Source organism: Mesorhizobium sp. M0074, assembly GCF_040322975.1.
Classification (GTDB): domain Bacteria; phylum Pseudomonadota; class Alphaproteobacteria; order Rhizobiales; family Rhizobiaceae; genus Mesorhizobium.
This window is the reverse complement of sequence record NZ_JAMYUM010000008.1, coordinates 1-55,682: the sequence shown is the minus strand read 5'-3', so window position 1 is coordinate 55,682 and position 55,682 is coordinate 1. Positions and strand designations below refer to the sequence as shown.

56 protein-coding genes and 1 pseudogene are annotated in these 55,682 nt (G+C 63.0%); 28 read left to right on the top strand and 29 right to left on the bottom strand.

Features of this window, described 5'->3' with window-relative positions; translation table 11 throughout:
* Positions 1-382 precede the first annotated feature (382 nt).
* The 14 genes from rpsF to NKJ73_RS12915 all read left to right on the top strand — a co-directional run bounded on the left by rpsF (position 383) and on the right by NKJ73_RS12915 (position 12,528).
* Positions 383-883 carry a 30S ribosomal protein S6 gene (rpsF, locus tag NKJ73_RS12980; protein ID WP_292663863.1) on the top strand — a complete coding sequence of 167 codons (501 nt, stop codon included), beginning with the start codon at positions 383-385 and terminating at the stop codon, positions 881-883.
* On the top strand, positions 883-1,131 hold the full coding sequence (rpsR, locus tag NKJ73_RS12975; RefSeq protein ID WP_006203718.1) for a 30S ribosomal protein S18: 249 nt from the start codon (positions 883-885) through the stop codon (positions 1,129-1,131). The genes rpsF and rpsR overlap by 1 nt, the downstream gene beginning before the upstream one ends.
* Positions 1,132-1,344: 213 nt before the next feature.
* Positions 1,345-1,929 carry a 50S ribosomal protein L9 gene (gene rplI / locus NKJ73_RS12970; RefSeq protein ID WP_352542730.1) on the top strand — a complete coding sequence of 195 codons (585 nt, stop codon included), beginning with the start codon at positions 1,345-1,347 and terminating at the stop codon, positions 1,927-1,929.
* A gap of 153 nt (positions 1,930-2,082) precedes the next feature.
* Positions 2,083-3,372, top strand: a complete 1,290-nt coding sequence (locus NKJ73_RS12965) for a cyclopropane fatty acid synthase (RefSeq protein WP_352569676.1) — start codon at positions 2,083-2,085, stop codon at positions 3,370-3,372.
* Positions 3,373-3,452: 80 nt separating this feature from the next.
* Positions 3,453-3,776, top strand: coding sequence for a YnfA family protein (locus tag NKJ73_RS12960; protein WP_352569674.1), 324 nt, complete (start codon positions 3,453-3,455; stop codon positions 3,774-3,776).
* 3 nt (positions 3,777-3,779) lie between these two features.
* Complete coding sequence (locus NKJ73_RS12955; protein ID WP_352569672.1) at positions 3,780-4,748, top strand: small ribosomal subunit Rsm22 family protein; 969 nt, start codon at positions 3,780-3,782, stop codon at positions 4,746-4,748.
* 206 nt (positions 4,749-4,954) lie between these two features.
* Positions 4,955-6,445: a replicative DNA helicase gene (locus NKJ73_RS12950; RefSeq protein ID WP_023677714.1), complete on the top strand. Its 1,491-nt coding sequence runs from the start codon at positions 4,955-4,957 to the stop codon at positions 6,443-6,445.
* Positions 6,446-6,673: 228 nt separating this feature from the next.
* Positions 6,674-8,092 carry a DNA repair protein RadA gene (gene radA, locus NKJ73_RS12945; protein WP_352453216.1) on the top strand — a complete coding sequence of 473 codons (1,419 nt, stop codon included), beginning with the start codon at positions 6,674-6,676 and terminating at the stop codon, positions 8,090-8,092.
* Between the two features lie 47 nt (positions 8,093-8,139).
* Positions 8,140-8,811 carry a CvpA family protein gene (locus NKJ73_RS12940; protein WP_023677716.1) on the top strand — a complete coding sequence of 224 codons (672 nt, stop codon included), beginning with the start codon at positions 8,140-8,142 and terminating at the stop codon, positions 8,809-8,811.
* A gap of 125 nt (positions 8,812-8,936) precedes the next feature.
* The gene (gene purF, locus NKJ73_RS12935) at positions 8,937-10,406 is read left to right on the top strand and encodes an amidophosphoribosyltransferase (protein ID WP_023677717.1); all 1,470 of its coding nucleotides are present in this window, start codon (positions 8,937-8,939) and stop codon (positions 10,404-10,406) included.
* A gap of 26 nt (positions 10,407-10,432) precedes the next feature.
* On the top strand, positions 10,433-10,723 hold the full coding sequence (locus NKJ73_RS12930) for a hypothetical protein (RefSeq protein WP_352569671.1): 291 nt from the start codon (positions 10,433-10,435) through the stop codon (positions 10,721-10,723).
* Complete coding sequence (locus NKJ73_RS12925) at positions 10,720-11,466, top strand: SDR family NAD(P)-dependent oxidoreductase (RefSeq protein ID WP_352454394.1); 747 nt, start codon at positions 10,720-10,722, stop codon at positions 11,464-11,466. The genes NKJ73_RS12930 and NKJ73_RS12925 overlap by 4 nt, the downstream gene beginning before the upstream one ends.
* An 80-nt stretch (positions 11,467-11,546) precedes the next feature.
* Positions 11,547-12,176 (top strand): hypothetical protein, encoded by a 630-nt coding sequence (locus tag NKJ73_RS12920; RefSeq protein ID WP_352454393.1) that lies wholly within the window; start codon positions 11,547-11,549, stop codon positions 12,174-12,176.
* A gap of 130 nt (positions 12,177-12,306) precedes the next feature.
* Positions 12,307-12,528, top strand: a complete 222-nt coding sequence (locus tag NKJ73_RS12915; RefSeq protein ID WP_254820234.1) for a hypothetical protein — start codon at positions 12,307-12,309, stop codon at positions 12,526-12,528.
* Between the two features lie 34 nt (positions 12,529-12,562).
* On the opposite strand, the gene NKJ73_RS12910 is transcribed toward NKJ73_RS12915, so the two are convergent.
* Positions 12,563-13,069, bottom strand: a complete 507-nt coding sequence (locus tag NKJ73_RS12910; RefSeq protein ID WP_352448969.1) for an OsmC family protein — start codon at positions 13,067-13,069, stop codon at positions 12,563-12,565.
* Positions 13,070-13,390: 321 nt separating this feature from the next.
* Between NKJ73_RS12910 and NKJ73_RS12905 the strand changes: the two genes are divergently transcribed.
* A complete protein-coding gene (locus NKJ73_RS12905) occupies positions 13,391-14,299 on the top strand; it encodes a DMT family transporter (protein WP_502896643.1) in 909 nt (302 codons plus the stop codon).
* 157 nt (positions 14,300-14,456) lie between these two features.
* Here the strand turns inward: NKJ73_RS12905 and NKJ73_RS12900 are convergent, their stop codons facing one another.
* Complete coding sequence (locus NKJ73_RS12900; RefSeq protein WP_352569670.1) at positions 14,457-15,350, bottom strand: LysR substrate-binding domain-containing protein; 894 nt, start codon at positions 15,348-15,350, stop codon at positions 14,457-14,459.
* A gap of 114 nt (positions 15,351-15,464) precedes the next feature.
* Between NKJ73_RS12900 and NKJ73_RS12895 the strand changes: the two genes are divergently transcribed.
* Together NKJ73_RS12895 and NKJ73_RS12890 are read left to right on the top strand one after the other, a co-directional pair.
* Complete coding sequence (locus tag NKJ73_RS12895) at positions 15,465-15,872, top strand: tautomerase family protein (RefSeq protein ID WP_023677725.1); 408 nt, start codon at positions 15,465-15,467, stop codon at positions 15,870-15,872.
* Between the two features lie 141 nt (positions 15,873-16,013).
* A complete protein-coding gene (locus NKJ73_RS12890) occupies positions 16,014-18,236 on the top strand; it encodes an AMP-binding protein (protein WP_352569819.1) in 2,223 nt (740 codons plus the stop codon).
* Positions 18,237-18,357: 121 nt separating this feature from the next.
* Here NKJ73_RS12890 and NKJ73_RS12885 read toward each other — a convergent pair whose 3' ends face one another.
* From NKJ73_RS12885 to NKJ73_RS12875, 3 genes are all read right to left on the bottom strand, one after another.
* On the bottom strand, positions 18,358-18,621 hold the full coding sequence (locus NKJ73_RS12885; protein ID WP_023677727.1) for a hypothetical protein: 264 nt from the start codon (positions 18,619-18,621) through the stop codon (positions 18,358-18,360).
* A 249-nt stretch (positions 18,622-18,870) separates the two neighbouring features.
* Positions 18,871-19,686 carry a CDP-alcohol phosphatidyltransferase family protein gene (locus NKJ73_RS12880; RefSeq protein ID WP_023677728.1) on the bottom strand — a complete coding sequence of 272 codons (816 nt, stop codon included), beginning with the start codon at positions 19,684-19,686 and terminating at the stop codon, positions 18,871-18,873.
* Between the two features lie 3 nt (positions 19,687-19,689).
* Positions 19,690-20,388 (bottom strand): phosphatidylserine decarboxylase, encoded by a 699-nt coding sequence (locus NKJ73_RS12875; protein ID WP_023677729.1) that lies wholly within the window; start codon positions 20,386-20,388, stop codon positions 19,690-19,692.
* A gap of 264 nt (positions 20,389-20,652) precedes the next feature.
* Here NKJ73_RS12875 and NKJ73_RS12870 point away from each other — a divergent pair, with 264 nt between their 5' ends.
* A complete protein-coding gene (locus NKJ73_RS12870; protein ID WP_352569668.1) occupies positions 20,653-21,519 on the top strand; it encodes an SMP-30/gluconolactonase/LRE family protein in 867 nt (288 codons plus the stop codon).
* Positions 21,520-21,524: 5 nt separating this feature from the next.
* Here the strand turns inward: NKJ73_RS12870 and NKJ73_RS12865 are convergent, their stop codons facing one another.
* The 4 genes from NKJ73_RS12865 to NKJ73_RS12850 form a co-directional block, all read right to left on the bottom strand.
* Positions 21,525-21,872, bottom strand: coding sequence for an antibiotic biosynthesis monooxygenase (locus tag NKJ73_RS12865; protein WP_352569818.1), 348 nt, complete (start codon positions 21,870-21,872; stop codon positions 21,525-21,527).
* Positions 21,873-21,961: 89 nt separating this feature from the next.
* Positions 21,962-23,848: an ABCB family ABC transporter ATP-binding protein/permease gene (locus NKJ73_RS12860; RefSeq protein WP_352569666.1), complete on the bottom strand. Its 1,887-nt coding sequence runs from the start codon at positions 23,846-23,848 to the stop codon at positions 21,962-21,964.
* A gap of 20 nt (positions 23,849-23,868) precedes the next feature.
* Entirely contained in the window at positions 23,869-24,243 is a 375-nt protein-coding gene (locus tag NKJ73_RS12855; protein WP_023677733.1) for an ArsR/SmtB family transcription factor, read from the bottom strand.
* Positions 24,244-24,303: 60 nt separating this feature from the next.
* The gene (locus NKJ73_RS12850; protein ID WP_352569664.1) at positions 24,304-25,809 is read right to left on the bottom strand and encodes a LysM peptidoglycan-binding domain-containing protein; all 1,506 of its coding nucleotides are present in this window, start codon (positions 25,807-25,809) and stop codon (positions 24,304-24,306) included.
* A gap of 114 nt (positions 25,810-25,923) precedes the next feature.
* Between NKJ73_RS12850 and NKJ73_RS12845 the strand changes: the two genes are divergently transcribed.
* Entirely contained in the window at positions 25,924-26,535 is a 612-nt protein-coding gene (locus NKJ73_RS12845) for an LOG family protein (RefSeq protein WP_352569662.1), read from the top strand.
* A gap of 59 nt (positions 26,536-26,594) precedes the next feature.
* Here the strand turns inward: NKJ73_RS12845 and NKJ73_RS12840 are convergent, their stop codons facing one another.
* Positions 26,595-27,500: a LysR family transcriptional regulator gene (locus NKJ73_RS12840; RefSeq protein ID WP_352569659.1), complete on the bottom strand. Its 906-nt coding sequence runs from the start codon at positions 27,498-27,500 to the stop codon at positions 26,595-26,597.
* A gap of 100 nt (positions 27,501-27,600) precedes the next feature.
* Here NKJ73_RS12840 and NKJ73_RS12835 point away from each other — a divergent pair, with 100 nt between their 5' ends.
* A complete protein-coding gene (locus NKJ73_RS12835) occupies positions 27,601-27,891 on the top strand; it encodes a muconolactone Delta-isomerase family protein (protein WP_352569658.1) in 291 nt (96 codons plus the stop codon).
* A gap of 55 nt (positions 27,892-27,946) precedes the next feature.
* Here NKJ73_RS12835 and rarD read toward each other — a convergent pair whose 3' ends face one another.
* The 7 genes from rarD to cysS form a co-directional block, all read right to left on the bottom strand.
* Entirely contained in the window at positions 27,947-28,879 is a 933-nt protein-coding gene (rarD, locus tag NKJ73_RS12830) for an EamA family transporter RarD (protein WP_352569656.1), read from the bottom strand.
* Positions 28,880-28,962: 83 nt separating this feature from the next.
* The gene (cimA, locus tag NKJ73_RS12825) at positions 28,963-30,585 is read right to left on the bottom strand and encodes a citramalate synthase (protein ID WP_352569654.1); all 1,623 of its coding nucleotides are present in this window, start codon (positions 30,583-30,585) and stop codon (positions 28,963-28,965) included.
* Positions 30,582-31,538: a prolyl aminopeptidase gene (gene pip / locus NKJ73_RS12820; RefSeq protein WP_023677740.1), complete on the bottom strand. Its 957-nt coding sequence runs from the start codon at positions 31,536-31,538 to the stop codon at positions 30,582-30,584. Before pip ends, cimA begins: the two co-directional genes overlap by 4 nt.
* A complete protein-coding gene (locus NKJ73_RS12815) occupies positions 31,535-32,011 on the bottom strand; it encodes a GFA family protein (RefSeq protein ID WP_352569652.1) in 477 nt (158 codons plus the stop codon). Before NKJ73_RS12815 ends, pip begins: the two co-directional genes overlap by 4 nt.
* Positions 32,008-32,499: a GFA family protein gene (locus NKJ73_RS12810; RefSeq protein ID WP_023677742.1), complete on the bottom strand. Its 492-nt coding sequence runs from the start codon at positions 32,497-32,499 to the stop codon at positions 32,008-32,010. The genes NKJ73_RS12815 and NKJ73_RS12810 overlap by 4 nt, the downstream gene beginning before the upstream one ends.
* A gap of 6 nt (positions 32,500-32,505) precedes the next feature.
* Entirely contained in the window at positions 32,506-32,892 is a 387-nt protein-coding gene (locus tag NKJ73_RS12805; RefSeq protein ID WP_023677743.1) for a VOC family protein, read from the bottom strand.
* A complete protein-coding gene (cysS, locus tag NKJ73_RS12800) occupies positions 32,889-34,358 on the bottom strand; it encodes a cysteine--tRNA ligase (protein ID WP_352569650.1) in 1,470 nt (489 codons plus the stop codon). The genes NKJ73_RS12805 and cysS overlap by 4 nt, the downstream gene beginning before the upstream one ends.
* A 414-nt stretch (positions 34,359-34,772) precedes the next feature.
* Here cysS and NKJ73_RS12795 point away from each other — a divergent pair, with 414 nt between their 5' ends.
* Entirely contained in the window at positions 34,773-34,922 is a 150-nt protein-coding gene (locus NKJ73_RS12795; RefSeq protein ID WP_352569648.1) for a hypothetical protein, read from the top strand.
* A gap of 55 nt (positions 34,923-34,977) precedes the next feature.
* On the opposite strand, the gene NKJ73_RS12790 is transcribed toward NKJ73_RS12795, so the two are convergent.
* Positions 34,978-35,739 (bottom strand): SOS response-associated peptidase, encoded by a 762-nt coding sequence (locus NKJ73_RS12790; RefSeq protein WP_352569646.1) that lies wholly within the window; start codon positions 35,737-35,739, stop codon positions 34,978-34,980.
* Positions 35,740-35,862: 123 nt separating this feature from the next.
* Between NKJ73_RS12790 and NKJ73_RS12785 the strand changes: the two genes are divergently transcribed.
* From NKJ73_RS12785 to NKJ73_RS12770, 4 genes and pseudogenes are all read left to right on the top strand, one after another.
* Positions 35,863-36,288, top strand: coding sequence for an NUDIX hydrolase (locus tag NKJ73_RS12785; RefSeq protein WP_352569644.1), 426 nt, complete (start codon positions 35,863-35,865; stop codon positions 36,286-36,288).
* Positions 36,289-36,336: 48 nt separating this feature from the next.
* A complete protein-coding gene (locus NKJ73_RS12780; protein ID WP_023677748.1) occupies positions 36,337-36,714 on the top strand; it encodes a TIGR02301 family protein in 378 nt (125 codons plus the stop codon).
* Positions 36,715-37,088: 374 nt separating this feature from the next.
* Complete coding sequence (locus tag NKJ73_RS12775; protein ID WP_023677749.1) at positions 37,089-37,346, top strand: hypothetical protein; 258 nt, start codon at positions 37,089-37,091, stop codon at positions 37,344-37,346.
* 80 nt (positions 37,347-37,426) lie between these two features.
* A pseudogene (locus NKJ73_RS12770) lies at positions 37,427-38,220 on the top strand (hypothetical protein).
* 32 nt (positions 38,221-38,252) lie between these two features.
* Here NKJ73_RS12770 and NKJ73_RS12765 read toward each other — a convergent pair.
* Positions 38,253-39,584, bottom strand: a complete 1,332-nt coding sequence (locus NKJ73_RS12765; RefSeq protein WP_352569642.1) for a dihydroorotase — start codon at positions 39,582-39,584, stop codon at positions 38,253-38,255.
* Positions 39,585-39,667: 83 nt separating this feature from the next.
* Between NKJ73_RS12765 and ygfZ the strand changes: the two genes are divergently transcribed.
* The 3 genes from ygfZ (at position 39,668) to NKJ73_RS12750 (ending at position 43,363) form a co-directional block, all read left to right on the top strand.
* On the top strand, positions 39,668-40,528 hold the full coding sequence (gene ygfZ, locus NKJ73_RS12760; RefSeq protein WP_352569640.1) for a CAF17-like 4Fe-4S cluster assembly/insertion protein YgfZ: 861 nt from the start codon (positions 39,668-39,670) through the stop codon (positions 40,526-40,528).
* Positions 40,528-41,160 carry a YfbR-like 5'-deoxynucleotidase gene (locus NKJ73_RS12755; protein ID WP_352569638.1) on the top strand — a complete coding sequence of 211 codons (633 nt, stop codon included), beginning with the start codon at positions 40,528-40,530 and terminating at the stop codon, positions 41,158-41,160. Before ygfZ ends, NKJ73_RS12755 begins: the two co-directional genes overlap by 1 nt.
* Positions 41,161-41,224: 64 nt before the next feature.
* Positions 41,225-43,363: a putative bifunctional diguanylate cyclase/phosphodiesterase gene (locus NKJ73_RS12750; protein ID WP_352569637.1), complete on the top strand. Its 2,139-nt coding sequence runs from the start codon at positions 41,225-41,227 to the stop codon at positions 43,361-43,363.
* 129 nt (positions 43,364-43,492) lie between these two features.
* On the opposite strand, the gene NKJ73_RS12745 is transcribed toward NKJ73_RS12750, so the two are convergent.
* From NKJ73_RS12745 to NKJ73_RS12700, 10 genes are all read right to left on the bottom strand, one after another.
* Positions 43,493-43,765: a DUF3303 domain-containing protein gene (locus tag NKJ73_RS12745; protein ID WP_023719871.1), complete on the bottom strand. Its 273-nt coding sequence runs from the start codon at positions 43,763-43,765 to the stop codon at positions 43,493-43,495.
* A gap of 22 nt (positions 43,766-43,787) precedes the next feature.
* Positions 43,788-45,251 (bottom strand): RimK family ATP-grasp domain-containing protein, encoded by a 1,464-nt coding sequence (locus NKJ73_RS12740; protein WP_352569635.1) that lies wholly within the window; start codon positions 45,249-45,251, stop codon positions 43,788-43,790.
* On the bottom strand, positions 45,248-46,354 hold the full coding sequence (locus NKJ73_RS12735) for a peptidase C39 family protein (RefSeq protein ID WP_352569634.1): 1,107 nt from the start codon (positions 46,352-46,354) through the stop codon (positions 45,248-45,250). The genes NKJ73_RS12740 and NKJ73_RS12735 overlap by 4 nt, the downstream gene beginning before the upstream one ends.
* Before the next feature lie 209 nt (positions 46,355-46,563).
* Entirely contained in the window at positions 46,564-47,358 is a 795-nt protein-coding gene (locus NKJ73_RS12730) for an anti-sigma factor family protein (RefSeq protein ID WP_352569633.1), read from the bottom strand.
* Positions 47,355-47,873, bottom strand: coding sequence for a sigma-70 family RNA polymerase sigma factor (locus NKJ73_RS12725; protein ID WP_352448995.1), 519 nt, complete (start codon positions 47,871-47,873; stop codon positions 47,355-47,357). The genes NKJ73_RS12730 and NKJ73_RS12725 overlap by 4 nt, the downstream gene beginning before the upstream one ends.
* A gap of 1,419 nt (positions 47,874-49,292) precedes the next feature.
* Entirely contained in the window at positions 49,293-51,992 is a 2,700-nt protein-coding gene (locus NKJ73_RS12720) for a DUF2339 domain-containing protein (protein ID WP_352569632.1), read from the bottom strand.
* An 84-nt stretch (positions 51,993-52,076) separates the two neighbouring features.
* Positions 52,077-52,352 carry a PaaI family thioesterase gene (locus NKJ73_RS12715; protein WP_023677761.1) on the bottom strand — a complete coding sequence of 92 codons (276 nt, stop codon included), beginning with the start codon at positions 52,350-52,352 and terminating at the stop codon, positions 52,077-52,079.
* Entirely contained in the window at positions 52,349-53,137 is a 789-nt protein-coding gene (gene recO, locus NKJ73_RS12710) for a DNA repair protein RecO (RefSeq protein ID WP_352569630.1), read from the bottom strand. The genes NKJ73_RS12715 and recO overlap by 4 nt, the downstream gene beginning before the upstream one ends.
* Positions 53,138-53,252: 115 nt before the next feature.
* Entirely contained in the window at positions 53,253-54,341 is a 1,089-nt protein-coding gene (locus NKJ73_RS12705; RefSeq protein ID WP_352569817.1) for a porin, read from the bottom strand.
* 361 nt (positions 54,342-54,702) lie between these two features.
* On the bottom strand, positions 54,703-55,413 hold the full coding sequence (locus NKJ73_RS12700) for an antitoxin Xre/MbcA/ParS-like domain-containing protein (RefSeq protein WP_352569628.1): 711 nt from the start codon (positions 55,411-55,413) through the stop codon (positions 54,703-54,705).
* Positions 55,414-55,682 lie beyond the last annotated feature (269 nt).

The following is a 55,682-nucleotide window of genomic DNA, read 5'->3' as shown; positions in this document are numbered from 1 at the left end:
GGTTGCCGCCACGCCCGCCGGTGCTGGAACTTCGCATGGTGGTTAAGGTCCGGTTTCAGGAAATCCGTAAGCCTTGCCATCGAGGCCCGTGGCGCTCTGGGACGGTAGGGCCGTTTGCCCTGTCGTTTGGCCTTGCTTTGCGGTCAAATTCCTGTATAGACGCCCGCAATCTGCCGGTCCTTGCTGGGGGCTGAACGGAGGGCCGGAGGTTTTTCGAAACCTTCGTGTGAAGCCAGAAGCGCTTCCGCCTCCCGTGTCTCCGCTCTCGACCGTCTCGTCATGCTCCTTTCTTCCCCGCCTTCGCAAGGATTGCGGGTCAGAGAAGTTGCAGAGGCTTTTGCCGCCGGGAACCGGGAGAGAAACGAAGAAAGGCACGAACACTATGGCTCTATACGAACATGTGTTTCTTGCCCGGCAGGACCTCTCGCAGCAGCAGGTCGATGCGCTTGTCGAACAGTACAAGGGCGTCATCACCGCGAATGGCGGGTCCGTCGGCCGGGTCGAGAACTGGGGACTGAAGTCCCTCACCTACCGGGTCAACAAGAACCGGAAGGCATATTATACACTCATGGACATCACCTGCCCGCCGGCCGCGCTCAATGAGATGGAGCGCCAGATGGGCCTGTCCGAGGACGTGCTGCGTTTCCTGACCATCAAGGTCGATGCGCATGAGGAAGGTCCGTCGGCAATGATGCAGAAGCGCGAAGAGCGCTCGGAACGCGGCGGCTTCGGCGACCGCGACCGTGGCGATCGTGGCCCGCGCTCATTCGGCGACCGCGATCGCGGTGACCGTGGTGATCGTCCGCCGCGCAGCTTCGGCGATGGCGGTGCCGATCGTGGCCCGCGCCGTCCGCGCGAAGGCTTTGAAGGAGCCGCAGAATAATGGTCGACATCAACCAGATCCCAACCCGGCGCCCCTTCCACCGTCGCCGCAAGACTTGCCCGTTCTCCGGCGCCAACGCGCCGAAGATCGACTACAAGGACGTGCGGCTTCTGCAGCGCTACATCTCCGAGCGCGGCAAGATCGTGCCATCGCGTATCACCGCCGTCAGCCAGAAGAAGCAGCGCGAACTCGCCAAGGCGATCAAGCGCGCCCGCTTCCTCGGCCTGCTGCCCTACGTGGTCCGCTAAAATCTACGCGGGCGGTTCGCCGCCCGCTTTTTCACCGGCCACGACGGGCGTAGCCGGATCGAACACCAAATCCCGGGTTGGATTTCGACAAGAGATCCTAACTGCCGCGACAGGCAGGACAGCGACACAGGCGGCGACGCCCCAGCTTCCTGACCTGTTCCAGACAACTCGGCGCCGATCCTGAGGATAGCGCCCAAGCGAAGGAACAAAACCATGGAAGTCATTCTTCTCGAACGCGTTTCCCGCCTCGGCCAGATGGGCGATACCGTCAAGGTCAAGGACGGGTTTGCCCGCAATTTCCTGCTGCCGCAAGGCAAGGCGCTGCGCGCCAACGAAACTAACAAGAAGAAGTTCGAGGGACAGCGGGCCCAGCTCGAAGCCCGCAACCTGGAGCGCAAGTCCGAAGCCGCGCAGATTGCAGAAAAGCTCGACGGCAAGAGCTTCATCGCCGTGCGCTCGGCTGGCGAAACCGGTCAGCTTTATGGTTCGGTCTCGACGCGCGACATCGCCGAGCTGGTGACGGCGGAAGGTTTTTCGGTCAACCGCAACCAGATCCTGCTCAACCAGCCAATCAAGACCATCGGCGTCACCAATGTGGCGATCGCGCTGCACCCGGAAGTCGAGGTTACCATCACGCTCAACATTGCCCGCACGGCCGACGAAGCCGAGCGCCAGGCCAAGGGCGAAACACTGACCACCGCCGAAGCCATCTACGGCGAGGACATCAACGATAATGCGCGGCCGGAAAACTTCTTCGATCCGAATGCGGAGTTCGAAGGCGGCGAAGACAACGGCTGATCGTCATTCGTCGGCATTCGCCGGCTAATCGCTATTCTGGACCAATGCCCGGGCCTCGTACCCGGGCATTTTTATGCCAAATGGAACTTTTCGAACCCCTATATCTTGATGCAGAATAGGACAGCATGTCTGGCCGAGAGGGGACAATTGGTCATGAATATTCTGCTGAAACGCGTTCTCGACCGCCTGGTCCGCATAGGCAATCTCAAGGTGACAGGGCCGCAAGGCTCGATGGTGACTTTCGGTGACGGCAGCGGCGAGCCGGTGCACATGCACATCAAGACAAGGCATGCCGAGCGCGCAATAACCTTCGATCCGATGCTGGCGGTGCCGGAAGCCTACATGGACGGTGAACTCGACATTCTCGAGGGCGGCGTGCTGGGGGTGATGCGGATTGCTTTCCAGAACATGGGCAGCGGCGGCATCGATGCCACCTGGTCGAAGGCGATCGAGGGTCTGCGCCACGCCTTCCGGCGCCTGCAGCAGATCAACACGGCGTCGCGGGCGCGCCGCAACGTGCAGCGCCATTACGATCTGTCGGGCGACCTCTACCGCCTCTTCCTCGATGAGGACATGCAATATTCCTGCGCCTATTTCGAGCAGCCGGACATGACGCTCGACGAGGCACAAGCGGCCAAGAAGCGCCATATCGCCGCCAAGCTCAGGCTGAAGGCCGGCCAGACGGTTCTTGATATCGGCTCCGGCTGGGGTGGGCTTGGGCTCTATCTAGCCAAGGCGTTCGACGTCGACGTACAAGGCGTGACGCTGTCGACCGAGCAGCACGGCGTCGCCACCGACCGCGCCCATGCGCAAGGCCTGCAAAACCGGGTGCATTTCGACATCAAGGACTATCGCGAGCTCAATGAACGTTTCGACCGCATCGTCTCCGTCGGCATGTTCGAGCATGTCGGGGTCAATCATTTCCGCACCTTCTTCGACAAGTCGGCGACGCTGCTGAAGCCGGACGGCGTCATGCTGCTGCACACGATCGGCCGCTCCGGCGTGCCGTGGGCAACCAGCGCCTTCATCCGCAAGTACATCTTCCCGGGCGGCTACATCCCGTCGCTATCCGAAGTGATGCCGGCCATCGAAAAATCGGGGCTCGTCGTCACCGACATCGAGGTTCTGCGGCTGCATTATGCCGAGACGCTGAAGCATTGGGGCGAGCGCTTCGCCGCCAACCGCGACAAGGCCAAGGCGATTTATGACGAGCGCTTCTGCCGCATGTGGGAGTTCTATCTTGCCGCCTCGGAAGCTGCCTTCCGCTGGCAGGATCTGGTGATCTTCCAGATCCAGATTGCCAAGAAGAACGACACGCTGCCGATGACGCGCGACTACATGGCCAGTTGCGAGAAGGCGCTGGAGATGCGCGATCTTGGACGTCGCGAAAAAGCTCCGGTGGCCAAGCCCACTCGCCGCCGCAAGGTGGCGGATCCGGAGTAGACTGCCGGCATCACGCCATTGCCGCTTGCCATTGCCGGCCGGCACGCTGAAAAGGGTCCCGTCAACGCGGGACCTTTTTCATGACCTACCTCCTCTACGTCGCCGCCGCACTTGCCGAGATCGCCGGCTGCTTTTCGCTCTGGGCGTGGTGGCGGCTGGACAAGTCGCCGCTGTGGTTGGCGCCCGGTCTCGTCTCGCTCGTGCTATTCGCGTGGCTGCTGGCGCTGGTCGACACCAGCGCGGCGGGCCGGGCCTATGCCGCCTATGGCGGCATCTACATTGCCGCCTCGCTGGCCTGGTTGTGGCTGGCGGAAGGCGTGCACCCCGACCGCTGGGATCTTGCCGGTGCCGCGATCTGCATCGTTGGCGCCTCGGTCATTCTGCTCGCACCTCGGACTGCCTAAGCGATGGAACTGCCCGTCCCGCTTAGACAAGGCGTCGACCGCCTTCTCGAACAGGTGCCGTTGCCGATGCTTAAGCAAGCGGCAAAGACGCTGTCGGACCGCTACCGCGCAGAGTTGCGCGACGGTCGCCTGCACATGGCCGAAGACATGGCGGTGAAGGCCTATCTGGCAACGCGGCTACCGGCGACCTATGCGGCCGTTCGCGCCAGCCTCGATGCGGTGGGCGAGTCTCGGCCCGACTATGCTCCGAAGACCTTGCTCGATGTCGGCGCCGGCCCTGGCACGGTGCTTTGGGCCACAATCAATCTTTGGCCGGATCTCGAACAGGCGGTGCTACTCGAGGCCGGCGCCGCGGTACGAAGGGTCGGCGAAGCACTTGCCGCGGATTCGATCACGGCCAGGACCGCCTGGCGGACCGGCGACATCACCATCGACCTGGTCGATCTGGAGCCGGCCGAGCTGGTGACTTCAGCCTATGTGCTGGATGAGATCGCGCCGGCATCGCTGGCAAAACTCGTCGACCGGCTCTGGCGGCTGACCGCAGACACGCTGCTGGTGGTCGAGCCGGGCACGCCGGCCGGCTGGCAGCGTATTCTTGCCGTGCGGCGGCAGCTGATCGAGGCGGGCGCGCACGTGCTTGCGCCCTGCCCGCATGAGGCGCCCTGCCCGCTCGTCGCCCCCGACTGGTGCCATTTCGCCCGCCGCGTCGCCCGCTCGCGCCTACACCGTCTGGCCAAGGATGCCGAGGTGCCGTGGGAGGACGAGAAATTCATCTTTGTCGCGGCCTCCCGCCATCCGGCCGCTCCGCCTCGAGCGCGAGTGATCGCACCGCCGAAGTCGGGCTCCGGCAAGGTCTTGCTGAAGCTTTGCGAACAGGATGGGGGTGCTGCCGAGCGACTGTTCACCAAGCGCGACGGCGAGACGTTCAAGGCCGCGCGGCGACTGGATTGGGGTGATGCCTTGCCGGAATGACCGGCAGCTATTTTCCTGTTTTGTTCTTGCCCGAGAACGGCTAGGCTCGCCATCTTGATTCGAGTCAATCGAGATTCTTTCCACCGAAAGATCCTGGCTGTGAATCGCGGGCATCAAAGTTGGTTGGTTGGGGACTGATGCAGATAAGTCATCATCGACTTGTCTCGTTCTGATATCGAGAGACGGGGATCAGGACCGGGGACATCATGGCAGAGGCAGCACGAAAATTCGGCGTGGCGGAAACACCGCTCTATCGCGAGGCGCCGAACAACATCGAGGCCGAGCAGGCGCTGCTCGGCGCCATACTGGTCAACAACGATGCCTTCTACCGCGTCTCCGACTTCCTGAAGCCCGGCCATTTCTACGAGCCGCTGCATAGAAAGATCTTCGAGGTCGCGGCCGAGCTCATCCGCATGGGCAAGATCGCGACGCCGATCACGCTGAAGACCTTCCTGCCGGCCGACGAGAAGGTCGGCGACATGACGGTGGCGCAATATGTCGTGCGGTTGGCGGTCGAGGCCGTCACCGTCGTCAACGCCACCGACTATGGCCGCGCCATCTACGATCTGGCGACGCGGCGCGCGCTAATCACTGTCGGCGAGGACATGGTGAACATCGCCTATGACGCGCCGGTCGACATGTCGCCCTCCGACCAGATCGAGGATGCCGAGCGGCGCCTGTTCGAATTGGCCGAAACCGGCCGCTACGATGGCGGCTTCGAGAGCTTCACCGATGCCGTCAAGACCGCCGTCGACATGGCCAATGCGGCTTATATGCGCGACGGGCATTTGTCGGGCGTTGCTACCGGCTTGCGCGATCTCGACCGCCGCATGGGCGGCCTGCAGTCGTCCGACCTGATCATCATTGCCGGCCGCCCCGGCATGGGCAAGACCTCGCTCGCCACCAATATCGCCTTCAACATCGCCGAGGCCTATGTCCCGGCGCAGCAGGCGGACGGCTCGTTCAAGGCGGCCAATGGCGGCGTCGTCGGCTTCTTTTCGCTCGAAATGTCGTCCGAACAGCTGGCCACCCGCATTATTTCCGAACAGACGGAAATCCCGTCGTCGAAAATCCGGCGCGGCGAGATCAGCGAGATGGATTTCGAAAAGCTGGTCGCCTGCTCGCAGACAATGCAGAAAATCCCGCTGTTCATCGACCAGACCGGCGGCATTTCCATCGCTCAGCTGTCGGCCCGCGCGCGTCGCCTGAAGCGCCAGCGCGGCCTCGACGTCATCGTTATCGACTATATCCAGCTGATGCAGGGATCGAGCGCGAAATCCTCGCAAAACCGCGTCCAGGAAATCACCGAGATCACCACCGGCCTCAAGGCACTAGCCAAGGAGCTGGCGGTGCCGATCATCGCGCTGTCGCAGCTGTCGCGCCAGGTCGAGAGCCGCGACGACAAGCGCCCGCAGCTTTCGGATCTGCGCGAATCGGGCTCCATCGAGCAGGACGCCGACGTAGTGCTGTTCGTCTACCGCGAGGAATATTATCTGAAGAACCGTGAGCCGAAGCCGGGCACCGACGAATACATCAAGTGGGAACACGAGATGAACGAGATGCGCGGCAAGGCCGAGGTAATCGTCGCCAAGCAGCGCCACGGCCCAACGGGATCGGTCAGCCTCGCCTTCCAGGGCGAGTTCACCCGCTTCTCGGACCTTGCGGAAGAGCATCATTTGCCGGATCGGTTCGAGTGACCTCTTGATACAGGTCTCATTCCTTCGCACCCCCCTCTGTCCTGCCGGACATCTCCCCCTCAAGGGGGGAGATCGGATGTCATTTCGGCTTTCGGCAATCGTCAATGCTGCTAGATGTACGGCAATATCGGAGCTGCCAATCTCCCCCCTTGAGGGGGAGATGTCCGGCAGGACAGAGGGGGGCGCTGTCCCGCCGACCTGTCTTTTAATTGCCGCAGGCCGCGCCTGATGGCCAAGTCCCGTATCCAGTTCATCTGTCAGAATTGCGGATCGGTGCATCAGCGCTGGGCCGGCAAATGCGATGCCTGCGGCGAGTGGAACACGCTGGTCGAGGAAGGCACGTCAGGCGGTATCGGCTCCGGCCCGGCCAATACGCGCAACGCCCGCAAGGGCCGTGCGGTGGTGCTGACCAGCCTCTCCGGCGACATCGAGGACGCGCCGCGCATCGTCTCCGGTATCGGCGAACTCGACCGCGCCACCGGCGGCGGCTTCGTGCGCGGCTCGGCGCTGCTGGTCGGCGGCGATCCCGGCATCGGCAAGTCGACGCTGCTCACCCAGGCCGCGGCCGCGCTGGCGGCAAAGGGCCACCGCATCGTCTATGTCTCGGGCGAAGAGGCGGTCGCGCAGATCAGGCTGCGCGCCCAGCGGCTCGGCGTCGCCGACACCCCGGTCGAGCTCGCCGCCGAAACCAATGTCGAGGACATCCTCGCCACCATCGCCGATGGCAAGCGGCCGGATCTGGTCATTCTCGATTCGATCCAGACGCTGTGGACCGATATGGCCGATTCGGCGCCCGGCACGGTGACCCAGGTGCGTGCCGCCGCCCAGGCGATGATCCGCTACGCAAAATCCACAGGGGCGGCGATCGTTCTGGTCGGCCACGTCACCAAGGAGGGCCAGATCGCCGGACCGCGCGTCGTCGAGCACATGGTCGACGCGGTGCTCTATTTCGAGGGCGAAGGCGGCCACCACTACCGCATCCTGCGCACGGTCAAGAATCGCTTCGGGCCAACCGATGAGATCGGCGTCTTCGAAATGTCGGACAAGGGCTTGCGGGAAGTCGCCAACCCGTCCGAGCTTTTCCTCGGTGAGCGCCATGCGAAGTCGCCGGGTGCCGCGGTTTTCGCCGGCATGGAAGGCACACGGCCGGTGCTGGTCGAGATCCAGGCGCTGGTGGCGCCATCGACGCTGGGCACACCGCGCCGCGCCGTCGTCGGCTGGGACGGTGCCCGGCTGTCGATGATCCTGGCGGTTCTGGAAGCCCATTGCGGCGTCCGCTTCGGCACGCACGACGTCTATCTCAACGTTGCCGGCGGCTACCGCATTTCGGAGCCGGCGGCCGACCTGGCAGTGGCGGCGGCACTGGTTTCCTCGCTCACCGGTCTTGCCCTTCCCGCCGATTGCGTCTATTTCGGCGAAATCAGCCTTTCGGGTGCGGTGAGGCCGGTTGCGCATGCGCAGCAGCGCCTCAAGGAAGCCGAAAAGCTGGGTTTCGGACGCGCGGTTCTGCCCTTGGGCAGCGAGGAACTTGTTGGTGGTAATGGGGTCGGGGGGATCGGAGCCGGCGCTTTCCAGCCCACCGAGCTTGCCGATCTCGTGGCGCGCATAGCCGGCTCTCGGCGCAGCCGCGCCGACGAGCAAGAGTGATGCGGCTCGTCGAGTCGTGAAAAAGAGATCGGAGTGGGGCGAAAAACATGCCGATTACGCTGCTTGACGGAATTCTCGTCGGCTTCACCCTGGTCTCGGCGATGCTCGCAATGGTTCGCGGCTTTTCGCGCGAGATCCTGTCGATCATCTCCTGGGCAGCCGCCGCGGCCGCCGCCTTCTTCTTCTACAAGCCGGTGCTGCCTTACATTCAGCCCTATGTCGACAACGAAAAGGCCGCCATGGCGGCGGCCGCCGGTATCGTCTTCATTGTCGCGCTGATCGTCGTTTCGGTCATCACCATGAAGCTCGCCGACTGGATCATCGATTCCAGGATCGGCGCGCTCGATCGTACACTTGGCTTCCTCTATGGCGCGGCGCGCGGCATCCTGGTCGTCGCTGTCGCGCTGCTTTTCTTCAATTGGCTGGCCGGCGCCAAGGCTCCAGGCTGGATTGCCAACGCCAAGTCAAAGCCGTTGCTCGAATCGATCGGAGCCAAGCTCGAAAGCCTGCTGCCCGAGGATCCGGAAAACGCCATCCTCAACAAGCTCAATCCGAATCAGCCGGCCACCGAGACGCCTCTGGCCCCCGACGCGCCTGCAGCGGAAGCCCCTGCCGCCGGCGACGACGCCACTGCTCCGGCACCCGACGACAGCGATGCGCCGCCGGCCGACAATGCGCCCGCGACGCCGGCACCTGCAAACCCGGCGCCGGCAAACTGATTTCGACAGACTTGCCAGGCTCAAGACTGTCGATCATGTGAACGCCGCACGACGTGCGTTGCTTTCGATGCGCTATGACCTTATATGGCGACTTTAGCGGAGCTTGAGCCCCAATGGCAGCCTCAGTGGCAGACGCAGACGACGTGCTTTCCGCCGAAGCCGACGACCATTTCCACGACGAATGCGGCGTGTTCGGCATTTTCGGCCGGCAGGACGCCGCAGCCATCGTAACGCTCGGTCTGCATGCGTTGCAGCATCGAGGCCAGGAAGCGGCCGGCATCGTTTCCTATGACGGCACCCAATTCCATGTCGAGCGCCATGTCGGCCTGATCGGCGACACCTTTACTAAGCAGCGTGTCATCGACAGCCTGCAAGGCAACCGTGCCATCGGCCACACACGCTATGCCACCACCGGCGGCGCCGGTCTGCGCAATATCCAGCCTTTCTTCGCCGAACTTGCCGATGGCGGCTTTGCCGTCGCCCATAACGGCAATCTCACCAACGCCATGACCGTTCAGCGCGCCCTGCAGAAGCAAGGCGCCATCTTCTCTTCCACCTCCGACACCGAAACGCTCCTGCACCTGGTTGCCACCAGCAAGGAGCGCGACCTGAATTCGCGCTTCATCGATGCGGTGCGCCAAGTCGAAGGCGCCTTCTCGCTGGTGGCGATGACGTCCAAGAAGATGATCGGGTGCCGCGACCCGCTCGGCATCCGCCCGCTGGTGCTCGGCGATCTCGACGGCGCCTGGATTCTCGCCTCCGAGACCTGCGCGCTCGATATTATCGGTGCGCGTTTCGTGCGCGACCTGAAGCCCGGCGAAATGGTCGTCGTCACCAGCAAGGGCATCGAAAGCCTGTTCCCGTTCGAGCCGCAGAAGACCCGCTTCTGCATCTTCGAATATGTCTATTTCGCGCGGCCGGATTCGTCGGTCGAAGGCCGCAACGTCTATGAAGTGCGCAAGCGCATCGGCGCCGAGCTGGCGCAGGAAAGTCCGGTCGAGGCCGACATCGTCGTGCCGGTGCCGGATTCGGGCACGCCGGCGGCGATCGGCTTTTCGCAGGCCGCGGGCATTCCGTTCGAGCTCGGCATCATCCGCAATCACTATGTTGGCCGCACCTTCATCCAGCCCGGCGATTCGATCCGCCACATGGGTGTCAAGCTCAAACACAACGCCAACCGCCGCATGATCGAAGGCAAGCGCGTGGTGCTGGTGGACGATTCGATCGTGCGCGGCACCACCAGCCAGAAGATCGTCCAGATGGTGCGCGATGCCGGCGCCAAGGAAGTGCATATGCGCATCGCTTCGCCGCCGACGCGCGCCTCCTGCTTTTACGGCGTCGACACACCGGAAAAGTCGAAGCTGCTGGCGTCGCGCATGTCGGTGGAGGAGATGGCCGAGTTCATCCGCGTCGATTCGCTCGGCTTCCTATCGATCGACGGGCTCTACCGCGCCGTCGGCGAGGCCGGCCGCGACAACGAGCAGCCGCAATTCTGCGACGCCTGCTTCACCGGCCAGTATCCGACCCGGCTTGCCGACTTCGAAGGCTCCGACAATGTGCGCACGCTGTCGCTGTTAGCGGCCGGCGGGTCTTAGAATTCCGATCCGGACGGAGGTAAGACATGAGCGCTCGACGAGGCTTATGGCAAGCCCTCAAGGATTCACTCTCATTTGCAAAATCCTTGCTCAAAGATCAGATTAGATCTGAGGTCGATATCGATACGCCTCTCGGTAATGGATTTCTTTTTTGCCAAGCTAGAGAGGCGAGGGAGACTCAGGACAAGTATGTCGTCGTCAAAGCCATTGGTGGTGATGCAACGGTTTTTGTCCCTCTTGATGAGAATTCCGCCAAACAATTGATTGCCTTCATTCAGCTGTCGTTCTTAGACCAGCAACCCAAGAATAGCTCATGACCCCTCCCCTCGATCTCTCCGGCCGCGTTGCGGTCGTCACCGGCGCCTCGCGCGGTATCGGCTATTTCATCGCCAGGGAGCTTGCCGCGGCCGGTGCGCATGTGATTGCGGTTGCTCGCACCGTCGGCGGGTTGGAAGAACTCGACGACCAGATCAAGGCAGGTGGCGGACAGGCGACGCTGGTACCGCTCGATCTTGCCGACATGGCTGGGATCGACCGGCTGGGCGGCGCCATCCACGAGCGCTGGGGCAAGCTCGACATACTGGTCGCCAACGCCGCTGTGCTCGGCGTCATCGCCCCGATCGGCCATGTCGAGGCCAAGACCTTCGAGAAGGTGATGACCATCAACGTCACCGCAACATGGCGGCTGATCCGCTCGGTCGACCCGCTGCTCAGGCTTTCCGATGCCGGCCGTGCTATCGTGCTGAGCTCCAGCCTTGCCCACTCCGCACGCGCCTTCTGGGCGCCTTATGCGGCGTCGAAGGCGGCGGTCGAGGCCATGACGCGTTCATGGGCGCATGAGACCGAAAACCTGCCGCTCAGGGTCAATGCCGCCGATCCCGGGGCAACGCGCACCGCGATGCGGGCGCAGGCCGTACCCGGCGAGGATCCTGAAACACTGCCGCACCCTTCGGAGATCGCCAAGCGTATCGTGCCGCTGGCCAGCCCTACGCTCAAGGAGACCGGGCTGATCTTCCAGGCCAAGCACAATCGCTTTGTCGCCTACCGGCAGCCGGAGTAGCCACACATCGCATTTTGCCGGAAGAATTGCGCCGGCACCAACGTTGTTCGGGTGCCACAATTCGAGAAACGGAGGACCATATGCGGAGACTGCTTCTCTTGACTGCCACCGCGCTGCTTGCAGTGATCGGCGCCGCGTCGTCGCAGGAGGCAACGATGAGCTTTTTCGTCACCAGCGTCGGCTCCGGCAAAGGCGCCGATCTCGGCGGTCTCGCCGGCGCCGACGCCCATTGTAGTTCACTGGCCGAAGCCGCGGGCGTTACCGGCAAGACATGGCGCGCCTATCTCTCGACCAGCGATACCGATGCACGCGACCGTATCGGCAAAGGCCCGTGGTTCAACGCCAAGGGCGTCAAGATCGCCGATGATGTCGCTTCCCTGCATAGCGATGCCAACGCCATCACCAAACAGACGGCACTCGACGAAAAGGGCCAAATGGTCAACGGCCGCGGCGACACGCCCAACCGGCACGACGTGTTGACCGGCTCCAAGCCGGATGGCACGAAAATAGCCGACCAGACCTGCGGCGACTGGACGCTGAGCGAAGCAGAAGGTGTGGCGATGATGGGTCATCACGATCGTACCGGCCTCGATGATTCGGCAGCCGCCAAATCATGGAATTCCTCGCATGCGTCACGCGGTGGCTGCAGCCAGGAAGCGCTGAAGGGCACCGGCGGCGACGGCCTGTTCTATTGTTTTGCGGTGAACTGAACCAAAACGACCCGACGTCACGTGGCTGTGATGCCGTGGCTTAACGCCGCGCTTTGGCCCAGCTTTCGCCGCTGGGCCGGAGTTGCTAGGATCGTGCGACTCCCAAAACAAGCAGAGCGAGGAAATACTCATGGCGGCACCGAGCGTAGCGTTAGTCTGGTATCTGGTGATCGCCGGCCCGCAAGGCGGCATGGTCGTGCTGCCCAGCACATTCGACACCCGCGAACAGTGCGCCTTCGCCATAACCGAATACCAGAAGCAACCGACGCCGGCCGGCTGGTCGGTGCAGTGCGTGCCGAGCGCCTCGCCCTTCGCCGACGAGGGCGACGCCGAGGAGCCGTCGGCGCAGTAGGACAGCGTGATCTCCCCCCTCAAGGGGGAGATCGTCAGCGTCGCGCGCTTACCGTCAGCTCCGGCTTCTGGCTGATGGTCTGGAACACGACGCAGTAGCGCTCGGTCAGCTTGAGCAGCGCATCGATGCGCTCCTGCGGCTCGTCGGTGTCGAGGCCAAATGTCAGCCGGATGGCGCGGAAGCCAACCGGCGCATCCTTTGCCACGCCAAGCGTGCCGCGAAAGTCTAGGTCGCCTTCGGCTTCCACCGTGGCGGCCCCAAGCTTGAATTCCAGCGCCGTCGCTACAGCCTTCAGCGTGACGCCGGCGCAAGCCACCAGTGCCTCCAGCAGCATGTCGCCGGAGCAGAGTTCGAGCCCGGTGCCGCCGGTCGCCGGATGCAGCCCGGCAATGGCGATCGCCCTGCCTGTCTCGACCTTGCAGGCGATCGATTGGTCGTCGATCGAGCCTTTGGCGCGGAGAGTAATCAGCGCGCGCGAGGCGTCGTCGCGATAGGCCACCTTCAGCGGCGCCTGCATGGCCTTCAATGCAATCGCGTCCATTTCGTTTCTCTCCCATAGTTGCCTGGCTTCGCTGCCTAACGGCGATGCCGCCTGCCCAAACGCAAGTCTCCACTGGCGTAGCGCTTGGCAGGGTTTCGCCCGTATAGCCTGACGATACGGGGAGCATCCAACGCCTTCACACCGTCTCTCGCAACACATTCGTAAGGCCGCCGGACATATGGCCGATATCGCCATCGTGGAAACCCGCGAACGGGTTCTTGCCGGAATCCTGTTCACCGGGGCTGCCTACCTGCTGTTTTCGATGCAGGACGCCTCAAGCTGACACTATGGTGTCAGGAAGGGGCAGCGTAGGCTGGTGAGATGACGGGATCGCTGGACATGCCATGCACAGTGGAAAGCGCCCGCGAGCGTACCCTCGGCATCATCCTGGTCTCGGCATCGGCGGCCGTCTTCGGCCTCACCGGCGTGCTGACCAAATCGATCCATGCCGACCCGCTGACCATTGCCTGCTGGCGCGGCTTCGTCGGCTCGATCCTGATCAGCCTCTATGTCCTATGGCGCCGCCAGCGCTCCGGCGGTCGCGACAGCTTGCGGCTCGGCTGGCGAGGCTGGCTGCTGGCGATCGAGGGCGCGCTCGCGAGCATCGCCTTTATCTCGGCGTTCAAGTTCACGTTTGTCGCCAATGTCGCGATCATCTATGCCACGGCCCCGTTCGTCACCGCGCTGCTGGCCCTCCTGTTGGTCCGCGAGCCGTTCCGGCTGCAGACGCTTGCCGCCGCTTCTGTGTCACTATGCGGTGTGGCAATCATGGTCTGGTCCGGCTTCGGCACCGGCCATTTGTTCGGCGACGGGCTGGCGCTGCTGATGACGATCGGCAGCGCGCTCTACATGATCATGGTGCGCGCCTTCCGCGACACGCCGGTGGTGTGGGCGGGTGCGGTGTCGGCATTCCTTCTGTTCGTGCTCGGCTGGTTCGTCGCCGATCCGCTGGCTGTCTCGGCCAGGGACGCTGTGCTTCTAGTCACCTTCGGCGCCTCGTTCGCGCTGGCTTCGATCCTGTGGACGGAGGGCACCCGGCTTATTCCGGCGGCCGAGTCCGGATTGCTGGGTTCAGCTGAAGTGCCATTCGCGATCCTGTTTGCCTTCCTGTTCCTGGCGGAGATCCCGCCGGCAGCCAGCATGGTCGGTGGCGCCATCGTGCTTTGCGCGGTGTTCGCTCACGCCGGCCGCGACTGGCTGATGGCTAGGCAGCGCGCAGCGGATGCATGACCAATCCTCGCCGCGTCCGAGCGCGAGTTGGTGGTCCGATCACGAGAAATCCGGTCCTGAAAATTAATTTGAAAAGTCATGGAACCATCATAGGGCTCAGGCATTATGGCTGCGACGGGCCACCCCAAGTCCCCCCAAACCCCTCGGCCCGTCCTACTTAGAAGCCGACCGCAAGGTCGGCTTTTTCTTTGCTGGCTCGATTGGCCAAGGCCAGGTTGCCGCTGAACAACGCGGCCAGATCCTGCGCCGGCCGGTCGGCATCCTCACGCAAGCGGACGGCGAATTCGGCGACCGGCACCGGCGGCAGATCAAGATCGCGCGGCGCCTCGACGATGCCGGAATGAGCGAAGCGCGCCGTCCTCAACGTCAAGGCGATGCCGGCGTGCACCGCCGTGCGCAGGCCGGCAAGGCTGGCACTGCCGGCAGCAATGCGGTAGCGACGGCCGGCCGCATCGAGTGCACTGGTCGCCGCTTCGCGAAACCCGCAATGGGGATCGAGCAGCGCCAAGGGCAGTTCGTCGTGGCGGGTGGCCAGCCCGTTTTGTGAGCAAAGCCAGATCATTGGTTCCTTGAGCACACCGACTTCGTCCCGTGTCGGCACCTGCCGCATGGCAATGGCCAGATCAAGGGTGCCGGCCTGCAAAGCCTGCGCCAGTTCGGCGGAACGGCCGACGCGCAGTTCGATCCTGACGCGCGGATGGCTGACAGCAAAAGCCCTGAGAAGCTGCGGCAAGCCGCTGTCGGCGAAATCCTGCGTGGTGCCGATGGCGACGCGCCCGTCGGCGTGCGCGCCTTTGAGGGCCAGCCACGCCTCGCGGTGCGCGGCAAGGATGCGACGCGCGTGAACGATCAGATCCTCGCCTGCCGACGTCAGGCCGCGCCCTCGCCCCTGCGGCACCAGCAGCGGTTCGCCGACAACATCCTCCAGCCGCTGCATCTGCGCGGTCACTGCGGACGGCGAGCGACCGACGATCGACGCGGCCCGCGCCAGGGAACCGCCGTCGACGAAAGCGAGGAAAGTCTTGAGGAGGTCGGGATCGAACATCTGCATAATTCGACACTATCAAAGTGTTTATCAAAAACAATTCGATTTTTTTGATCAAAGGACGATGGCATGATTTTCTCGACGGCGAAGAGGCGCCGCTTGAAACCGAGGAGAAGAAATATGCCGATCATCAATGTCAGCGTTACCGGCAAGCCCGATGCCGCTTTGTCCGCCGCCATTGCCAAGGAAGTGACCGAACTGACGGCCACGCATCTGCGCAAGGACGCGACGATCACAGCTGTTGCCATTTCCTATCACGACCCCGAGCACTGGTTCGCCGGCGGCAAGTCGCTGGCCGAGCATGGCACCAACACGGCCTGGCTCGACATCAAGGTTGTCGACGGCACCAACACCAAGCTCGAACTGGAGGCGTATCTGCAGGCAATTTTCGCGGCATTCGGCCGGCTGCTGGGTAAGGTGCATGAGGAAAGCTACGCCCTCGTGCATGAAGTGCCTGCAGCCGCCTATGGCTTTGGCGGCAAGACGCAGGAATTCCGGTTCATCAGCGGAAGGATGAAAGCGGCGTAGCTGCGATAGGCAGCCGAGCCGAATCAAACATAGAAGAGAAGGAAAAATGGAGCCGCATTGACGTTGATCCAACTTCGGCTAGGTTCTCACCCGAAGCGGCCACTGAAGAGCCGTGACGTGAGATCGTTGGGAGATGCGGCGATGATCCTGACACTGGCGCTGCTTGCGGGTCTTGTCGCGGCCTGGCTGCTGATCGGCGTGGTGGAGAAGTTCCGCCTCGGCCTGCGTTTGAGCCAGGCGCTGCTCTACGTGCCGTTCAAGCTCGCCTACCGGATCAGCGACGAGCGCATCAAGATTGCGCGCAGGTCGGTGGCCCCGGTCATCTATGTCATCTGGCATCAGTCACGCATCGAGCCGGCGCTGATGCTGTCGCTGCTGCCGGAGGACACGCTGCACATCCTCGACCAGGCTTCGGCCAGATCGCCGTGGCTGGAGCCGTGGCGCGAGCTCGGCCGCACCATCGCCTTCAACGCCGAGCATGTCTTCGTCAGCCGCAGATTGGTGCGGGTGCTGAAGGGCAAGGGCCGGCTCGCCGTTTACCTGCCGGATGCGGTCGAGCCAGACGTCAAGTCGTTTCGGTTGTTTCGCGCCATCACCCGTATCGCCATGCAGGCCGACGCCCGTATCGTGCCGGTCTTCGTTGCCGGCGCACGCAGCCTGCCGGCCTCGCTGACGCCGGCGGACAAGGCGCCGCGCCATTGGTTTCCGCAGCTGTCGATCAGCGCGCTGGAGCCGATGACCATCGCCGAGCTGGTGGCGCGGAACCCAGATCAGGCCTCCAACACCAATGCGCTGTTTGATCGCTTCGCCGAGGCCAGGCTTTTCGGCAGTGATCTCGACCGAGGGCTGTTCCTCGCCATGCGCGATGCGGCCGACCGTGTTGGCGCTTCGCACCCAATAATCGAGGACGTCATTGGCGGTGCCCTGAGCTACCGGAAAGTGTTCATCGGCGCCAGGGTTTTGGGCCGACGGTTCGAGGCAATAACAGCGCCGGGCGAAGCGGTTGGGCTGCTCCTGCCCAACGCCAATGGCGTCGTGCTGTCGTTCGTCGGACTTTTGTCGGCTGCGCGGGTGGCAGCAATGATCAACTATACTGCCGGCCCGGCCAGCGTCACCGCCGCCGTCCGCACGGCGATGATCCGAACCGTGGTCTCCTCACGCGCCTTTGTCGAAAAGGCCAACCTCGCCGACATCGTCGAGGCGGTGGAAAAGGGCGGGGCGAAACTGCTGTGGCTGGAGGATGTCCGCGCAAGCGTGACCGTGCTGGACAAGGCCGCAGCCGGCTTGCTGTGGCGCTGGCCGTTGCAGCGCCAGGATGCAGCCAAGCCGGCGGTGATCCTGTTCACCTCCGGCTCGGAAGGCACGCCCAAGGCCGTGGTGCTGTCGCACCGGAACCTTCTTGCCAATACGATGCAGGCGGAAGCTCGCATCACCATCTCGCCGGCCGATATCCTGCTCAACGTGCTGCCGGTGTTCCACTCGTTCGGGCTGACCGGCGGCACCATCCTGCCGCTGGTCACCGGAGTAAAGCTGTTCCTCTACCCGTCACCGCTCCACTACAAACTTATTCCGGAGGTGGCGCGCAAGGTCCGGCCGACGGTGATGTTCGGCACCGACACGTTCCTCGCCAACTATGCCCGCACCGCCAAGGACGGCGATTTTTCCAGCCTGCGCTTCGTCGTGGCCGGTGCCGAGGCGGTGAAGCCGGAGACGCGCCGGGTTTACCGCGAGCGCTTCCAGGCCGAGATCATCGAAGGTTTTGGCTTGACCGAGGCCGCACCAGTGGTTGCCGTCAACACCGCCATCCACGGCCGCGATGGAACGGTCGGGCGGCTGCTGCCGGCCATGCGCATGAAACTCGAACCAGTCGAAGGCATCAGCGACGCCGGCCGGCTGTGGCTCGACGGGCCGAACCTGATGATGGGCTACATGACCGGCGACCGGCCTGGCGAGTTGCAGCCGCTCGAAGGCTGGCACGACACCGGCGATATCGTTTCGGTCGATCGCGAAGGCTTCATCACCATTCGCGGCCGCGCCAAGCGCTTCGCGAAGATAGCCGGCGAGATGGTATCGCTTGGTGCGGTCGAGATGTTGGTGCAGTCGCTGTGGCCGGAAGAGCATCACGCCGTGGTAGCGGTGCCGGACAAGCGGCGCGGCGAGCGCCTCGTTCTGGTCACCACCGCCGACAATGCCGATCCCCACGAATTGCGCGAATTCGGCAAAAAAGCCGGCGCGGCCGAACTGATGGTGCCGAACGACATCGTCAAGGTCGAGGAGATCCCTGTACTGGGCTCCGGCAAGACCGACTATGTCTCGACTAGAAAGCTGGCACTCGAGAGGCTGGGACTGAGCGCAGCCGCCTGAGGTTTGCTGTCGAGAACTCTAAAGCGCGTCGCGTTCGACCGGCCTTGTGCGACACGCTTTAGATTCTTGCTTTTATGCATGCCGTTATCGCAAAACCGCTGCACACTTTTGCGCGAATGCATTAGAAGACCACCACCGACAACAGCAGAATGGCGCCGACGGCCATCATCAGCAGGCCCGGCCAGTTCTGCGACAGGCCGAGAAAACGGAGCCCGCGCCGCCGCGGCTCCAGGGTCGGACCTGGTGTTGCGAGATAAGGCGTCGGACTGTCCGGCGCGGTGGAGACAGCGGCCGGTTCACTAAGCCGCCCGCGCATGATGGCTGCTACCGCCATATAGACGAGGCCGGCGACAGTCAGTAACACGCCGATGAGGATGACAGCCATTTCTCCTCGTTTCCGATGGTTCTGAGCCCGATGCGGCAGCTTGCGCGACGTAGATGACGTACCACGAGCAGCCGCTCAGACGGACCTACCAAACACAAACGGTCTAGCCGCCCAGCAAGTTCCGAAACCGGTGTTTTTGAGGTGCATTCCACAGCGCCGCGCGCTGTGTGAGCCGGTCCTGAGTCTAAACGGACGACCCTTTTCGGAATCATGCACTGCCAGGCCCAACGCGAACTGGCACCAAATCTGTCAGCCAATATCCGAGGACGGCACCTTCTCGCCTTCGCGCTTGGCGCGTCTCGAATAGGCGCGCACGCTGAACGGCAAGAAGACCAGATAGCCGGCAACCGAGGCCGTCAGCGTATACCAGGGATAGGTCATCAAAAGCAGGACGTAGAGGACGACTGCGAGGATGATCGGCAGCACTCTGTCGCCCGGTATCCTGACGCTCTTGCCGGAATAGACGGGCAGTCTGCTGACCAGCAGGAACGCCACCAATATTGTAAAGCCGGTGGCAATGAAGGCTGCCAGGCGGCTGGGTTCAAGCCCAAGCCTGAGGAAGAACAGATAGAGCGGCAGCATCACCAGCACCGCACCCGCCGGCGCCGGCACGCCGACGAAATATTCGGTCTGCCACTGCGGACGGTCGAGCTCTTCGTCGAGCACGTTGAAACGGGCAAGCCTCATCCCACAGGCGATGGTGAACAGCAGCGCGGCGATCCAGCCCGGCGAACCTGCCCTGTCGAGCAGAAAGGCATAGAGCACCAGCGCCGGTGCCACGCCGAAATTGACGATATCGGCCAGCGAATCCATCTGGGCGCCGAATTTGGAAGTCGCCTTCAGCATTCGCGCCAGACGGCCGTCGATACCATCGAGGAAGGCCGCGAGCAGCACCATCACCACCGCTGGCTCGAAGCGGCCCTCGAAGCCGAAGCGAATACCGGACAGGCCGGCGCAGATGGCGAGCACCGTGACCAGATTGGGCAGCACCATGCGCATCGGGATTTCGCGAATGCGCGGGCCACCGCCGCCATGCGCCTCGAATTTCTTGAACGGCGGGGCCACCGGTCAGGAGATCCGCACGAGCGGCGTTGCGGCAACGCCGCCGAATTCCGCCAGCACCGTCTCACCGCCAACCGCGGTCTGGCCGACGGCGACACGCGGCGTCGCGGTCGAGGGCAGGAATACATCGACGCGCGAGCCAAAGCGGATCAGCCCGAAGCGCTCGCCGGTGCCGATGGCGCCGCCGGGCTCGGCCCAGCAGACGATGCGCCGCGCCACGAGGCCGGCGATCTGCACCGCGGCCACCGTTCCATTGGGGCTTTCGATGACCAGCCCGTTGCGCTCGTTCTCGGTGCTTGCCTTGTCGAGTTCGGCATTGAGGAATTTTCCTGGCCGATGCTCGATCCTGGAAATGCGGCCACGCACCGGAGAGCGGTTAACGTGGCAGGAAAAGACGTTCATGAATACCGAGATGCGGGTCATTTCGCCGCCGCCGAGGCCAAGCTCGCGCGGCGGCACTGCCGGGCCAACCGCCGAAACGATGCCGTCGGCCGGGCTGACAACCAACCGGTCGTCGATCGGCGTGACACGCTCGGGATCGCGGAAGAAATAGGCGCACCAGGCCGTCAGGATGAGACCGATCCAGAACAGGGTCGAGGAGAAATAGCCAAGAAAGAGCGTCGCCGCGCCGAATGCAGCGATAAAGGGATAACCCTCGCGATGGATCGGAACGAACGCATTCTTGATCGTGTCAACGAGGCTCATGGGATGAGGGCAACCTTGGTTCCAAGTCCGGCCTCAATAGCGGAAACACCCCGCGGTCGCAACGCGACAATGAGAGCGCTCGGGGGGTGGCGGTCGCCGCCGTTTCAGGATGCCGTTAGCAGCATCCGGACTGCCGAAGTGATCAACCGGAAATGTTCATTGCGATTGTCGGAACGCAGCACTCTCGCCCGTCCTTGGCAAGACAGCGCCTCTCATCGGCCTTTCGGCCATGACGATTTGCGCAAACCCGGAGGTTCTCGGCCCATGCAGAAATCAGCAGCTAGGCAAGTGCAAGTGGTGATGAACGGCTTGGCCTTCGGCGAGTCACCGCGCTGGCACGATGGCCGGCTGTGGTTCTGCAACTGGGGCACAGGCCAGATCATCGCCGTTGACGCCCTAGGCAACAGCGAGATCGCGCTCACCGTGCCGGCCACCCTGCCCTATTCCATTGACTGGCTGCCGGACGGGCGCCTGCTTGTCGTGTCCGGCCGCGAAGGGCTGATCCTCAGGCAGGAGGCAGACGGGACATTGGTCACCCATGCCGATCTGAGACAACTATCAAAGAGCCCGTGGAACGAGATCGTCGTCGATGGACGCGGCAACATCTATGTCAATGGTGGTGGGCCTGCTCCGGGTCCCGGCCAGCATTTCGGCCCCGGCGCCATCGTGCTGGTCGCGCCTGACGGCTCGGTTCAGCAGGTGGCTGAGAACCTCGCCTTCGCCAATGGCATGGCGGTGACGCCTGACAACAAGACGCTTATCGTTGCCGAGTCCCACGCCAACCGGCTGACCGCCTTCGACATCGCTGCCGATGGTGGCCTTTCCAACCGGAGGGTCTGGGCCGATCTCGGCAACGGTTTTCCCGACGGCATCTGCCTAGATGCCGAAGGTGCGGCGTGGTACGCCGACGTTCCCAACCGGCATTGCGTGCGGGTGCGCGAGGGCGGCGCGATGCTCGAAAGTGTCGATGTCGACCGCGGCTGCTTTGCCTGCATGCTCGGCGGCAGCGAGGGAAAAACGCTGTTCATCGTCGCCGCCGAATGGCGCGGCTTCGAACATATGATCAGCGATGCCCGTACCGGCCAAGTGCTCAGCGTCGACGCTACTGCGCCGGGCGCCGGCTGGCCGTAGAGAGCTTACATCCCGTGAATCCGCTGATAGTTGGCAATATCGGCCTTGACGCCAAGTCGCGCGATGGTCTCCTGAGGATTGAAGCCGCTGCGCTCATGCGCGGCCTTGATGATCGGCACGACCTTGTCGACGGCGGCCTGCCCTTCCCATTCGACAATGGTCACGAGGTTGAACTCGCCCGGCCCCGAGAATTGCTCAAGCAGGAAATCCTGGACGAACCCTTGCTGCTGGCGCAGCAAATCATGCGTCATCCGGACCTTGGCAAGAATCTCCTCGCGGGCGTTGGCCGGAACGACAAACTTGTCCACCCGGAATACACTGCCGCCACTAACTGCCTGATTTATCCCATTCATATCGATTGTCTCCGTTTTTGAACGACGCATCTTGCTGCGATCCAAAACGGCCTACGATCTCAACTTAAGTTGAGGTCAAGCACGAATTTTCAGCTCACCTCCGAGGTGCGGCGGCGGACGACGACGCCGAACTCGTCGCTTTCGCGGGCAATGCGCAGCCGCTCCTCGGCCTCGCTTGCCTCGCGCTGGCGGTCCCACATCGATGCATAAAGGCCGCGCTTGGCTATCAAGGCGACATGGGTGCCGCGCTCGGCGATCTGGCCATCCTGCAGGACGATGATCTCGTCGGCCGAAATCACTGTGGACAGCCGATGGGCGATGACGAGGGTGGTGCGGCCCTGGCTGACCAGGTCGAGTGCCGCCTGGATCTCCTGCTCGGTGTGGCTGTCCAGCGCCGAGGTCGCCTCGTCGAGCATCAGGATCGGCGGTGCCTTCAAAATGGTGCGGGCAATCGCCACCCGCTGCTTCTCGCCGCCGGACAGTTTTAATCCGCGCTCGCCGACCATTGAGCGATAGCCGTCGGGCAGCCGCTCGATGAACGGTCCGATCTGGGCCAGTTCTGCCGCCTTGCGCACATCCTCCTCGCTGGCGCCGACGCGGCCGTAGCGGATGTTGTAGGCGATGGTGTCGTTAAACAGCACCGTGTCCTGCGGCACCATGCCGATGGCAGCGCGCAAGCTCTCCTGCGTCACGTCGCGAATGTCCTGGCCGTCGATCAGAATCTTGCCGCGCTGGATGTCGTAGAAGCGAAACAAAAGCCGCGAAATGGTCGACTTGCCGGCTCCGGAGGGGCCGACGATGGCCACCGTCTTGCCGGCTGGCACCTCGAAGCTGATGCCCTTCAGGATCTTGCGGTTGGGGTCGTAGGAAAAATGTACGTCGCGGAACTCGACCCTGCCGGCATCGACGACCAGCGGCTTGGCGCCCGGCCGATCGACGATCTCACGCTTGACGTCAAGCAGATCGAACATGTTTTCGATGTCGGTCAGGCCCTGGCGAATTTCGCGGTAGATCATGCCGATGAAATTCAGCGGCACCGAAAGCTGTATGAGCATGGCGTTGACGAAGACGAAATCGCCGACGCTCTGTGTGCCCGCCTTCACCTCGAGCGCCGACATCACCATGACGACGGTCATGCCGATACCGAAGATCACACCTTGGCCGAAGTTCAGCCAGCCAAGCGAGGTCCAGGTCCTGGTCGCCGCCAACTCATAGCGCGCCGTGGACCGGTCGAACCGCTCGGCCTCCATGGCTTCGTTATTGAAATATTTGACTGTTTCGTAGTTGAGCAGCGAGTCGATCGCCTTCGTGCTGGCTTCATTGTCGCTTTCGTTCATCTCACGGCGGATCGAAATACGCCAATCGCTCGCCCTAACGGTGAACCAGACATAGAGCCAGACCGTGACCGCGATCACCAAGACGTATAGCCAGCCATAGGCGACGGCGAAGATGCCGGCGGTGAGCGCGAATTCGACGATTGTCGGCGCCGTCGCCAGCATGGTGAAGCGGACGATCGTCTCGATGCCCTTGGTGCCGCGCTCGATGACGCGCGACAGTCCGCCGGTGCGCCGTTCGAGGTGGAAGCGCAGCGACAGTTCGTGCATGTGCACGAAGGTGCGGAAGGCGAGCCGGCGCACCGCATGCTGGCCGACCCGTGCAAACAGGGCGTCGCGTAACTGGTTGAAGCCGAGCTGCACCAGCCGCACGGCATTGTAGGCGACGACCAGCATGACCGGCGCCAGCAACAGGGCCGGCAGCGGCGGCGGCGATTTGCTATCGCCGGCCAGTGCGTCGGTCGCCCATTTGAAGAAATAGGGTCCGGCCACCAGGGTCAGCTTGGCGACAACCAGCAGTACGGTTGCCCACACCACGCGCGCCCTCAGGTCGGCGCGGTCGGCCGGCCACATATAGGGCCAGAGATTGCGCAACGTTCTGAAGGTCGAGCCGGAATCTGCGGAAACGGTTTTCTCGGCCATTCTTGTTTACCTTTATGATTTTAGCGGCCGGAGCAGCAGGAATCGACCAGCGCGGCCAGCGATGCCGAAACATCGGCGAGCGCGGCGCGGTCGAGCTCATAGCGCGAGCGCTGGCGGTCAGGCTCGAAGCGGATCAGCCCGGCCTCAACCAGGATCTTCAAATGCTGGGAAACGGTGGACTGCGCCAGGTCGAGATGCTCGACGACCTCTCGACAGCAGCAGGAACGGCTTGCGGAAAGGTGTTTGAGAATTTCGATCCGCGCTGGATGCGAAAGGGCCGCGAGCCGGACAGCGACAGCGCGGCTATCCGGCGTGCAGTTGGCCGGCGTGCAGTTGGCCGGCGCGCGTTCATCTGCCGCGCGGCTTCGGTCCGTTACGAGGGGGGATTCGGTCATCGTCCATCGGCGATAAACGATGACTGGCCCTGCCGCAAGCTATCCTGATGGGCAGAACGGCTACTCGGTCTTGACTGGCGCCGTCGTCATCTGGTCGCCCATTGCCTTGAGATCGGCGGGCTCGCCTTCCTTCGATTTCTCCGGCACCTTGAACACCTGCCCCGGCCAGATGCGGTTCGGATTGCTGATCTGGTCCTGGTTGGCGAGATAGATGGTCGAGTAGCGCATGCCCTGGCCATAGACCCGCCGCGAAATCCGCCACAGCGTGTCATGGCGGCGGATGATGACTGCGCCATCGGCATGTTCGAGCTTTGGCGCCACGGTCTCGGGAGTTTCGCCCGGGGGCGTTGCGACAGCCATTTCGGCCGGGGCCTCGGTTGCAGGAGCGGGGGCAGTTGCGGGCGTTTCGGCGGCCGTTGCCGGTGCGGCTTCGGTCGCCGGAGCATTCGGCTCGGCTGGTTTTATCCCGGCAGGCTTCTGCTCGGCCGGCGCCACGGCCGCAACCGCCTCACCAGGCTCGCGCTCGAACGGCACAGCCGCACGGGCCACCACCGTCACGCCGTCGGCGTCGAGCGCATCGACGTGGATGGTGTAGGTGCCGACCGGGATGTCGCGTGTCGCTTCGACCAGGAAGTGGCGGTCGGGCGAGGTCTTCGCGTCACCGAGCAGGATATCGTTGGCATAGGCACGCACCTTGCGGCCGGGATCGGCAAGGCCGGCAACGAAAATCTTGTTACCGTCGATTTCGACAGCTTCGACGACGATCTTCGGCTCCGCCGCGGGAGTGGCGGGCGCTGCCGGTGTGGCGGGTGCTGCCGGAGCCGGCGCGGCTTCAACAGCGGCCGGCGCGGCAGGAGCAGGCGCTGCTGGAACATCAGCCGCCGGGGCGGCTGGCGCCGGCGCTGCGGCAGCCGGCAATTCGGTGCCGGTGGCGGGTGGCTGAACGGCCGCCTGTTCGCCGACAGGCGGCGAGGCGTCAGATTTCGCCTGAGGGCCCGGAACAGTGAGCAGTTCGGACGGCTTGCCCGGCTCCTCGACCATTGCCAGCACCTGGCCGGTGGAATTCTGGGGGATCGAAACGACGGCGGTCTGCGCCGAGGCGGTCACGACATTGCCAGCCGTCGAGCGCAGTGTGATCGTGTAGTCGCCGGGCTTCAGCGGATCGTCGAGAATAATGGCAAAGGCGCCGTCGGGACCGGCGACCGTCGAGCCGAGGACAGCCGAACCGTTGAGAATCTCGACCTTGGCGTTGGGCGCCGCATTGCCGGCGACGACGATCGAGCCGTTGCTTTCGACGCGCACGATGTCGAAGGTCGGCACGATTGCACCTGCTGTGGCCGGCGCGGCGGGCGCTGCCGCATCGGTGGACGCGGCAGACGCAGGCGGCAGCCGGCCCTCGGTCGCCGGAGCGGCCGGTTTCGAAGCCGGCGGCGTCAGCGCCGCGACCTCCGCAGGCCGGGTAGAATTGAGATACGGGTCGAGCGCGCCCGATACATAGGCGGTTCCCGCCGCGGCGACAGAGCCGCCAGCCGCGAACAAAAACGCCTTCAATGGATTAATTGCCATGTTTCCCTGCCCCTTAGCCACCTAATTTCGGTCTAGCCTGTTTTACCAAAGCCGACAAGAAAAAGCCCGCCCCAGGGCTTGACCATGCCAATAGTCCCTATCACCAATCATAACATGAACACGATTCGATCTGTCTGCGTCTATTGCGGCTCGTCCCCGGGCCGAGATGAAACCTATATCAAGGCCGGACACCTGCTTGGCCGCTCGATCGCCAAGTCCGGCCTGCGTCTGATTTATGGCGGCGGCACTAAAGGTATCATGGGTGCCGTCGCTGAAGGGGCATTAAAGGCCGGTGGCAAGGTAACCGGCATAATTCCGCGTTTTCTGATCAACAGGGAGGCGACCGAAACCGCGCTTAACCGGCTCGACGAGCTCGTCGTCACCGACAACATGCACGAGCGCAAGCACAGGATGTTCGAGAAATCCGACGCCTTTGTGGCGTTGCCCGGCGGCATCGGCACCGTCGAGGAGATCGTCGAGATCATGACTTGGGCGCAGCTCGGCCATCACCGCAAGCCGATCGTCTTCGGCAACGTCGGAGGGTTCTGGGATCCGATGCTGGCGTTGCTCGACCACATGGCAGCGGAGGGCTTCATCCACACGGCGCAACGGGTCAAGCCGCTGGTGGTCGAGGATCCGGAAGCAATCGTCGCCGCTATCATGGTGGCGGGATTCTCCGTCGATGCACCGACGGAGGGCGTGCAGTCGGTGATTGATAAGATGTAGAGTGAATGGTGAATGGTGAAGTAGAAGACTTTCCAAACCGGCGCCTGTCTATTCACTATTCACTCCTTCCCTACTGCCTTCCTCAAGTCTCCGATGACCGCACGCTTGTCCTGACGCCGCCAGGCGAGATGGATCGAGACGGTGCGTTCGAACCACGGCAGATCGCGAAACACGATCTGAAGCGGGGCGGCACTCCGCAGGCTGGCCTGCACCGTCGCCAGCCCAAGCCCGGCGCTGACCAAGCCCAACGACGTCAACGGATCGGTCGTCTCATAGGCTATGTCGGGCAGGAAACCGGCCTTCGCACAGGCGGCGAGAAATTGGCTACGGTTGGTGTCGTCAGGCTGGCGCACCACCGTGATCCAGGTACGGCCGTCCAGTTGCTGCGGCAGTATCTCCGCGATTTCTGCCAATGGATCGCCTTCCGGCATCGCCAGAACCAGCGGCTCGCGCATGATGAGCATGGCGACGATGTCGGGATCATCGGCAGAAGGAGGCGTGTTGACAAGGCCCAGATCGAGCGATCGTTCGCGCAGCGCTTCGATCTGGGCGGCGGAACGCTGACCCTTCAGTTGAAGATGAAATTCGGGCCGGTCGCGGCGAAACTGGCGCAGCATCCGAGCGACAAGCCCGGCATGGACCGCACCTTCCACATAACCGATGGCGAGACGGCCGACCGTACCGCTGGCGAGATTGCGGCCGAGTTCCTCGAGCCGTCTTGCATGGGCCAGCAGCGCACGCGCCTCGGCAAGAAAAGCGCGGCCCTCGGCATTGAGATGAACACGCTGCCTCGCCCTCTCGAACAGTGCGACGCCCAGCTGCTCCTCCAGCTGAATGATCTGACGGCTGAGCGGCGACTGCGAGATGTGCAGCAATTCGGCGGCACGCCCGACGTTGCCGGTTTCGGCCACCGTGATGAAATAGCGGAGCTGGCGCAGGTCGAACATTGTTGCTTCGATGCTCAAGTCCCGTGAGGTCTCAAATTTAGCCTAATCAGTCTTGGACTGTCTGGCCAGCAGAAGCGAATATTTCCGCCATTCCAACGGCCAACATCAGGAGATTCCGATGCAGTTCTTTGCCCTTCTTGCGCGCAACACCGAAAAGTTCACCGACGCCGATTTCGCGCCGCTGCTGCCTGGCGAGGCCGAGCAGCGCCGCACGCTCTATGCCGAAGGCGCCGTGCGTCAGGTGTGGAATCGGGGCGACATTCCCGGCAGCGGCATGATGTTCGAAGCCGGCAGCGATGTCGATGTGCGCCACCATCTTGCAACTTTACCGCTGGTCAAGGCCGGCATGATGGATATTGCCGCCGTCGTGCCGCTGCAGCCATATCCCGGCTTCGGGCCGAAGCGCTGAGCGCTCGTGAAAGACGCGGCTGCCGGCATTAAGACCGGCCAGCCGCCTTTCTTCGTTACGCGGCTCGAGCTGATGCGGAAACGGTCTTGCGCGCCGAAGAAAACATCGACCAGGAGTACATCGCCAGTGCCGCCCAGATCAGCCCGAAGGCTATGGCCTGAACACTGCCGAAGGGTTCGCCGAAAATCAGCACCGCGATCAAAAAGACGATCGTCGGCGCGATATATTGCATGATGCCGATGGTGGAGAGGCGCAGCAGCCTGGCGCCGAACGCAAACAACAGCAGAGGCACGGCGGTGACCGGACCGCAGCCGATCAGCAAGGCGGTGTCGTTCAGCGAGCTGGAGACGAAATGATCCTGTCCTGTGGCGATCAGGAAGATGATGTAGCCGAGTGCCGGCACCGACAGCAGCAGCACTTCAAGCAGGAAGCCCTGGCTCGGGCCGATTGGCAGCGTCTTGCGGAAGAAGCCATAGGCGGCAAAGGAAAAGGCTAGCACCAGCGACACCCAGGGCAGTTTGCCGGCGTCGATGGTCAGCACCGCGACCGCGATTGCCGCCAGCACCACCGCCGCGATCTGCAGGCGGTCGAGCCGCTCGCCGAGGAGCAGCGCGCCGACAACGACGCTGACCAGCGGGTTGATGTAGTAGCCGAGCGCGGTCTCGATGGTGCGGTCGACCGCGATCGCCCAGACATAGATGCCCCAGTTGACCGAGATCAGCGCCGCCGTCAGCACCGCCATCGAAATGATGCGCGGTGAACGAACTGCCGCTTTGAAATCGGCAGTGCGGCCGGCCCAGACCAGGACAGCGGCCGCGATCGGCACCGACCAGACGATGCGGTGGGCAATGACTTCGGCCAGCGGCAGATGCGCGACAGCCTTCATGTAGAAGGGCAGCAGCCCCCAAAGCAGGTAGGCGCCGAGCGCCAGCAGGAAGCCGCGACGAGCTTTGGTATCGGCCTCGATTTGAAGTGCTTGGGTAGCCATGGCCCAAGGCTATGCGCCAGCGGCTTGCCCAAAACCATCGCAAATTGCTGATGGATCAATGGAGTCTCGCTGATGGTTCAACGCTATTCCGCCGCCGCCAATCCCGCCATGTCGCGGTTCTTCATCAGCTTGTAGACGATCGAATCCATCAGCGCCTGGAACGAAGCATCGATGATGTTTTCGGAGACACCGACTGTCCACCAGCGCGCACCGGTGCCGTCATGCGATTCGATCAGCACGCGGGTGATCGCCTCGGTGCCGCCATTGAGGATACGCACCTTGAAGTCGGCCAGTTCGAGATCGGCGATCTCGCTCTGGAATTTGCCGAGATCCTTGCGCAGCGCAATGTCGAGCGCGTTGACCGGGCCATGGCCTTCGGCGACCGACATCTTCTCCTCGCCCTCGACCAGCACTTTCACGATCGCCTCCGAGACCGTCTTCAGCTGGCCGTTGGCGTCGAAGCGGCGCTCGACCATGCAGCGGAACGAGGTGACGCGGAAGAATTCCGGCAGGCCATGCAGCATCTTGCGCGCCAGAAGCTCGAAGCTGGCGTCGGCGCCTTCGTACGCGTAGCCCTCCGCCTCACGTTCCTTGACTACAGCGATCAGCGCATCGAGGCGATGGTCATCCCGGGGCATGTCGATGCCGCGCCGCTTCAGCTCGGCGAGGAAATTGGCCTTGCCACCTTGGTCCGAAACCATGACGCGGCGGCGGTTGCCGACAGTCTCTGGCGGCACATGCTCGTAGGTCGCCGGCTCCTTGGCCAGCGCCGAGGCATGGATGCCGGCCTTGGTGGCGAAAGCGGAGGCGCCGACATAGGGCGCTTGCGCTTCGGGCGCGCGGTTCAGCAACTCGTCGAAGGCGCGGGACAGGCGCGATATACCGGTCAACGCTTCTGCCGAAATGCCTGTAGCAAAGCGGCCCGAAAAGGCCGGCTTCAACGCCAATGTCGGCACGATCGAGATCAGGTTGGCGTTGCCGCAGCGCTCGCCGATGCCGTTCAGCGTGCCCTGGATCTGGCGCACGCCGGCCCCCACGGCGGCAAGCGAATTCGCCACCGCCTGGCCGGTGTCGTCATGGGCGTGGATGCCGAGATGATCGCCCGGTATGCCGGCGGCGATCACCTTTTCGACGATGGCGCGCACCTCGGAGGGCTGCGTGCCGCCATTGGTGTCGCACAGCACCACCCAGCGCGCGCCGGCATCGTAGGCCGTCCTGGCGCAGGCCAGCGCATAATCTGGATTGGCCTTGAAGCCGTCGAAGAAATGCTCGCAGTCGACCATCGCCTCCTTGCCGGCAGTGAGCGCCGCCTCGACCGAGGCCTTGATCGCCTCGAGGTTCTCCTCATTGGTGCAGCCGAGCGCGACGCGGACATGGTAGTCCCAACTCTTGGCGACGAAGCAGATGGCGTCCGACTTCGACTGGACCAGCGCGCCAAGCCCAGGATCGTTCGAGATCGACACTCCTGCCCGTTTGGTCATGCCAAAGGCAACGAACTTGGCATCGGCCGTGCGGCGCTCGGCAAAGAAGGCGGTGTCGGTTGGATTGGCGCCGGGGTAGCCGCCCTCGACGTAGTCGATGCCGAACTCGTCGAGCAGCTTGGCGATGGCGATCTTGTCCTCGACGGAGAAGTCGACACCCGGCGTCTGCTGACCATCGCGCAGCGTGGTGTCGAACAGATAAAGGCGCTCGCGAGCCATGGTCATTTCCCGGCAAACATGTCCGTTGCGCGGATCAGCCTGTCGAGGATGCCCGGCTCCGAATAGGCGTGGCCGGCGCCTTCGATCAGATGGAAATCCGCTTGCGGCCACGCCTTGTGCAGCGCCCAGGCGTAGCGCGCCGGGCACGGCATGTCGTAGCGGCCGTGAACGATGGTACCCGGGATATCCTTAAGCTTCCATGCATCGCGCAGCAGCTGTCCCTCTTCCAGCCAGCCGGCATGGACGAAATAGTGGTTCTCGATGCGGGCGAAAGCCAGGGCATAATCATCCTGGCCGAAGGGACCGCTGGTTTCCGGTTCCGGCAGCAGCGTGATCGTCTCGCCTTCCCACAGGCTCCAGGCGCGGGCGGCCTCGACCTGCGCCACAGGATCGCTGCCGACCAGCCGTTTGCGGTAGGCGGCCATCATGTCGCCGCGCTCGGCCTCCGGGATCGGCGCCAGAAACCGCTCCCACTTGTCGGGGAACATCTCCGACACGCCGAACTGGTAGTACCATTCGAGTTCGGCGCGGGTCAGCGTGTAGATGCCGCGCACGACCAGTTCGCTGACCCGCTCGGGGTGGGTCTCGGCATAGGCCAGCGCCAGCGTCGAACCCCACGAACCGCCGAACACCAGCCATTTGTCGAAGCCGCACATTTTTCGCAGGCGCTCGATGTCGGCGACCAGGTGCCAGGTGGTGTTGGCTTCAAGCGAGGCATTGGGCGTCGATTTTCCGCAGCCGCGCTGGTCGAACAGGATGACATCGTACAGCTTCGGATCGAACAGCCGCCGGTGCTTTGGCGAAATGGTGCCGCCCGGCCCGCCATGCAGGAAGACAGCCGGCTTGGCCCCTCTGGTGCCGGAGCGCTCCCAATAGACCTGATGGCCATCGCCAACGTCGAGCATGCCGGACTCGAAAGCCTCGATCTCGGGATAGAGGGTACGGAATTCGCTGCTCATAATTTCAGGCCCTGCTGCGGCCAGTTGGCCGTCTCGTGATCGGGATGCTGGAAGGAGATGATGGATTCCTGTCGCGCGTAGAAATCCGGGTCGTCATGGATCGGCGCGTCGAAGATCGTCTCGACCCAAGGCAGCCTGGCGGCGTAGTTAACCTGGATCTGCGGCGCCAGATCGGAACGGTCGTCGAAGGCGCCGATGGCGATCTCCAGCGCGCCGGGCTGGCGGTAGGTCAGCGGTGTGCCGCAGCGGGCGCAGAAGCCGCGATCGATGTTGACCGACGACTGAAAGTAACTCGGCTCCTCGCGCACCCATTCGACCCCGTCGCTCGGCACTGTCACCAGCGCGCCGAAAAACGACCCGAACTGTTTCTGGCACATGCGGCAATGACAAATGGACGAGCGGCCGAGCGCCCCGTGGATGCGGAAGCGCACGGCGCCGCACTGGCAGCCGCCGGTACGAACGGTTTCGGTCATGATTTTTCCTCCGGCGGCCATTGTTCGGTGTCGTGGTCGGGATGTTGGTAGGAGACGAGATCGGCGAGATAGGAGGCCGACGAGACGTCGGCCATCGTTTCCTCACCTGGCAATTCGTGGACGTGATCCACGTACGGGAGCTTGGCTTCTACACCCCATTGGATGGTCGGGGCGATCTCCTCGGGGTGGTCGAATGTGGCGATGGCGAGGGCCACCCCGTCGGGCGCTTCGAAGGTCAGCGGCGTGCCGCATTCGGCGCAGAAACCGCGCAAAGCCGCGTTGGACGAGCGGAAGCGTTTGGGCTCACCGCGCGTCCAGTCCAGCCTTGCGCCGCGCACCGAGACCAGCGGCAGGTAGAAATTGCCGCTCGCCTTCTGGCACATGCGACAATGGCATACGGAAGCATCGCCGAGAGCTCCTTCGACGCGGAAGCGCACCGCGCCGCACTGGCAGCCGCCTGTATAGACCGGTCTGTTGTCGAGGCTCATCGCGCACTACTCCGGGGCATGGCAAACCGCCTCGACATTGTTGCCGTCGGGATCGAAAACAAAGGCGCCATAATAGTTCGGATGGTAGTGCGGGCGCAGGCCCGGCCCGCCATTGTCCTTGCCGCCGGCGGCAATCGCCGCGGCGTGAAAGGCATCGACCTCGGCGCGGCTGCGAGCGGTGAAGGCGACATGCTGATGATCCTTCGGCTTGTCCTTGCCGGCATGCAGCCAAAACACCGGCCGGTCGCGGCCGTAGCCGCCGACCTTGGCGCCGCCGGTATATTCCTGCGGCACCATGTAAAGCAGCGAGGCGCCGAGCGGCGCTATCGCCCTGTCGTAAAAAGCCTTCGACGCGTCGAAATCCGAAACGGTGATGCCGAGATGATCGATCATCTTTTTACCTCCCAGGTGGTGATGCGTTCGCCGGTGACGGGGTCCTTGCCGTCCTTCAACTGGATGCCTTGCGTCAGCAACTCGTCGCGGATGCGGTCGGCCTCGGCCCAGTTCTTGGCGGCGATCAGCGCGAGGCGTTTGGCGATCGCCTTGGCAATGGCGTCTTCATCCACCTTGGCTGTTGCGATGTCGAAGCCGAGGAACAGAAGCGATGCCTTCAGTGAAGCGGCAGCATCGTTGTCTTCGGCGGCTGCCTTGCCGCTACCTGCGTTGAAATCAACAGCATCACCAGCCAACTGCGTCAGCAACTGGAATGCGGCATAGGTGGCAAGGTCATCCGACAGCGCTTCGATCACATCCGCCGGCACCGGCTTTGCCGTCGGCGGCGCCAGATCAGCCGCCCGCTTCCATTTGCGCAGCGTATTCTCCGCCTCTTCCAGCTTGCGCACGGAGAAGTCGATCGGCTCGCGATAGTGCGTCATCAGCATCGCCAGCCTGAGCACCTCGCCCGGCCATTTGCGGCCGCCAAAGGTATCCGTCTCCAGCAATTCGGTGATCGAATAGAAATTGCCCAGGCTCTTGGACATCTTCTGGCCCTCGACCTGCAGGAAACCGTTGTGCATCCAAATCTTGGCCATCGTTTCGGTGCCGTGGGCGCAACGCGATTGCGCGATCTCGTTCTCGTGGTGCGGAAAGATCAGGTCGATACCACCGCCATGGATGTCGAACACCTCGCCGAGATAGGCGGCCGACATCGCCGAGCACTCGATGTGCCAGCCTGGCCGACCCCTGCCCCACGGGCTGTCCCAGCCCGGCTCCTCGGGCGAAGACAATTTCCACAGCACGAAATCCTGCGGGTTCTTCTTGTGCGCATCGACGGCGACGCGCGCGCCTGCCTGCTGCTCGTCGAGATTGCGCTTCGACAACTGCCCGTAATCCGGCATGGAAGCGGTGTCGAACAGGACTTCTCCAGCCGCGACATAGGCATGGCCGCGTTCGATCAAGCGCTGAATCAAGAAGATCATGTCGACCTTGCCGTCGGGCCTGGGCTCGACGAACTCGGTGGCGCGCGGCTCGACCGTCGGCTCCAGGCAACCGAGCGCCGCCACGTCCTTGTGGAACTGGTCGGCGGTCTTTTCGGTGACCCGCCTGATCGCTTCGTTCAGCGACAGCCTGCCAGAGGCAATCTCGCCGCCGAAATCGCGCAGTGCGCGGGCGTTTATCTTGTCGTCGACGTCCGTAATGTTGCGGACGTAAGTGACGTGCGCTTGCCCGTAGAGATGGCGCAGCAAACGGAACAGCACGTCGAAGACGATCACCGGCCGCGCATTGCCGATATGGGCGAAGTCGTAGACTGTCGGGCCGCAGACATACATGCGCACGTTGCGCGGATCGATCGGGAAGAAATCGTCCTTGCTCCGCGTTAGCGTATTGTAGAGGCGCAGGCTCTTCGATGCGTCAGACATACGTGCGTTCCCGGTGCGTTACTTTGGCATGATCTTTTGGGATCGTGCTCTGGATGGAGTCGGTTACGCCGAGGCGCAAATCGGGGTCCAGCCTGCTGGCCGGGGCGTTTGTCCAATCTGGGAGGAGATGAGGCGAAAACGTCCAGGACCAGCGCGAGGCTAGCCGATAATGCAAATGCCACAAATGGCGAAAGACGTTTTCATGGCCGGCTTTATCGCCTTGCCCGGTGTTGCCGTCAAGTCGCTACCTTCGCCAAAAATATCGTTGGCTCACAGGAATTGAGCCACTGAAACATTTTATTAAACAGGTCGGCACTGTGATGAAACATTCGCCGGCTAGATCAGCAAGCGTCACGATTTGGTCGGATTCGGCCAGCAAACGCAGACACGAAGACGTTACCAGGGAAGAGAACAATGCCTAAGCAAGAATCCAACCGCGTCAAGCAACCGGCGCTCGCCAGCCACTACCGGGCGATCGGCCCGGCAGCAATCGTCGCAGCTCTTCTGCACACCGCGAAGAAGAAGAAGCCGGCGCAGAAGATCGTTTCGCCGCGCGCTGCCTGAGAATGCCGTCGGGAAGGTTGAGGCGCTCACGGCGCACCAGCAATAGTAGCTTTTGCTAAAATAAATTCATCTGACTGTCGTTCGCGCCGGACTTCTGGCGCCTGACCTTCTCGGGCTCAGGCTCGACGACGCCCTTCTCCTGAATCTGCGGCCCGGTATTGACGACCTTGTTGACGAGGTCGGAAACCGGGATCGCTTCGAAGAAATCGGGCTGGGCGGGTCTCAGCAGATGGGCCACATCGCGCGGCTCGAGCGTGCGGCAATCCAGCCAGCGCGCGAAATCTTCGGGATGGATCACCACCGGCATGCGGTCGTGGATATGGGCAGTATCGGCATTGGCGTGGGCGGTCAGAATGGCGCCGGTGTCCATTTCCGAGCCGCCCGGCTCGGCATAGGTCTCAATCAGCCCAGCGAAGGCGACAAGCCCGCCACGCCTTGGCCGCACCCAATAGGGCTGCCCACTTCTGCCACCGGTTTGGTGCCATTCGTAGAATCCCGAAGCCGGTACCAGGGCGCGGCGATGGCGCATGGCAGCGCGAAACGACGCCTTTTCCGAAGCCCCCTCAGAACGCGCGTTGAACAGCAGCGGGAAGTTACGCGTATCCTTGACCCAGGCCGGGATCAGGCCCCAGCGCACCAGCATCGAGCGGCGGTCGGGCAGGTTCGAGCCCGCCGCCCGCGGCAATCCGGCGAGCGCCATCAGCACCGGCTGCGTCGGCGCGATGTTGTAGCGGGCCGGAAACTCCTCAAGTTCCGCCAGGCTGAGAAAGGCGGCGGTCTGGTCCGGAGTGGCCGTCAAAGCAAAGCGTCCGCACATGAATTCAGCTCTCGAATTGGTGGCATGTGAAAGTGGCCATGGAACCCGCCTTTCGCAACCGCTAAAGCTGTTCGCCGACGGCCGGTCCACAACGGGCTATGCCAATCGAGCGATCCGAAGCCCATGGAAGCACGCAAGATCATTCCGGCAGTCTCGGTCTGCGTCGTGCGCGAGAACACGGTGCTGCTGGTCAAGCGGGCCAGGCCGCCCTCGCAAGGCCTCCATGCCTTTCCCGGCGGCAAGGTCGAAGCCGGCGAGACGCTGGAACAGGCAGCACGGCGCGAATTGCTGGAAGAGACCGGATTGCAGGCGCGCCGCTACCGGCCGCTGCGGGAAATCCACATCGACGGCAGCGGCGACGGGCATCCGGTCGACTACTGGCTGACGGTGTTTGGGGCCGATTATGCTGGCGGCGAGGCGGTGGCCAGCGACGACGCCGAGACCGCGGCTTTCTATACGCTGGCCGAAATGACAGCGATGCCGCTCGCCGATGCAGTGTTTGAAATTGCCGACGATCTACTCGGTCCCAACAAAGACGGCGAGATCTGAGCCAGAGAATCGCCTTGCAGGCGACAAATTGTTTCAGCACAAGGACTCATGAGCCGCACGTCTTCTTTTCTCGCCGCATGCCTCGCCGTCAGTGTGGTTGTCGGTGCGCGCCCGGCGATTGCCGCCGAAGCACCGTTCGAGCCCGGGCTGATGCGGCTGGCGGAAGTGCTCGGCTCGCTGCATTTCCTGCGTAATCTGTGTGGCGAGAAGGGCGATCGGTGGCGAGCCGAGATGGAAAAACTGATCGCATCGGAAAATCCGAACCCGGAGCGGCGCGCCCGCTTCATCGCCAGCTTCAACCGCGGCTACCGGTCGTTCGGCGGTACTTATACGCAATGCACCGCCTCGGCGACGGAAGCCATCAGCCGCTACATGAAGGAAGGCGAGACGCTGTCTCGCGACATCGCTTCGCGCTACGGAAACTGACGACGGCAGCTGCCGTTCCGGCAAACCGGCATCAACCGCCGGCGCTGTGGGCGGCGGACGCGTTCGACACTTCTCCGCTTGCCTCGGGTGAGGTCTTGGTGCAAACCTGATGTTGCACTTTTGCAACTATGTTAACGAAACGTTAGCGCGCGAATGTGAAATTAACTCAAACTGAAGGTTTCCGTCCCCTTGGCCGGCCTAATCGGCTAAGTTTGAATCGGATCGGACGCAGGTTTGCTGGACGCGACGGAATTTGTAGAAGACGACCAAAAAAATGTCGTATTTACAAATACTTACTGCGCCTGCGTGTAAAAGGGACAACTCAAGCTTGATCCCTGTCCAACGGATCACCGCTTGAAAGGGTGGAAATCGCAATGGAACATGGCGTCAACGACATCGACGCGCTGGTCAGGGAAGAAAAGCGCCTGACCGCCGTGGAAAGCCACAGCGAAGCCTGGGCAGAAGGATTGTCGGCCGGGATCGAGCCGGAAATCATCGCCGAGGCAGCCCTCGAAACGGCATTCGGCGAAATGCTGCGCACCAATGGCGAGACCTCGGCGCTTGCCCTGCTCGATCGCATGCGTGAAAAGGTGATTGCCGGGGCCTTCGAGCCCGAAAGACTGCGGCACTGACCCCGGTTCTTTGACGACGGCGCGCCGCCGGACATCATGTCCGGGCACATGGATGGGCTGGAACCAGGGAGTAGCAGGCGGTGAATTTTTCGATATCAGGCAAGCCGCGCGGCCTGGTCCTCAGCATTTGGCTTACTGCTTCCTGCGCCACGATTCCCCTTGCACTGTTTCTTGCGAGCAGTCCCGCTCACGCCCTCAGCGAGATCAAGCGCGAAGACCTTCCCTCACCGGTCACGCCGCCACCCGACGGTGACATGTCGCCGCCCGGAAGTACCGTGCCGATGCCCGGCCCGCTCGGCACGACGCCACCACCGACCAGCCGGCCGACGCCATCCGACGAGCCGGAACAAACCGAACCGAAAGGGCCGGCCAACGATGGCGGCATGGCCAATCCGCATGTCGATCCGGACGCGCCCGTGCCCGAAGTCGTCTACGACCTGGCCAAGTTGCCGGAACCGGTCAGGCGCATGCACGATCTGATAGTCGAGGCGTGCAAAAGCGGCGACATCGAAAAACTTCGGCCGCTGATCGGCACGGGAGACATGATGACCCAATTGTCGCTGGGCGACATCGAGGGCGACCCGATCGCCTTCCTGAAGGGCCTTTCGGGCGATACGGAAGGCCAGGAGATCCTCGCCATCCTGGAAGAAGTGCTCAGTGCCGGTTTTGTCCATGTCGATGCCGGCACGCCGCAGGATCTCTATGTCTGGCCCTATTTCTTCGCCCTGCCGCTGGACAAGCTCGACGCCAGACAACGGGTCGAGCTGTTCAAGATCGTCACCGCCAGCGACTATGACGACATGAAGCAGTTCGGTGCCTACATGTCGGCATCACGCCGACCGGACAATGGACGTTCTTCGTCGCCGGCGATTGAGTGGCTAAGCATGGTCTCTTGGAGACAGGAGCTTAGCCCGCCAACGCCTCGGAAAACTCCACCGCCCTACCCTGGCCCGGCGTGACGATCTCGCCTTCCCACATCACGCGCCGGCCGCGCACGATGGTGCCGACCGGCCAGCCGGTCACCTGCCTGCCGTCATAAGGCGTCCAGCCGGCCTTGGAGCCTTGCTGGGCGTTGGCGATGGTCTCGCGGCGCTTCAGATCGACGATGGTCAGATCGGCATCGTAGCCGGCGGCAATGCGGCCTTTCCTGGCGATGCCGAATATGCGTTGCGGGCCGTGGCTGGTCAGGTCGACAAAGCGCTGCAACGTCAGCCGGCCGGCGTTGACATGATCCAACATGATCGGCACCAAAGTCTGCACCCCGGTCATGCCGGACGGCGACGCCGGATAAGGCTTTGCCTTCTCGGCCAGCGTGTGCGGCGCATGGTCGGAGCCGAGCACATCAACGATGCCTTGCGCAACGCCGTACCAGACCCCGTCGCGATGGCGCGTGGCGCGCACCGGCGGGTTCATCTGGATCAGGGTGCCCAACTGCGCATAATCATCGGCGCTCAGCGTCAGATGATGCGGCGTCGCCTCGCAGGTCGCGACATCCTTGTGCTGTTCGAGGAAGCCTATCTCCTCGGCGGTCGAGATGTGCAGCACATGGATCCGGGCGCGGACCTGGCGCGCGATTCGCACAAGGCGCTCGGTGCAGCGCAACGCAGCGATCTCGTCGCGCCACACCGGATGTGAGGACGGATCGCCCGCGATGCGCTCGCCAAGCCGCTCGCGCAGCCGGAACTCGTCCTCGGAGTGAAAGGCGGCGCGGCGGCGTGTGTTCCTCAGGATCGAGGCAACGCCTTCGTCGTCCTCGACCAGCAGGTCGCCGGTGGACGAGCCCATGAAAACTTTTATGCCGGCCGCACCAGGCAGCCGCTCGAGATCGCCAGCGTCTTTTGCATTGTCGCGGGTCCCGCCGACCCAGAAGGCAAAGTCGCAATGCATGCGGCCGGTGGCACGCCGCACCTTGTCGGCAAGGGTTGCCTCACTGGTGGTCAGCGGATTGGTGTTCGGCATCTCGAAGACGGCGGTGACGCCGCCGAGCACCGCTGCCCGCGAGCCCGTCTCCAGATCTTCCTTGTGCTCCAGGCCCGGCTCGCGGAAATGCACCTGGCTGTCGACGACGCCCGGAACGATGTGCAGCCCACGGCAGTCGATCGTCTCATCGGCCGACGCCTCGCGGAGGTCGCCGATGGCAGCGATGCGCCCACCATTGATGCCGACGTCGCGAAAACCCTGGCCGTCGTGATTGACCACGGTGCCGCCTGTCAGGATGAGATCGTAGATGGGGGCCATACGGATCCGGTCTCTTGCGGGGGAAGTGCCAGCGGCTTACGTAATGGCCGATAGTTTTGCAAGATCAGGCTCGTTTTCCCACCATGCCCTTTGCCTCGCTCAGAGATCGCGCACTCGTTTCCGTGTCCGGGCCGGATGCCGAGCACTTTTTACAGAACATCCTGACCACCGACCTCGACGTGCTCGGCAGCAGCGAAGCAAAGCCCGGCGCGCTGCTAACGCCACAAGGCAAGATCCTTTTCGACTTCCTGATCTCGCGCGCCGACGAAAATGCTTTCCGACTTGAATGCCGTACCGAGACCGCCGATGATTTCATGCGACGGCTGACGCTCTACAAATTGCGCGCCAAAGTCGAAATTGCCAAGCTGGATCAGCCGGTTGTGGCCGTCGCATGGGGAAGCGATTCAACCACTTCGCAATTTGAATCAGCACCGTTTGCCGATGCGCGGTTTGTCGATACTGCCGTCAAGCGCTTCTACGGTGACACCGCAGATGGCGGCGACCTTGCCGCATGGCAAGCCTTTCGCATCGCCCATGGCATTGCCGAAAGCGGTGCGGACTACCAGCTCGGCGACGCTTTTCCGCATGACGTGTTGCTCGACGAGATCGGCGGTGTCGGCTTCAAGAAAGGCTGCTACGTCGGCCAGGAGGTCGTCTCGCGCATGCAGCATCGCGGCACTGCCAGGCGTCGGGTGTTGATTGTCTCGGCCGGACGCACCCTGCCCACTTCGCGCGCAGAGTTGACCGTGGAGGGGCGACCGGTCGGCACGCTTGGCTCGACCGCGGCCAGGACAGGCCTTGCCATTGCCCGCATCGACCGGGTCAAGGCAGCGCTCGACGCCGGCCTGCCGATCCTGGCGGAGGACGTCGCCGTGTCGCTCGCTATCCCGTCCTGGGCGAAATTCAGCTTTCCGCAGGAAGCCATCGGCGCGGAGGATGCCTGATGGCTGCCGATCGCGCCGGGGCGCCGCCGCGCGCCTGGCAGCGCATGCTGTCCGGCCGACGGCTCGATCTGCTCGATCCCTCGCCGCTCGACATCGAGATCTCCGATATTGCCCATGGCCTTGCCCGCGTCGCACGCTGGAACGGCCAGACCAGAGGCGAGCACGCCTTTTCTGTCGCCCAGCATTCGCTGCTGGTCGAAACGCTTGTCGGCGAGCTGATGCCGGATGCCGACGCCGACGCGCGGTTGGCGGCGCTGCTGCACGACGCGCCGGAATATGTCATCGGCGACATGATCTCGCCGTTCAAATCCGTGATGGGCGGCAGCTACAGGGATTGCGAGATCAGGCTGCAGCGCGCCATCCATCTGCGGTTTTCACTGCCGGCCGAACTCGACGCGGGACTGCGCAAGGAGATCAAGCGAGCGGATCAGATCGCCGCTTATTTCGAAGCAACGCTGCTTGCGGGTTTTTCGACGGCAGAGGCGACGGAGTTCTTCGGCAGGCCGCGCGGTTTCAATGCCGAGCGCTTCGACATCACGCCGCGCTCGGTGACCTGGGCGCAGAATGCCTTTCTCAAACGGTTTGCGGCGATCGAAAAGTCGCGACGCCAGACTGCCGTTCCAGCCGGCTGAAAACGGTAAATTAACCGGCAGGGACAACAGTGCCGTGGTTAACCATGGTCCATAGGCTTGCCTCATGCCCGTTGCCGGTATCAAGGCTGGTTCGTCCGTCCGCCGACGGAGGGCCAAAGGCGTTGGTCAGCCGCAACCTATTGAAGACGAGCTGCGCGAACAGAACGAGCGTTTTTCGGCAGCGGTCGAGAACATGTCGCATGGCCTGTGCATGTTCGATGCCGATGAACGGATGATCATCTGCAACAGGAACTACATCAGTATCTTTCGCCTCGACGCCGAAGTGGTGCGGCCCGGCATCCGGTTTTTCGACATCCTCCAGCACAGCGTGGATATCGGCATCGCCTCGCAAAGCGCTGAGCAACTCTATGCCATCCGCAAGCCCTATATCGACCAGGCAAAACCTTCCACCTATGAGGAACCGCTTGCAGACGGGCGTATCGTCAACATTTCGCACCGGCCGCTGGCGTCAGGCGGTTGGGTATCGATCTACGAGGACATCACCGAGCAACGGCGCGCCGAGCAGGAATTGAAGGAGCAGCACCGCCGTTTCGACGCGGCACTTGCCAACATGTCGCAAGGCCTTTTGATGTACGATGCGGATGGCAAGCTGATCGTGCGCAACGAACGTTTCCTGGAACTTTATCATGTCAGGCCGGCCGACTTCCCGCTTGGCATGAGTCACCATGATGCGTTCAAGCGGCTGCTGGAACTGGGCATTTATACAAAGCTCGACCCCGACAGCGAAATCTCGCAAATCGAAGCCTGCCTGCGGGCGGGGAAAACACACGTAACGCATCGCCATCTCGCTGACGGCAGGACGCTGCTGGTTGCGCGCCGGCCGATGAGCGGCGGCGGCTGGGTCGCGACGTTCGACGACGTCACCGAGCGCAGGCGCGTGGAAGAGCGCATGACCCATCTTGCGCACCACGACACACTGACCAACCTGCCCAATCGCTCGATGCTTCGCGAACGGCTCGACCAAGCCCTGAGCGACACGAGAGACGGATCGCTGGCGATATTCTCGCTCGACCTCGATCACTTCAAGGCGGTCAACGATAGCTGGGGCCACCCCGCCGGCGACTGGCTGCTGAAATGCGTGGCCGAACGGCTGCAACGGTGCCTGCGCAATGAAACGGACGTTGTCGCCCGCTTCGGCGGCGACGAATTCGTCATCATCCAGTTCAATCTCAAAAGCCCGGGCGACGCGGAAAAGCTGGCCAAACGCATCGTCGAGATCATCGGAAAGCCGTTTCGCGACAAAAGACACGACATGCGTGTCGGCATCAGTCTCGGCATTGCGCTGTTTCCGAATGACGGCAAGGACGCCGACACTTTGCTGAAAAATGCCGATATGGCGCTCTATCGGGCAAAGAGCGAAGGGCGCAACCTGTACCGCTTCTTCGAACCAGCCATGGACGCGATGGTGCGGGCACGCCGGGCGCTCGAAATCGATCTCAGGGCAGCGCTGTCGCGCCGGGAATTCGAGCTGGATTTCCAGCCGATCATGAACATCGCCTCCGGCGAAATCGTCGGTGCCGAAGCCTTGATGCGCTGGCGTTCGCCGGTGCGCGGCCTGGTACGGCCGGACGACTTCATTCCGGCCGCCGAGGAGACCGGGCTGATCGTGCCGCTTGGAGAATGGGCGCTGCGAAAAGCCTGCACGACCGCGGCAGGCTGGGCGGCTTGGCGCATCGCAGTCAATGTCTCCGCCGTGCAGATCAAAAGCGGTACCTTTGCCCGCAGCGTTATCTCGGCACTGGCGTTCTCGGGCGTGCCGGCCAACCGGCTTGAACTGGAAATCACCGAAACGGTGCTGATGGACGAAAGCGATCTGGTGCTCAAGACACTCAGGCAGCTACGCGATCTGGGCGTCCGCATCGCGCTGGACGATTTCGGCACCGGCTATTCGTCGCTGGGCTACCTCAGGCGCTTTCCCGTCGACAAGATCAAGATCGATCGCTCTTTCACCCGTGACATCGATAGTCGCGATACCGCGGCGATCGTGCGCACCATCATCGGGCTTGGCGCACAGCTGGGCATCACCGTCACCGCGGAAGGTGTCGAGACCGAAGCGCAGCTTGAATTCCTGCAAAAGGAGGGTTGTGTCGAGGCCCAGGGCTATTTGATCGGGGTGCCGTCAAAGGCGTCGGACATTAATCGGCTGCTGAAGTCGAGCGCGACGATCCGGCAGTCCGGCTAAGTGCGACAGTCTCGCGGAAGCGCGGGCAACCGGCTTAGATCTCCTTGAGATGACGCTCGATCCGCGTGTTAATTCCTTGATAGGAGAAGGCGGCATTCAGGTGTGGCGAACCAGGAGGTTCCCAACGGGTCAGAGATGTCCGCTCAATGCCTCCACCATATCCTTGTTCGTCGCCACGGGAACGATCTCGAATTCGACCAGATCCGCCCATTCGATGACCCACCGCTGCAGGAGCGTGACGTCATCGGCCTCCACCAGCAGGAAGCAGCGGCTCATATCCGCTGCGATCCAGCTGTGGTGCACGAGAAGCGCGTCCGGCTTCAGGCGGCCCTGGTCGCGGAAACGGCGGTAGATCTCCTTGCGGTCGCAGCCGCGAAAATCCTCGGTTACGAAGAACAGCATCTTTTTCCCCTCAGTTCGGATATTATCGCCCCGGCCGGTCCAGCCGCTCCAGGAACCACTGCGTCAGCCGCACCCAGACCTCGTCTTTTTCGCCGGAGTCTTCCCAGCCGTGGTCGAGGTTGGGGTTGTCGTTGACCTCGATGACGAAGACGCCGTCCCTGGTTTCCTTGAGGTCGACGCCGTAGAGGCCGTCGCCAATGCAGCGCGCCGCGCTCACCGCCGTCTCGACGACATGGGCCGGTGCTTCCTTCAGGGTGAAGGTCTTGATGCCGCCCTGGTCGGGCTTGCCGTTGGCCTTATGATTGACGATCTGCCAATGTTTCTTGGCCATCAGATAATGGACGGCGAACAAGGGCTGGCCGCCGAGGACACCGACGCGCCAGTCATATTCCGTCGGAATGAATTTTTGCGCGATCAGGAGGTCGGAATCCTCCAGCCATTCGGTTGCGAGCGTCTTCAACTCTTCGAAGGTGCCGCATTTCTTGACGCCGCGCGAAAACGAGGAGTCCGGGATCTTCAGCACCAGCGGGAAGCCCAGCGTCTGTGCCGCAACTTCCAGGTCCGAGGTGCCGGCAATCATCACCGTCGGCGGCACCGGTACCTTGTTGTAGGTCATCAGCTCGTTGAGATAGACCTTGTTGGTGCAGCGGATCATCGACAGCGGATCGTCGATGACCGGCATGCCTTCCTGCTGGGCGCGGCGGGCAAAGCGGTAGGTGTGGTTGGAGATCGAAGTGGTCTCGCGGATGAACAGCGCGTCGTAGTTGGCGAGCTTGGCCAGATCCCGCTTGGTGATCGGCTCGATTTCGACGCCCATCTTTTCAGCGATCTTGGCCCAGTGGCGCAGCGACGAAATCTCCGACGGTGGCAGTTCCTCATGCGGATCGACCAGCGTGGCGAAAGTGTAGCGCGCCGGCGTGCGGCCCTTGGTGTCGCGCCACTCGCGGTTGGTGTAGGTGTCCAGGCATTGGAGAAAGTGCGTTTCCTCGTCCTCGGTCATCCTGGCCAGGGGATGGAAGCCAATCTTGCGGATCGAGGCCCATTCGGCGCTGTCCCTGATGTGGACCTCGAGCGCCGGGGCACGGAACCAGTCGAACAGAAGTTTTGCGAAGCGGTCCCAGATCCTGGATGGTCCGATGCCGAAGAAGATGCAGACCTTCTGCGGAAAAGCGCCACCCAGGTCCTTGCGGCACTTGTTGAGTGCGAGTTCGAGTTCCGGCAACGCGTGCTCATAGAGCTTGCGTTCTGACAGGTCGATCATCGTTTCGACCGTCGGGATGACCTTATGGCCGCGCGAACCAGCAAGCAGCGACGCGTAATAGCCGCGGCTCTGGTAGCCATAATTGTTCGACAGGTTGATGACCTTCGGCCGCTGACCGCGAAACAGTGCCGGATGGGCAAGGTAGTCGCGATTGGTGATGATCTTGTGCGGCGTCGCCACCTGGTCGAGATCGTTCTGCCGGCCGGTAAGGATGACCCAGGTCATTGGCTGTCGCGCTTTCCGAGAGTGATGGCGGCGCGCAATCCGTCGCGGCCGAATTGCGCCATGTTCATGAAGATGCCGTAAGGCACGGGAATATTGGCAGCATCGAGGATCGTCTCCTGCCGCTCGTCCTCGACCCAGGGGTCGTGGATCAGGATATGATCGCCGTCGTCACCGATGGCCAATACCCAGTGCGGAACCTTCTTGCCGAACATCAGGAAGCCGCTGATCAGGACCAGCACCAGTTTTCCCTCTGCGATCGCGGTGCGAATGTCGTCAAGCCCGAATGAACGGTAATTCACCGGGATGCCGTAAAGTTCCGCGCGGCGGCGAAAGTCGACCTGCGCCAGTTCCATGACCCGGCGCTTGTCTTCGCTGCGCACCGACTGCAGGAAGAGCGCGCCGTAGAAGGAGACATAGATCTCAGCAGCAAGCCCGCTCTCATAACCGGCGACGGCCAGCCCGAACGGTTCGCAGCCACCCGGCCCCGACATCATGAAAACGGTCGTCGCCTCACGCCACAGCCGGATTTCCATCACTGGGTCCGGCACGAATCCGGGGCCGAAGTAAGCCATCGCCATCATCAGGCAGCATGGTCCGCAGGTGAATTCGCAAGTCTGTTGATAAAACGGCACTTCGGTGGCGACCGGAATGTCGCCGCGCAAGGTTTTTTCATAGCGCAGCGCCGTGGCGCCATCCTCGTAATAGTTCGGTTCGCGGCCGATCTTGCGGTAGCCGCTCTGCTCGTAGATCTGGATCGCGCGCGGGTTGTCCTCGCGGACCTCCAAACGAAGCATCATGCGGCCGTGCTCGAAAGCGGCGGCCTCGGCCTCTTCCAGCAGCAGGCGGCCAACGCCGCGGCCGCCGAAAAATGGACCGACGGCGATCGAATAAAGCCGCGCGACGCCGCTGCCCTTACGAAACAGCACGACTGCATAGCCGGCGACACGGCTATCGCTTTCGCCAACTAGCAGTTCGGCGGTGTCGCGTTCGATCAGTTGGCGAAAGGAGCGGCGAGAAATGCGATCGCTCGAGAAAACGGCTTTTTCGATGGCGGCGAGGTCATCGACGTCGGACGCGCGGGCCTTGCGAATCTCGGCAGGCATGCGGGCTCAGAAAACCTCGATTGGGTTGTGGAAACGGCCCTAGTCTAAACATCGGTCACACCAGCCGAAGTGCCAGCATTCAGCAAGCGCTATCGCACCTCGATTAGGGCCGAATTGTGACAATTTTTAAGGCACGCAGGTCGCGCAAAGGCTTTGAAACGACCTTCGTGTTTCGGCATCGGCGCGGCTATAGAAAAACGAGCTCCTGCTCAGCTTTTCAAGCCCGCCAGAAGCTGGCCATAGGCGCTCTTGGCCACCGCAGCCAGCTGCTCGCGCGGCAGCGATCCGACGACGGCGCAGCCATAACCCTTGTCCAGCCAGTAGACGGCCTCAGGACCATTTTCCTCGGACCCATAGGTGCCCTTGGCCTTGGCCGCCGATTCGGCGATTACGAAGAGCGATATGCGCTCGCCCTTGTCGTCCTCGTAAAGCAGCATCGCGGCCTTGCCCTGGCCGGCAGGCAGCAGCCGGCCACCGACCAGTTGGAATCCCTGCGCCGCCAGATCTGGCGCGACCAGCTTCAAACCCACCTGGTTAGACAGCCAGTTCTGCAAATGATCCTTGTCGCTTGCCGGCACTTCCACAGCATGCCGCTTTTCAGCGGCATAGATGACGTGGGCGGCAATCGCCTCTTCGGCAAGCTGGTCCTCGGCCGTATTTTCCAGGCCGAGGCCGCCGATGCCGGCAAGATAGCCGCCAGCACCGCCAATCACCAGCATGGCGGCAGCGGCGGCCGCAAGCCACCAACGCGAGCGCGACGCCGCCGCCCTGACCACCGGCGCCTCGCCGAGCACCACCTTATTCAGCCGCACCGGGACGGGTTCGTCCAGCACGCCGTTAAAGGCCGCGCGCAATGCTGCCCGGTCGGCGGCGTAGCGTGCGCTCTTGGCCTTCATCTCGGCATTGGCGTCGAGCCATGCCTCATAGGCCGTCCGCTCGTCGCCCGGCAACTCGCCATCGAGCGCCATGTGAATGTCGCGTTCGGAGAAATCGCGCCGGCTCATTTCTCGACGATCCTTATCGATCGGCGGCGCGCGGTATCATCCAGCAGCGCGCGCAGTTCCTCACGCCCGCGCGCGATGCGCGACATCAAAGTGCCGGCGGGAACCCCAAGGATGTTGGCGGCTTCGGCATAGGAAAACCCTTCGATGGCGACCATCACAAGTGCCGCGCGCCGGTCAGGGCTTATCGCCTGCAGCGCGTCGACGATCTCGCGCGAAGCGATGCTCTCGATCTGCTCGGCGGGTGCTGCCTGCGCCTCGCTTGCCTCGAGGGGCAGCATCGCCGCCTCGCCGCGCCGGTTCACCTTGCGCATCTGATCGATGAACAAATGATGCATGATCGTAAACAGCCACCTCCTGGGGCTTTCCCCTGTCTGCCAGTTGTCGAGCCGCACAAGTGCCCGCTCGAGACAATCCTGGACGAGATCGTCGGCGGAATCGCGGTCGCGCAACAGTGAGCGTGCATAGCGGCGCAGACGCGGTATTTCGCCAAGGATTGCTGCCTTCTTTTCGTCCATGACCGCTGGTTCTGGAGCCCTGTCCATGGTGATTGAACGCGCCTTCGCGGCGCGGCGCAAGCGGCCAGCGCGAAGCGGTCCGCCGCCCCGGTCACCCAAGCATCTGATTAACGCTGCCAGCGGCAGGTTTATTCCCGGCAGGATTGAGAGGCAAACAGAATCCCTCCCATCGCGAGCGACGCGACAAAGACCCGATATCCCGCCTTGGCACGCGCCGGAAGGCGCAGCGATCCAGAATCGAGCCGTCGAGTTCCTTCGCACCCCTCTGGCCTGCCGCCGCAAGGGGGGAGATTGGCGGTTTCGGCGACAGCGCCTTTTCTGCATCCCTGGAAAATTGGCGAAGGCAGTAATGTCAGCGATCTCCCCCCAAGTGGGGGAGATGTCCGGCAGGACGGAGGAGGGCGCTGTCCTGGGCGCTGTCCCGCCGACATTGCCATCGGCAGATCACGCAACGTTTGATCGAAAGGAGCCAGAATCGGGATGGGTGAACCTTGCGGTTCCTCCCCTCCCACACTACCCAGCATACGGGTCCGTACAGGGCGGTTCGGCTGGTTATGCGGCTTTGGCAGGAGCCATGGCCGCCGGGCTTTCGGAAACGGCGTTCGCCGCACCGGCTTCGGTCCCTGCCCCGAGACGGTTGCGGGCTTCACCCGCTCCCACTTCAGGCTTCAGGGAAGGCCAGCTCCAGCTGGATTTTCCGCCGCATGGCCAATGCGAGAACTCCGTCCTACTCGTCCTTCCAAACCGTTCGGGCCTTCGCCTCCGCGGCAAGCCCGGCGACTATTATGCCCTCTGCTGACTTCTGCACCGCGATCGGCGCGCCTCACGGCGGGCCCAGTCCGGAATCCCGGACACGGCACAGATCTCCCGAGGTAAGATCGACCGCCTTCCCCGCACACCCGCCAGATTTACCACCCCGGCCCTTGATGACCTTGGACTTCGCGGTCAGTTGCCCGCTCGTCCGGCCGGGTAGGCCTCATATCCGGTTCTTGTCCATCGGGTCGTGGTTTTGCTCCACACTTCCTTCAGACCCCGCCTCACGACGACGCCCTTGTGCTTCGATAACCCTTCGCCGCCATCAGGTTGGGTAGAGGACTTGCACCTCCGAGCTGTCGATCATGTTCGGCACACACAAAAAACCCGCCTCGGCGGGCGGGTCGTTGGAGCCAATTGGCACCATACCCAAATTAGTACCATAGCTGCCGGCACAAAGCAAGAACAAAATACGTTGCGACCGGCAAAAAATGCGAATTCGCTTCGCCCTGTTCGCCTTTGAGGCCGCGTTCCTTCGCGCCCCCCTCTGCCCTGCCGGGCATCTCCCCCACAAGTGGGGAGATTGGCAGCTTCGGCGACAGCGCCTTTTCTGCATCCTTGGAAAATTGAGGAAGGCCGGTGACTCCAGCGATCTCCCCTGATCCCTTAGGCCTCCCTCGCGGCCCTTGTCAGCAGCCGCTGATAAAACAAGCCGATGCCGATGAGCACCGCGCCGAGGCCGATGAAGGACAGCGCCCGCAACACACCTTCCAGCTCCGACATGTCGAAGACGAAGACCTTGAGCACGGCGACCGAGATCAGCGCCGCCGACGCAATGCGCAGCACCTGCGACCTCAGCCAGACACCGGCGGTGAGCAGCACCACGCCGATGACCAGCCAGAGCGCCGAATAGGTATAGGTCTCGAGCTGGCCGAGGCCGCTCCACAGGCCGATGAACTCACCCTTGAACAGCCTCCTGACCGACAGCGTCGCATAGGCGAAGGCGAGCACCGCCGCCACAACCGCCAGCATGGCCGCATACCATTTCGGCCGCTTGTCGCGGGTATAGAGCGCCAGTGCGCCTGTCGCGACTGCCGGCAAGAGGTAGGCGAGCAACAGAAGGTTGAACACCGGAATGCTGCCGGTCGATTCATCCGTCAGCAACGGGTTCAGCGCCAGAAAATGCTGGAGGACGATGAACGCGACCGAGACCACGCCCGCTGCAATCGAGCCGTAGCGCAGCACCGAACTTGGCGAGCGCATGTCGATGGCGACCAGGATGGCACCGCCACCGATGGCGATCAGCGTGTAGATCGCCTGTTCGGCAAGTGTCGCAGCAGCGGTATCGATGACGCCGCCATGCATGGCATGGCGCACCAGCATGGCGACGGTGAGCAGGGCGAACAGCGCGGCGCCGGCCTCCATTGCGAGGCGCGGCCGGCCATTGGTGGTGCGGGCAAGCTGCCAGGCGGCAAAACCGAAAGCGAGCGCCGGCACGCCATATCCAAGCAGCAGCCAGTTGAACACCGGCGTCTTCGACAGGAACTCGGCACCGACGATGGTCGGGTCGAAGGCAGCGCGGCCGAGCACTGCAATCACCACACCAACGGAAATCCAGCCAAGCACCGGATAGCTGCGCCAGCGCGTCGCCAGCGCTGGCACAACGGCGGCTGCTCCGAGCAGGATGGTTGTCCAGCCGGACCCAAAGGCCATGTGCAGCATCAGCAGGCCGGCAATCGCCGCCCCGCCGAGCGCGAAGGAGACAGCAGTGCCGCCGGTTAGCGGCGGCGCTTCGCCGCGCGCTATCCACTCGCCGCCGGCGACGAAGACTCCGACCAAAACGGCTGCGACCGCCGCATAAGCAAGGTCTCGGTCGAGATTGCCGAAGGTAGACCAGAGCGCCAGCAGGATGACCAGTGGCGCGACAGCGCTCCAGGCCGCCCATGCGGCGGCGCGCAGCCAGCCAGCGGCCGCAAAACGGCGCGCCGCCCAAAAGCCGGCGCCGATGAAGACCAGGCCGAGCGCGATGCCGACCCTGAGCATCAAGGCATCGGACGCCACAACCGGCATGCCGTCGACGCCAAGAGCGCCACCCGAAAAATCGGAAGCGATCGTGGTCGGCGGAATGATGCCGAGATAGACCAGTACCGTCGCCAGCCCGGCGGCGTGCAGCAGTGCAAGCGCCCGCGGCCGGTAGAGCGCCACCGCCACCAGGGCTGCGACAAGGGCGGCCCCCGGCAATGCACCGCGGATGGCGGCGAAGGCCGGATCGACAAACAGGGCCAGCGCCGAAAGGCCGACGAAGAAGCCCGGCGCGATCGACGGCCAGTCGAAGCCGCTGCCGGCGACCGCTTCGTCGCGGCGGCCAAGCCAGACGAAGGCGAGCACGGCCAGTGTCACCACGTCGATAAAGAGGATGACGGCAAGGTTCGCCCCCGGCGCGTCGGTCATGTAGAAGATGGTCCAGATGCCCGTGGCGACGAAGGCTGCGGCCATCAAAAGCCTCCAGTCGCGGATGCGGGCAATGACGCCGGTGGCGGCGAGCACGATCGCCAGATAGCCAAACAGCGCCCACGGATTGGGCGCCTGCGAGGCGACCAGCAGCGGCGTCACCATGGCACCGAGCAGGCCGACGCCGGCCAGCGCCTGACCGTGGACCAGGCTTGCCGCGATCGTCGCCACCCCGATGGCGCCGAGCAGCGTGAAAGCGAGCGTCGGGCCGATGAAGCCGTAAATACTGTACGCGGCGTAGACGGTACCGAACAGGATGAAAGCGCCGGCCGCCGTCAGGATCGCCGGGATATAGGCACCGGCGGCACCTTGCACCGGCACCCTGAAGCCGGTGCGCCGGATGAACTCGCCGCTGGCGACCAGCACCAGCCCGAGTGCCGCCGCCATGACAAGCCGCACGCGTGGCCCGAAAATGCCGGCCTCGATGGTGTAGCGGATCAGAAACAAGCCACCCAGCGCCAGCGCGATGCCGCCGACCCAGACCGCCCAGCGGGTACCGAGCGCCGTTTCGACGTCGGACTGGCGAGCTGCCTTCGCCGCTGTCGCCGGTTGCGCCGACTCCGGCGCGGACGGCGCCGTTGTATCGGCATCGGCCTCTGTAGCTGACACGACCGCTGCGGTCCGTGGCGATACGGCCATGTCGGCTGCGGCCGCAAGCGGGATTGCGGCATCCGCCGGTTTGCTGTCGTTTGCAGCCGGTTCCTTGGCTTGCGGCGGCAGCGCAGGCGTGCCCGAAAGCACAAGGCTGCGCAAGGCGCCAAGCTCGCGCTCGATCAGGCTGATGCGGCTCTGCTGGCGTGAAATGATGACGAACAGCACGATGATGGCGACGAGGCCAATCAGGCTTTCAAACATGGCGGTTCCCCCAAACCAGGCCAGTTGTCACTGACATTCAATGTTCAGTGACATTCAAATGCGGCGGCCAAACGGCCGGTCCATTCAACGTGCCGCCAGATTGGCCGGAAAGATCGAGCATGTTTCGGTGCCGAAAGCCAGCAGCTTGCCGTTGGCGTCCTTCAGCGCCGCTTCCGAAACCGTCAGCGTGCGGCCCTTGTGCACCACTTTGCCCTCGCACACCACCTCGCCCGTCCTTGGCGTGATCGGCCGCGTCAAATTCACTTTGAACTCGGCCGTCGCATAGGCCTCGCCCACCTGCGAAATGGTGCCAAGGCCGAGCGGCGAAACGTTTTCGGGATCAGGTTCAACTTCGCTCATCTGGTGGTTTCCCCGGTGGCGGCTTCCCCGGCGCTTGCCTTGCCGGATTCATGGCCGGGTGAATGATGCCTGCGCAAGGCGGCGAGAAACCCGGCGCGGGCGCCGGGAGGCTCGATGCCGCGCGGTTCGTAGACATGGCGGGTCAAAAAGAAGCCGGTCAGCCGGAAGGCGTCCTCGATCGCCGCCGGATCGGCGCGCAGCCCGGAGCCGCGCTGCAGGAAGGCAGGCAGCGCCAGCATCTTGTCGCGCCACGGCGCGCCCGCCGCCCGCGACACGGCGCGGCCGGATTTCGGCGAGACGTAGGCAAGGTCCTGCCTGGTGCCGGTCGCCGCACACTGGCTGAGATCGAGGCCGAAACCGAGTTCGTCGAGTACCAGCAGCTCGAAGCGGGCCACTAGCTCGCCGGCGGCATCGGCATCGTCGAGATGGGCGATCATCACCGCAAGCGTCTCATAGAGACCGCGATGGGCGTCGCGCTCGGGCAGAAGACGCAAATGCGCGGCCATCGTCTGCAGGCCGTAGACGGCAACGGCGCTGTCCATCAGCCGGGCGGCGTTCATTTCGATGGCCTCGGCCTGGAAAGTGCCGAGATGCTCGTCGAGCCGCGCCCGCCACAACAGGTCGACGCGATTGCCCGGCTGCAAGACCGGCTGCTGCTTGCGCGAACGGCCGCCGCGCACGAGGCCGAGATGGCGGCCATGCGCGCGTGTCATCACCTCAAGAATGGCGCTGGTTTCGCCATGCTTGCGGGTGCCGAGAATGATTCCCTCGTCGCGCCATTCCATGACGAGAGCTTGTCACCGGTTGCATGGCGAAATCAAGATGAGCGACTTATCCGCCTTAAACCAAAACGGCCCGTAGCGTATCGCTACGGGCCGTTTTTGCGAGATCGTCGTTTGATCAGAACGAGCGCTGGAAGCGGAAGATGCCGCCGATTGCGTCGGCATCGTCGGCATCGAAATTGTCGTAATAATCGACTTCGGCGGTGATCGTGTAACCAGGAACGATGGTGTAGGCGACGTTGGCCGCAACGGCGAAGTCTTGGTCGTCGGTATAGGAGACCTGGGCGTTCAAAGAGGTCTTCTTGTTGACGGCATAGCTGCCGCCGCCCCAGACGGCAAAGTTGCCAGTCCACGGCTTGTAGAAGTTCTTCGCGACGTTGTCGTCGCTGCCGTAGCCCGCCATCACGAACAGGGTCAGGTCAGTAATCGGCTTGACGTCGAGGCGAGCTTTGCCGGCCCATTCTTCCGACGTGCTGTTATAGGCGCCGACCGCGGTGATCGCACCCCAGTCACCCTTGTATTTCACGCCGCCGGCGACAAACGGAACGTAGCTGTCGATCGACTGGTCAGCGCCGGAGCCCGTTTCGACCGAGGCGACTGCCGTAAAGCCATTACCGCAGTCGAAGTAGTAACTGATCAGGTTGGTGTCCTTGGTGCCGTAAGGAATGATAGTGTCCTGGACGACGTTGCCGGCGTAGCCGATGAACGAATCATAGACAGTTTCATCCTTACCGACACGGAAACCTCCAAGCTGGATCCAGGCGAAGTTCAGGGTAACCGCCTTGTTGTCCTGCACGCTGAAATCAACACCGCTCACGGTGCGTTTGGTATTGCCGAAGTTGAAACGGGTCTCGGTATAGGTCTTCAACGTGCCGAGCTCAGTCTCCTGGCCGGTCCACGTCTTCAGATTGAAGCGGGCATTCTTGTTCCAGGTCTGCTGCTCGTCACCGTCCAAAAGGTCATGTGTCGTCGCGCCATCGAAAACGCGGCCGGCGTCGCCGAAGCTGGCGTCATAGCGGACATAGCCGCCGATGCGCAGGCAGGTCTCGGTGCCGGGAATGTAGAAGTAGCCGGCGCCGTAGACGTCGCAAATCTTGACGTATTCGGCGGGTTCCGGCTCGGCGACCACAACAGCGTCGGCGGCGCGCGCACCGGAGACCGCGACGAATGCCGCGGCTGAGCCGAGAAGAAGGCTCTTGATATTCATTTTCTGACCTCTCCAGTCAAAGTTAAAAATGGCTTTGGATTCATGGGTTGAACGGCTGAACGCCTCACCCACGTCGAAAAAGGCGCGCACCGCACCCCTCTTCAGGCGGCGAACATACTCATCCGCATTCCAGTCTCAATGACGATTCCAAAAATAATCAATGTTTGCATAACAGAATAAATCCATGTTGCACAAATATCACTTCATATTTTCTTCACATTTTCCTCCGGCACAAACGAGACACTGTCACAATTGTACGAAAATATACTTATGACATTAGCCGGAAAACCGATCTGAATCCGACATACATTCCTTCTACGTGTTCTTTTTTTTGAATAGGCTTCTAACGTTGGCAGCGAGATCAAGCCGACTTCGCCATCGCTGCGTTCTGTGCGGCAAGAACGACTTCCGCCACCAGATCCCGTTTGAGCATTTCAATGGGAATACGTCCGGCGAGGCCGGGCGCGGGGCCGATCAGCCACGACCAGGCATGCCGTGGATCGGGCATCGCGGATAACACTTCCTTGATACCCGGCGCCGGCCTGCCGTCGATGAACTGGGCCAAGGGAAATACATGTTTGCGGCCACCGGTGCGCAACGCAACGACCGTGCCGCTCCGCTGCCAGCGATGCAGGGTCGAGCGCGATATGCCGAGATTTTGCTGCAGGAACGTCGACCCGGCGACCCGACCGGCCCAGTCCTCGACCCGCATCGAGTCGAGGTCGCCCGTTCCGGCCAGGCGTTGGATGTCTGCCCCTTGGCCGTCGTGCGCCGTCGACAGATGCGTCCGGGCACGGCGTTCCGCAGCTTCGGCAGCCAATATCCGCACGAAACGCGACGCCATGCCGGGTAGTCTTTCCTGCATGGTGTCGATCGCACTGATGTCGGTCGGCGCAAGCAAAGCGACGGCGACGGCGACGGCAACGGCGCCGGCGACCCTGCCCGCTGCAACGACCGCATCGCTGTTCGTCACCTTGCCTTGCCGCGCCAGCACGCGCTCGATCTCAACAGCGACGGCGTTTGCAAACTCGATCTGACGGATGGGGTCGATGCGATTCCAAGTCCCGGTCATGTCCTGATCTGGCTGTTTGCCTGCCGGTTCCGGTTTGCTCGGAAGCGGGTCTTTCGCACAGCCTATAGGCAGGGTGTATGACGGAGAGACGACAAACGGTAACCATGCTCGATCGCAGTATCGGCAGGAGTTCCAGCCGGTCAGCTGGCCTGTTTTGCATGAAGTATCGGAAATTTCTCAGAAAGATAGTGTGCTGAAGGTTCTGCAAAAAGTTTTGGAGAGAGAACGGCGCCTGCTCTGAGGGGCGAGCGGCCATGGCACGGTGGTGA

Coding starts and splice junctions, on each gene's coding strand:
- rpsF (WP_292663863.1), top strand. CDS start 383: ATGGCTCTATACGAACATGTGTTTCTTGCCCGGCAGGACCTCTCGCAG.
- rpsR (WP_006203718.1), top strand. CDS start 883: ATGGTCGACATCAACCAGATCCCAACCCGGCGCCCCTTCCACCGTCGC.
- rplI (WP_352542730.1), top strand. CDS start 1,345: ATGGAAGTCATTCTTCTCGAACGCGTTTCCCGCCTCGGCCAGATGGGC.
- NKJ73_RS12965 (WP_352569676.1), top strand. CDS start 2,083: ATGAATATTCTGCTGAAACGCGTTCTCGACCGCCTGGTCCGCATAGGC.
- NKJ73_RS12960 (WP_352569674.1), top strand. CDS start 3,453: ATGACCTACCTCCTCTACGTCGCCGCCGCACTTGCCGAGATCGCCGGC.
- NKJ73_RS12955 (WP_352569672.1), top strand. CDS start 3,780: ATGGAACTGCCCGTCCCGCTTAGACAAGGCGTCGACCGCCTTCTCGAA.
- NKJ73_RS12950 (WP_023677714.1), top strand. CDS start 4,955: ATGGCAGAGGCAGCACGAAAATTCGGCGTGGCGGAAACACCGCTCTAT.
- radA (WP_352453216.1), top strand. CDS start 6,674: ATGGCCAAGTCCCGTATCCAGTTCATCTGTCAGAATTGCGGATCGGTG.
- NKJ73_RS12940 (WP_023677716.1), top strand. CDS start 8,140: ATGCCGATTACGCTGCTTGACGGAATTCTCGTCGGCTTCACCCTGGTC.
- NKJ73_RS12930 (WP_352569671.1), top strand. CDS start 10,433: ATGAGCGCTCGACGAGGCTTATGGCAAGCCCTCAAGGATTCACTCTCA.
- NKJ73_RS12925 (WP_352454394.1), top strand. CDS start 10,720: ATGACCCCTCCCCTCGATCTCTCCGGCCGCGTTGCGGTCGTCACCGGC.
- NKJ73_RS12920 (WP_352454393.1), top strand. CDS start 11,547: ATGCGGAGACTGCTTCTCTTGACTGCCACCGCGCTGCTTGCAGTGATC.
- NKJ73_RS12915 (WP_254820234.1), top strand. CDS start 12,307: ATGGCGGCACCGAGCGTAGCGTTAGTCTGGTATCTGGTGATCGCCGGC.
- NKJ73_RS12910 (WP_352448969.1), bottom strand. CDS start 13,069: ATGGACGCGATTGCATTGAAGGCCATGCAGGCGCCGCTGAAGGTGGCC.
- NKJ73_RS12905 (WP_502896643.1), top strand. CDS start 13,391: ATGACGGGATCGCTGGACATGCCATGCACAGTGGAAAGCGCCCGCGAG.
- NKJ73_RS12900 (WP_352569670.1), bottom strand. CDS start 15,350: ATGCAGATGTTCGATCCCGACCTCCTCAAGACTTTCCTCGCTTTCGTC.
- NKJ73_RS12895 (WP_023677725.1), top strand. CDS start 15,465: ATGCCGATCATCAATGTCAGCGTTACCGGCAAGCCCGATGCCGCTTTG.
- NKJ73_RS12890 (WP_352569819.1), top strand. CDS start 16,014: ATGATCCTGACACTGGCGCTGCTTGCGGGTCTTGTCGCGGCCTGGCTG.
- NKJ73_RS12885 (WP_023677727.1), bottom strand. CDS start 18,621: ATGGCTGTCATCCTCATCGGCGTGTTACTGACTGTCGCCGGCCTCGTC.
- NKJ73_RS12875 (WP_023677729.1), bottom strand. CDS start 20,388: ATGAGCCTCGTTGACACGATCAAGAATGCGTTCGTTCCGATCCATCGC.
- NKJ73_RS12870 (WP_352569668.1), top strand. CDS start 20,653: ATGCAGAAATCAGCAGCTAGGCAAGTGCAAGTGGTGATGAACGGCTTG.
- NKJ73_RS12865 (WP_352569818.1), bottom strand. CDS start 21,872: ATGAATGGGATAAATCAGGCAGTTAGTGGCGGCAGTGTATTCCGGGTG.
- NKJ73_RS12860 (WP_352569666.1), bottom strand. CDS start 23,848: ATGGCCGAGAAAACCGTTTCCGCAGATTCCGGCTCGACCTTCAGAACG.
- NKJ73_RS12855 (WP_023677733.1), bottom strand. CDS start 24,243: ATGACCGAATCCCCCCTCGTAACGGACCGAAGCCGCGCGGCAGATGAA.
- NKJ73_RS12850 (WP_352569664.1), bottom strand. CDS start 25,809: ATGGCAATTAATCCATTGAAGGCGTTTTTGTTCGCGGCTGGCGGCTCT.
- NKJ73_RS12845 (WP_352569662.1), top strand. CDS start 25,924: ATGAACACGATTCGATCTGTCTGCGTCTATTGCGGCTCGTCCCCGGGC.
- NKJ73_RS12835 (WP_352569658.1), top strand. CDS start 27,601: ATGCAGTTCTTTGCCCTTCTTGCGCGCAACACCGAAAAGTTCACCGAC.
- rarD (WP_352569656.1), bottom strand. CDS start 28,879: ATGGCTACCCAAGCACTTCAAATCGAGGCCGATACCAAAGCTCGTCGC.
- cimA (WP_352569654.1), bottom strand. CDS start 30,585: ATGACCATGGCTCGCGAGCGCCTTTATCTGTTCGACACCACGCTGCGC.
- pip (WP_023677740.1), bottom strand. CDS start 31,538: ATGAGCAGCGAATTCCGTACCCTCTATCCCGAGATCGAGGCTTTCGAG.
- NKJ73_RS12815 (WP_352569652.1), bottom strand. CDS start 32,011: ATGACCGAAACCGTTCGTACCGGCGGCTGCCAGTGCGGCGCCGTGCGC.
- NKJ73_RS12810 (WP_023677742.1), bottom strand. CDS start 32,499: ATGAGCCTCGACAACAGACCGGTCTATACAGGCGGCTGCCAGTGCGGC.
- NKJ73_RS12805 (WP_023677743.1), bottom strand. CDS start 32,892: ATGATCGATCATCTCGGCATCACCGTTTCGGATTTCGACGCGTCGAAG.
- cysS (WP_352569650.1), bottom strand. CDS start 34,358: ATGTCTGACGCATCGAAGAGCCTGCGCCTCTACAATACGCTAACGCGG.
- NKJ73_RS12795 (WP_352569648.1), top strand. CDS start 34,773: ATGCCTAAGCAAGAATCCAACCGCGTCAAGCAACCGGCGCTCGCCAGC.
- NKJ73_RS12790 (WP_352569646.1), bottom strand. CDS start 35,739: ATGTGCGGACGCTTTGCTTTGACGGCCACTCCGGACCAGACCGCCGCC.
- NKJ73_RS12785 (WP_352569644.1), top strand. CDS start 35,863: ATGGAAGCACGCAAGATCATTCCGGCAGTCTCGGTCTGCGTCGTGCGC.
- NKJ73_RS12780 (WP_023677748.1), top strand. CDS start 36,337: ATGAGCCGCACGTCTTCTTTTCTCGCCGCATGCCTCGCCGTCAGTGTG.
- NKJ73_RS12775 (WP_023677749.1), top strand. CDS start 37,089: ATGGAACATGGCGTCAACGACATCGACGCGCTGGTCAGGGAAGAAAAG.
- NKJ73_RS12765 (WP_352569642.1), bottom strand. CDS start 39,584: ATGGCCCCCATCTACGATCTCATCCTGACAGGCGGCACCGTGGTCAAT.
- ygfZ (WP_352569640.1), top strand. CDS start 39,668: ATGCCCTTTGCCTCGCTCAGAGATCGCGCACTCGTTTCCGTGTCCGGG.
- NKJ73_RS12755 (WP_352569638.1), top strand. CDS start 40,528: ATGGCTGCCGATCGCGCCGGGGCGCCGCCGCGCGCCTGGCAGCGCATG.
- NKJ73_RS12750 (WP_352569637.1), top strand. CDS start 41,225: ATGCCCGTTGCCGGTATCAAGGCTGGTTCGTCCGTCCGCCGACGGAGG.
- NKJ73_RS12745 (WP_023719871.1), bottom strand. CDS start 43,765: ATGCTGTTCTTCGTAACCGAGGATTTTCGCGGCTGCGACCGCAAGGAG.
- NKJ73_RS12740 (WP_352569635.1), bottom strand. CDS start 45,251: ATGACCTGGGTCATCCTTACCGGCCGGCAGAACGATCTCGACCAGGTG.
- NKJ73_RS12735 (WP_352569634.1), bottom strand. CDS start 46,354: ATGCCTGCCGAGATTCGCAAGGCCCGCGCGTCCGACGTCGATGACCTC.
- NKJ73_RS12730 (WP_352569633.1), bottom strand. CDS start 47,358: ATGAGCCGGCGCGATTTCTCCGAACGCGACATTCACATGGCGCTCGAT.
- NKJ73_RS12725 (WP_352448995.1), bottom strand. CDS start 47,873: ATGGACGAAAAGAAGGCAGCAATCCTTGGCGAAATACCGCGTCTGCGC.
- NKJ73_RS12720 (WP_352569632.1), bottom strand. CDS start 51,992: ATGTTTGAAAGCCTGATTGGCCTCGTCGCCATCATCGTGCTGTTCGTC.
- NKJ73_RS12715 (WP_023677761.1), bottom strand. CDS start 52,352: ATGAGCGAAGTTGAACCTGATCCCGAAAACGTTTCGCCGCTCGGCCTT.
- recO (WP_352569630.1), bottom strand. CDS start 53,137: ATGGAATGGCGCGACGAGGGAATCATTCTCGGCACCCGCAAGCATGGC.
- NKJ73_RS12705 (WP_352569817.1), bottom strand. CDS start 54,341: ATGAATATCAAGAGCCTTCTTCTCGGCTCAGCCGCGGCATTCGTCGCG.
- NKJ73_RS12700 (WP_352569628.1), bottom strand. CDS start 55,413: ATGACCGGGACTTGGAATCGCATCGACCCCATCCGTCAGATCGAGTTT.